Genomic DNA, 57,671 nt, shown 5'->3' with positions numbered 1-57,671 from the left:
GTTTTTATGTGTGGCAAGTACGTTTCTACTGGCTTACTCACATTCATTTTATATGGCCTTATTTTGTCGGTTTATCACAGGTATAGGTAGTGCTTTCTGTTTCTTAGGGCCTGTCCGTTTAGCATCGCATTGGTTTCCACCAAAACGTATGGCTTTGGTCACTGGAGCTATAGTGACTATGGCAATGGCTGGAGGCATGTTGGCTCAATATCCGTTAACCCAATTGGTTAATTTAGTTGGATGGCGTCAGGCAGTTCAAGATGTCGGAGTTCTTGGTTTTGCCATGCTGATCGTTATGTTTTTTTGGATAAAAGAAAGACCGCACACATCAATAAAGCATGTAGTTAAACCAATCAATGTATTCTCAGCCGCTAAAAAGGCGTATTTGAATACTCAATATTTGCGGGCTGCATTTTATGCCAGTTTAATGAATATGGCTATTGCTGTATTTGGTGCCATGATGGGGACTTTATATCTAGTACAGCGGTTAGATATTAGTTCTTCGCAAGCGTCTGTCGTAAATGGTATGTTATTTTTGGGATCAATTATTGGATCACCTCTAGTCGGGTGGATATCTGATAAAATGGGTTTACGAATTATGCCTATGAAAATTGGTGTAATTGCTTCCTTATTAACTTTACTCGCAGTGCTTTACCTTCCTGTTTCTTATAGCATGATGGCATTTTTATTTTTCTTGCTTGGTTTTTTTACTTCAGCGCAAGTGATTAGTTATGCTTTGGTTGCTGAAAGTAGTTCACCTGCAATGACCGCAACCGCTGTAAGTGTCATTTCGATATTGACTCAAGGTGGTTATATTGTGTATCAAAATATGTTCAGTTATTTATTAACGAATCATGGGGGTATGCAAATGGTGAATGGAACTCCTGTTTATCTACTCGGCGCATATCAATATGCTGCAATTATTTTACCTGTAGGCCTATTAATTGCTTTCTTCATGCTGATAGGTTTAAAAGAAACACGCTGCCAACATATTGAGAACTAAGATGACTGGGAGAGTTTGTATATTACTGATGGATTCTTTTGGCATTGGAGCTAGTTTAGATGCCCCTCGTTATGGGGATGCTGGTGCCAATACTTTTGTTCACATCCATGAAGCATGTGAGCGTGGTGAATGCAATCGAGAGGGGCTTCGCCAAGGCTCTTTAACATTACCCAATCTGGCCAGACGGGGACTTTATCATGCAACCCTAGCAAGCTGTGGATTACGTTTTGTTGAGTTGTCTAATTTTTCTGAACCTGTGGGCCATTATGGCTATGCAGTAGAACAGAGCTTAGGCAAGGATACTCCTAGCGGGCATTGGGAGTTAGCAGGGGTTCCAGTGACGTTCGAATGGGGCTATTTTCCTGAACAACCGTTCTGCTTTCCTAAAAAATTAATTGATACCTTTATTCAACGTGCCGGTTTACCAGGAGTGCTTGGTGAGAAACATGCGTCAGGAACTACAATTCTTGAGGAATTAGGTGAAGAACACATTCGAAGTGGTAAACCCATCGTTTATACTTCCGCAGACAGCGTATTTCAAATTGCCGCCCATGAAGAACACTTTGGTTTACAGCGTTTGTATGATATTTGTGACATTGCGCGGACTTTAGTAGATGAATATCAGATAGGACGAGTGATTGCGCGACCTTTTATTGGCCAACCAGGAGCCTTCAAACGAACTGCTCATCGTAAGGATTATGCAACCTTACCTCCTGCAAAAACACTACTTGATTACTTGAAAGAAGCCGGTCGCGAAGTGATTGCATTAGGAAAAATTGCTGATATTTATGCGCATCAGGGAGTCACTCAAGTGATTAAGGCTGATGATAATATGGCCTTATTTGATGCTACTTTGACTACCATGAATACTGCTCCTGAGGGTAGTTTGGTTTTTACTAATTTTGTAGATTTTGATTCCTCATTCGGCCATCGGCGGGATGTAACGGGTTATGCTCATGCGCTTGAAGAGTTTGATGCACGTCTTCCAGAGCTCGATGCTTTATTAAAACCGAATGATCTAGTTGTTATTGCAGCGGATCATGGTTGTGATCCAACATTTCCTGGTTCAGATCATACAAGAGAGCATATTCCAGTATTAGTATATGGTCCTAATCTTAAAAGCCGTTTTATTGGCCGTCGCGATACCTTTGCTGATGTAGGTCAAAGCATCGCACAACATCTTGGATTACAAAATTTATCCCATGGAGTATCTTTTTTAATCTGAAAACTGTAGGTTGAATGTAACTGTTTACGTACTTGTGCCAACTGAAATAATTGTTGCAGGGTACAAGTCGTAACAGAAAATTCAAAACCGAAAATTCTGCATTCCCTGTACCTCATCCAGAGTACACTCTAATTTTACAGCATCAATAGTTACAATTTATTCACTTTGAGACCCCTTGTTTTTTTGTTTATCATCCCCATGTATAGGGTTCCGGTTTGATTTGAGGATTTTATTTTGGAACAATTTCGTGGGACAACCATACTTTCAGTACGACGCGGAAATCAAGTGGTTATCGGTGGAGATGGCCAGGTCACTCTAGGTAATACAGTGATGAAGGGGAATGCGCGTAAGGTGCGACGCCTCTACAAAGATCAAGTAATTGCTGGTTTTGCTGGCGGTACTGCGGATGCGTTTACTCTTTTTGAACGTTTTGAGAGCAAATTGGAAATGCACCAAGGTCATTTGGTCCGTGCTGCAGTTGAACTTGCTAAAGATTGGCGAACAGACAGAATGTTGCGCCGACTTGAGGCAGTTCTTGCTGTTGCAGACGTCAAATCCTCCCTAATTATTACAGGTAATGGCGATGTAATCGAACCTGAGCATAGCTTGATTGCAATTGGTTCAGGTGGTCCTTTTGCGCAAGCCGCTGCACGAGCATTGATGGAAAATACAAAATTATCTGCTGTAGAGATAGTGCGTAAAGCATTAAATATTGCAGGGGATATCTGTATTTATACCAATAACAATTTAACTATAGAAGAATTAAACAATGGCGACAAATAACAGCAAGATGACGACTCCTCGTGAGACTGTTCGAGAAGTGATGACTCCTCGTGAAATTGTCCAGGAATTGGATAAATATATTATTGGCCAGGATGACGCGAAAAGGGCAGTAGCAATTGCATTACGTAATCGTTGGCGACGCATGAACATTAAAGATCCTGCTTTGCGCAATGAAATCATGCCTAAAAATATTCTCATGATTGGACCAACAGGTGTTGGTAAAACAGAAATTGCTCGACGTTTAGCTAAATTAGCACGCGCTCCGTTCATCAAAGTAGAAGCAACAAAATTTACTGAGGTAGGCTATGTTGGTCGTGATGTAGATTCCATTCTGCGAGATTTGGCCGATATCGCGGTTAAACAAGAACGTGAATTTGCGATGAAAAAAGTGGAGCATTTGGCTGAAGATGCAGCAGAAGAGCGAATTCTCGATGTATTACTTCCACCTGCACGTGGCAGTTTGACTCCTAGTGAAAAAGACAGTACAGCCAGACAAGTGTTTCGTAAGCAATTGCGTGAAGGAATTCTCAATGAGAATGAAATTGAAATAGAAGTTTCAGCAACCCCTATAGGCATTGAAATCATGGCTCCTCCCGGCATGGAAGAGATGACAAGCCAATTACAATCAATGTTTCAGCAAGTGGGCACTCACCGAACAAAAACACGTAAAATGACTATAGGTAAGGCAATGCAGATTTTACGTGAAGAAGAGGCTGCTAAGCTGATTAATGAGGACGATATTAAGATTCATGCCATAGAAAATGTGGAGCAAAATGGAATTGTCTTTATTGATGAGTTGGATAAAGTAGCCCGACGAACTGAGAATGCGGGGGGCGGTGATGTTTCTCGTGAAGGCGTCCAAAGAGATTTATTACCTTTAGTTGAAGGAACTTCAGTTACCACGAAATACGGTATGATTCGGTCGGATCATATTTTATTTATTGCATCTGGAGCATTCCATGTTGCTAAGCCTTCTGATTTGATTGCTGAATTACAAGGTAGATTACCTATTCGTGTTGAATTATCTGCTCTTTCTGTTGAGGATTTCGTGCGTATTCTTACCGAACCTACTGCATCATTAACATTGCAATACAGTGCTTTAATGGCTACTGAAGGATTAACGTTAACTTTTGATGAGTCAGGAATTAGACGAATTGCCGAAGTAGCTTGGCAGGTAAATGAGCGCACTGAAAATATTGGCGCGCGTCGGCTCTACACTGTGATGGAGCGGTTATTAGAAGTTGTTTCATTCGAAGCCACAGATAAATCAGGCGAATCAGTGCATGTCGATAAAGCCTATGTTGAAAAAAACCTCGGCCAGCTTGTAGCAGACGAGGATTTAGCTCGTTACATTCTTTAGATTCAAGAGCCTATGTGCAACTTGGCGAACCTGTGTTCTGCTGCGTTGCACTCAGGCTACAATTCCTCAAAGCAATAATCTTTATTTCTAAAACTTAAGGTGTGTTCTACTTTGCTTGTTAAATGAGCATGTCAAATAAATTAAGGAAAATAGTACGAGAACTCATCCACTCTGTTTAATGTGCGGGGGGCTTGATTCAATTGTAATTTTGGTATGTGATTAAAAAGAAACTGCAAGTTCTATAAAAACGGCTGTTCTCATGGAGGAGAAAAAAATGTCACATCAATCGAGTTCTATTGCTACAATAAGAAGTGAAGATCTTGAGTTAGAAGAAGGCACTGATGATTCTTTCGAAAATGATGAGCCCCATCCTTCTTTTTCCTGTATTGGTGTAAAAGCGTATTCATTTTTTAATTCTCAAAAATTTACTTTAGATTTCCCTGTTCATACCAAAATTTGGAATACAAGTAGGGGGGATTCCAATCACAGAAGAATCAAAGCGTTGCTTATCGATTATACTCGAGAAAATTGTTTATTCGGTTCGTTTATTGGACGTATGATTTCAGGATATTGGAATAGACATCATGTTAGTGCAGTAAGTAAAATTATCGCAAATATGTCGATTAATAATTATTATGATTCTGCTGATGATATTGTTTCTGACTTGAAAACATTAAAACCTAAAAAAGGAGGAGCTTTGTATCAGCTAATTAAATTTATTGAAATGAAGTTGGAAGCGCAACTAAAGTATAATTTTAAATTTTAACTTAGAGAAGCAGTTGAGTTCGTTACGAGAAGTGAAAAAGTAAATTCAGTACAATTCGTGCGCGTTCAACTGCTTCCTCGATTTGAAGTAATGGAGTTGTTTGATGTTTAATCCTTATGTTTTGGTTTTATATTACTCGCGAACCGGTTCAGTAGCGCAATTAGCCCAATATGTTGCGCGTGGTGTCGAACGTGTTGTGGGGATTGAAGCACGTTTAAGAACGGTTCCACCTGTTTCTACTACATGTGAAGCAGTTGATAAGCCGATCCCAGATAATGGAGCGCCTTATGTAACCTTAGATGATTTACGCCATTGTCATGGACTCGCTTTAGGTAGCCCGACCCGTTTTGGAAATATGGCAGCTCCTTTGAAATATTTTCTGGACGGTACTTCTTCTTTATGGCTGGCAGGTGATTTAGTAGATAAACCGGCTTGCGTTTTTTCTTCTTCTGCGAGCATGCATGGTGGCCAGGAAACTACTTTATTAAGTATGATGTTGCCTTTGTTGCATCAAGGCATGATTTTATTGGGTGTGCCTTATTCTGAGTCGTCTTTGAATGAGACCGTGAGTGGTGGAACCCCCTATGGTGCAACTCATGTTTCTGGTGTGGCAAATGATCGACCACTGAGTCAGGATGAAATTAACTTAGCCAAACATTTAGGTGAACGTTTGGCACGAGCAGCTCTTAAATTGAGTGAAGAAAAATGAGTCATTAATTTGAGTTCTAATAAAACAACTCGTAGTCGAGAATTTTTGTAATGGCACTTGGCGGTCTTGTTTCGCCCGGACTGCAATAAATAAATTGAGTGAAAAATGAAAGTAATTAGTTTTAATGCCAATGGTATACGTTCAGCAGCTCGTAATGGATTTTATGAATGGCTTGCAACGCAAAATGCAGATTTTGTTTGTATTCAAGAAACGAAGGCTCAGCCCGAGCAATTAACTCCGGAAGAGTTATATTATCCACGCGATTATTTCTGTGATTATTATTCAGCCCAAAAGAAAGGGTATAGTGGAGTGGCCATTTATGCGCGTCACAAACCGAATCGTATCATAAAGGGTATGGGTTTTGATTATTGTGATAACGAAGGGCGGTATATTCAATTTGATTATCCAAAATTTAGTATCGTCTCGCTTTATTTACCTTCAGGGACTAGTGGTGATGAGCGTCAAATGGTGAAGTACGGTTTTCTCGAACAGTTTGCTGAACATTTAATGCGATTAAAAAATGAAGGACGAGAGTTGATTGTGTGTGGGGATTATAATATTGCCCATAAACAAATCGATTTGAAAAACTGGCGTGGTAATCAAAAAAACTCTGGATTTTTACCCGAAGAACGAGCTTGGATGGATAAATTGTTTGGGACTATGGGGTTTGTTGATGCATTTCGAGTGCATAATCAAGAAGAAGAGCAATATACCTGGTGGTCTTTTAGAGGGCGTGCATGGGATAAAAATGTAGGGTGGAGAATTGATTATCAAGTAGTTACACCTGGACTCACAGAGTATGTAGTCGACAGTTGCATTTTTCGTGAAGCACGTTTGTCAGATCACGCTCCTTTGCTAATCGAATATAAAGGAGATTGGTGTGCTTAAATTAGCAAGCTGGAATGTGAATTCCTTGAAGATACGGTTAGATCAAGTGTTGGAATGGTTTGATTCTTCGCGTGTGGATGTTCTTGCCTTGCAAGAAACAAAATTACTCGATGAAAATTTTCCAATGACCGCGTTTATGGAGAAAGGCTATCATGTTGTATTTTCCGGACAGAAGACTTACAACGGTGTTGCTGTAATAAGCCGATATCCTTTGTCTGATGTTCTAACTAATATACCTGATTTCGATGATCCTCAACGTCGTGTTTTGGCGGTTACTGTCGCAGGTATTCGTTTGATCAATTTGTATGTTCCCAATGGGTCGGAATTAACTTCGGATAAATATCAATACAAACTGAATTGGTTGAAAAAAGTTACTGCTTTTGTTCAACAACAAATGAGCGTTTTTCCAAATGTAGCGGTAGTCGGTGATTTTAATATAGCTCCTGAAGATCGCGATGTTCATGATCCTGCTGAATGGATAGGATGTGTATTAGTTAGCCCTGCTGAGCGAGAAGCATTTATGCAATTGTTACAGCTTGGATTACACGATAGTTTTAGAAGTTTTAAGCAGGATGAGCAGATATTCAGTTGGTGGGATTATCGTGCGGCTGCCTTTAGACGTAACAGAGGTTTGCGCATTGATCATATTTTATTGAGTAAAACGCTTAATGCATTATGCAGGCAATCTGTTATTGATAAAGAGCCGCGTAAATCAGAAAGGCCCTCCGATCATGCACCTGTATGGGTTGAATTGGATCTTAATGTGAATTAGTTGTAGTCTAGATGGAACGGAGCAGAACCCGGGTTACGGTTTGCCTAAACCAACCCGGGCAAAGCAGTTCCACTGTTACTATCACTTATTTTGCAAGGTTTCAAATAAAAACCAAATTCGTCGTTCTGTTTCATCAATATAAACTTCCAAGATGCTTGTGGTAGCGAAGTCATTTTTTTTGCTACACACTTCATGAACCTTTCTCAAGTTTTTTAGGAACCCTTTATTGTCTTCCAGTAGATTTTGCAGCATCTCATCTGCAGAAAGAGTTTCATTCGTATCGCGAAGCGTTTGCAATTGTTTGATCTCTCCAATAGAGTGAATCGTGCGTTCTCCCAATTTGCGTACACGTTCTGCTAAAACATCAATCATCGCAAAAATTTGTTCGCTTTGTTCATCTAATAAAAGATGATAATCACGATAATGTGGCCCTGTCATATGCCAATGAAAATTCTTGGTTTTAACAAATAATGCAAATGTATCGGCCAACAGAGGATTAACCGCCTCGGCAATTTTCCGACGATCTCTTATATCGAGGTCATTTGGGGTTTCAAGCTTATAAAGTTCCAGTTTTTTCATTTTAACTCCTGTTAAATTAATTTGTTTTTATAAGCGTAGACCAATAGTGACTATTTTGTTTCTATACTGACGAAATATTGTCATTTCAGTGAGGATATGAAGAAATAAATAAGAAATTGTTTATTCTTAGGGAAGGGTAGGGAATGAACAGTGGGCTATTATAGTCTATATTTATTAGAGGCAAGCTAGCGAAAAATAAATTTAATGTAAGTTTTTAAAGCACTTGTAGTTTAGCTAATGAAGCAGCTCAATATCACAAAAACTCATATTCCCAATAATTATCAGCTTTAATTGTGTATCAGTGTTTCATTTAATAGAACAAACAGGGGTATCACCGCTGTTTCGGTTTGATAAAAAATTGCTTTAAAGAAGTTTTTCTGCTATTGTTTTGCGTCATTTGTACCGAGTATGGTGCCTGGCGTTGGGTTCAGGTGGCGATACTCATTTAAACTATAGAGAGTAGTATTATGAAGGCATCAATTCATCCAGAATATAAAACAGTCAAGGTAATATGCAGTTGTGGTGAGGAATTTGAAACCCGTTCAACTTTATGTAAAGACTTGAACATTGAAGTATGCTCACAATGCCATCCTTTTTATACTGGTAAACAAAAATTAGTGGATACTGGAGGTCGTGTTCAGAAGTTCCGCGATCGTTACAGCCAGCGTTCTAATCAAGCTACTAAAGAAGAAAAGAAATAAGGCGCGTTATTTTGCGCCTTATTTGTATATACTTCATTCGAAGTATATCTTATTGACAGATTGTTCCCGCAATGCTAATTTCGGTGTCGCGGGTTCTTGACGTCCAATTATTGTCTCCATCCCATCATCCATTGGCTGTTTCCCTTATATTTTATTAAGGGTCCATAGTCAGATGTTTGTGTGCCTATAGCACTATGGTTGAACAATGAATTGACAATTGGTTGGTAGGATTTTTAGACCTTACTTAAGTTTTATTTCAATGTAAGAGAGTGAGTACTTTGGATAATGACGTTTTAAAGCAGTGTGCATTGGATTATCACGAGTTTCCAACTCCTGGAAAACTTGGTGTTCATATTACCAAATCAACTGACTCTCAGAGTGATTTGTCTCTGGCTTATACACCTGGTGTTGCTGCCCCGGTGATTGCAATAGCAGAAAACCCCGAAGATGCTTATCGTTACACGAATAAAGGAAATTTAGTCGCTGTAATGACTAATGGTACTGCTGTATTGGGTTTAGGTGATCTTGGGCCTCTGGCCAGTAAACCAGTTATGGAAGGTAAGGCTGTTTTATTTAAGCGTTTTGCGGGCATTGATGTATTTGATATTGAAATTGATGCTCATGATTCACAAGCTTTTATTTCTACAGCAAAACGTATTGCCCCCACTTTCGGAGGGATTAACCTGGAAGATCTTAAAGCTCCTGAATGTTTTGAGATTGAGCAGGCGTTAATTGAACAATTGAATATTCCTGTATTTCATGATGACCAGCATGGTACTGCCATAGTTGTTGCAGCAGCTTTACTGAATGCTCTTGAGTTACAGCAAAAAAAATTATCTGATGCCAAAATTGTGTGTATTGGTGCAGGAGCAGCAGGAATTGCTTCTATGCGATTGCTTGTTGCGTTAGGCGCTAATAAAGAGAATATGTTGCTTTTGGACACCAAGGGAGTAATCCATTCGGGGCGTGCAGATCTAAATGCTTATAAATTTGCTTTTGCGCGTACTACTGAATGCCGGACTTTAGCTGATGCACTTGTGGATGCTGATGTATTTATTGGGGTCGCCAAGCCGAATTTATTAGATGCTGATCTATTGAAATTAATGGCACCCAAACCTGTTATTTTTGCATTATCTAATCCTGATCCTGAAATCAGACCTGAATTAGCTTTTCAAGTACGTAACGATTTGGTTATTGCTACTGGACGTAGTGACTACCCTAATCAAGTCAATAATGTGTTGTGTTTCCCATATATTTTTCGTGGTGCGTTGGACGTACGCGCTAAATGTATTAATCAATCGATGCAAATTGCGGCAGTTGAAGCTATTCGTCAACTGGTGCATGAGCCCGTCCCTCAGGTAGTGAAGGATAATTACCCAGGTGTTACGCATTGGGATTTTGGCCCTAACTACATTATTCCCAAGCCTATAGACCCTCGTTTAAGAGAACGAGTCCCTGCTGCTGTAGCTGAAGCTGCAATAGCAAGCGGCGCGAATCAAGTAAGTTGTAATTTAGAATAAAAGTAGCATCCCGGTAATAAGGGATCTCAGGTGTAGCAGTATGCCATATGAGATATTCCTGTTTGCGCTCGGGATAATAATAGGTGAATTGTAGGTACGAATTTTTACTGTTGAATTTTAAAACAGTGCTCGTTCATGCCTAACAAATAGTTAAGGAGATTACTTTGCTTTCTGAAAACCGGAGAAATTACGCATTAATTGGATGGCTTATTTGTGGTCTTGGAGCTGTGTTTTACAGTTACGAATATTTGCTTCGAATAGCGCCTAGTGTCATGGAAACTGCTCTACGTGAGCACTTTAATTTGTCGGCAACAGGTTTTGGACACATTTCATCTATATATTATTATGCATATGTCCCTATGCAATTACCTGTAGGGATAATGATGGATCGTTATGGTCCTCGAAGGTTGTTAACTGTAGCCTGTTTTATTTGTGTTGTTGGAACGTTCTTATTCACCGGTACCACTTCTTTTTGGGTTGCAGCTTCAGGACGGTTTTTAGTTGGGTTAGGCTCTGCATTTGCATTCGTGGGAGTGTTAAAACTTGCAACAATCTGGTTGCCTGAGAATAAACTCGCTATGGTCTCTGGTATTACATCGGCCTTAGGAACAGTCGGTGCCATGCTCGGTGATAATTTTTTAGAACTATTCGTCACTAAATTAGGATGGATTAAAACCCTAAACATGACGGCATTTTTTGGGATTGTATTAACTTTTGTTTTATGGTTAGGTATCCACGATAAAAAAGGTCGACATAGACAAAGTGGTACTGTTTCTAATTTTAAAATCGGTTTAATTGACTTAAATATAATACTCAGTAATAGACAGATATGGATTAATGGACTGTACGGATGTATGGTTTATTTGCCGACAACTGTTTTTGCTGAATTATGGGGAATTCCCTATTTAAGACATGCACATGGCTTATCAACGCATGCCGCTGGTTTAGCAAACTCATTGCTTTTCTTGGGCTTTACAGTAGGTGCCCCACTAATGGGTTATTTTTCTGACCGAATAGCGCGCAGAAAGTTACCTATGTTTTTAGGTGCAAGTATGGCTACTGTCCTTATGTTAGTAATTCTGTACTTCCCCGGTTTAACTGAAACTAATGTACAAATACTTATGTTTTTCTTAGGCTTATTTTATAGTGCGCAAGCGATTGTATTTGCCGTCGGAAGAGAATTGAGCCCAGGAGAGGCAGCAGGTACAGCTATGGCATTTACCAACATGATTGTCATGCTCGGTGGTATGTTATTACAACCCTTGGTAGGACATTTATTGGATTTCAGCTATTCTTTGCGCAACGGAGCTTCGCTTACTTCGGCGCTGGTTGTGGAAAACGTGAATAAACTTTATAACGTGACTGATTATCGCATTGCGCTAGCTTTTATACCTCTAAGTATGTTTATTGCCGCTTTATTAACTTTCTTTTTAAGGGAAACTCACGCACATGCACCTAAATAATACTGTTTCAAGAAAACAAATGCTCTTTGGTATGTTTATCTGCTTTGTCGGAGCTATTTTTTATTGTTATGAGTTTATCTTACGCATAATTCCAGGTGTTTTGCAGACGGAGCTAAGTATTGCGCTGGGGCATATTTCAGCGACTACTTTTGGTCAAATTTCTGCTTTATATTATTTTGCCTATTCGCCGATGCAAATGCCTGTAGGAATGCTCATGGATCGATTTGGTCCTAGACGGCTTTTAACTTTTGCCTGCATTTGTTGTACCGTTGGTTCCTGGATGTTTACCTTGACCTCATCTATGTTTTTGGTAGGGGCAGGGCGCTTTCTCGTGGGATTTGGTTCTTCTTTTGCATTTGTGGGGGTTTTATCTCTGGCATTACATTGGCTGCCCAGACGCTATTTTTCTTTAGTTGCAGGCTTGATGACTACTTTAGGAATGTTAGGCCTTGTTTATGGTGAAGTGAAGATTACCGAGTGGTCTCAAAGGATTGGTTGGGAACAAGTGCTGTTCTTTATTGCCATTGTAGGTTCCGGCTTGAGTGTTTTAATGTTTCTTGTGGTACGTGATGGGCCTGAAGGACATCAACCCAATAAACATCCTTTACCTGAATTCTTCCAAAACGTTCTTAAAGTATTAATGGCTCCAGAAGTTTGGGTTATCGGTTTTGTCGGGGCTTGTTTGTATACTTCTTTATCTGTATTTGGTGAGTTGTGGGGAAAAACGTATTTGGAACAAGCACACCATTTAACTAAAGTCGAGGCAGCCAAGACTGTCTCTGCAGTGTTCTTAGGTTGGGCGGTTGGTGCACCTATAGCGGGTTATTTATCGGATCGTACTGGCAGACGTTTATTGCCTTTGGTGTTGGGTGCAATTTTGGCGTTGATTTGTATTAGCCTTGTATTATACCTTCCTGGATTATCATACGTTAGCTTGAATGTTTTATTGTTCTTGTATGGTGTGTTTAGTGCCACGGAAATTATTGTATTTATTATGGCTAAAGAATGCAGTGGTGCACAATTATCAGGTACGGTATTTGCAGCCACAAACATGATAGTTACTCTTGGTGGGGTAATTTTCCAACCCCTGGTTGGTAAATTGCTGGATACTTTTGGTGATAGTGGCATTGTAGAGGGAGAACACATCTATACAGTAGTGGATTATCAGGTTGCTTTATCTATATTACCACTTTCGTTATTACTCGTTACTATTCTTGCCTTCTTTATCAAAGATCATAAAGATCATCAAATTCATTAAAAGTGGGGCCCGGGTGAAATCAACTAAAATCCGGGCCCGATAATGCTACATAACTGGGACTCTTGGTTTTCAAGGTCTGATATGTCCCTCACCCAAGACAACCCACTTATAACTTGATAAAGCGTCTAATGACATAGGCCCACGAGCGTGTAGTTTTTGAGTACTAATTCCTATTTCAGCACCCATCCCAAATTGTCCTCCATCCGTAAAAGCTGTAGAGGCATTAACATAAACAGCTGCAGAATCGATATGATCGAGAAAATAATCGATGCTCTTTTGATCTTCAGCGATAATTGCTTCGCTATGCCCCGAAGTGTGCTCCATAATATGAGTAACAGCTTCTTCTAACGAGAAAACAGTTTTGATTGCCAATTTATAAGATAAGAATTCCTGACAAAAATCATTAGAGGTTGCTTTTCGCAATAATTTTTTTGGATAAAAGGATTTAATTGCTGCATAACTTGGTTTGTCTGCAAAAATTTCAACCTGTTTATGAGCAAGTGGTTCAATAATAAATGCTAAATCATTCAATCGATTTTGATGAATTACTAATATATCGAGTGCATTGCAAACACTTACTCTTCTAGTTTTAGCATTATCTATAATTAACCGTCCTTTTTGTATATCACCACTTTGATCGAAATAAATATGAACGATACCAGCACCTGTTTCAATAAATGGTATTCTTGTATTTTCACGTACAAAATTGATTAATGATTGGCTTCCTCTTGGGATACAAACATCCACCAAGTGATTGGCTTTTAAAAGAATATGTACGGCTTCTTTTTCTAAGGGTAATAAATAAACAGCAGATTTGTCGATACCATGTTTTTGTAAGACATCATGAATCAATGATATTAAAAAAAGATTAGTAAAATAAGCTTCCTTTCCGCCCTTCAAAACACAAGCATTACCTGTTTTAAAACATAGAGTAAAGGCATCTAAAGTGACATTGGGTCGCGATTCATAAATAATAGCGATAACTCCTAACGGGACAGAAACTTTCTGAATGACTAACCCATTAGGAAGTTTTCTTTGATCTAAAATTCTTTTCTTTGAATAGGGTACGGAAGCAACTGTTTCAACATCAGCGGCCATTGATTCAATTCGATCTTTAGATAAAAGCAGCCGATCATATTTAGGATCTTCTTTATCCATCAACGCTAAATCTTTTTTATTTTCGTTAATGAGTGCATTAGCAGAATTTCGTAATCGATTGGCAAGATCGCGTAATACTTGATTTTGCTTTTGTTCATCCAAAAATCTTAAGCTCAGGCTGGATTTTTTTGTTGCTTTAAGTTGGTTCGTGATTTCGTCAATCATGTAATTCTCTAAAATATATGTAAATGATCATAATGAATAAATTCAGGTTTTCCCGATTGGCCTAAATACTCATTTAATTTAACTGCATCATATTTAGCTAGACCAATCCCTATTTTTTCATTGCTTGGCGTCAGTATTTCTATCAAATCACCTCGTTTAAAATCACCCGTAAATTGTTCAATTCCAACGGGTAGGATGCTGATGACTCGTTTGTTCTCTTTTATAATTTCTACCAAGCAGGAATTTATTGTAATTGAGCCTGTCTTTTTTTCAGTATAAGCAATCCATCTTTTTATATTAGATTTTTTCTTTGTTGGGAAAATAGTGGTGCCTAAGGCTTCATCTTTAAGTATACGTAGAATTACTGAAGGTTGATTGATGCTCGCTATATGAGTGGTTATCCCAAGGTTTGACATTTTTCGAGCCGTTCCAAGTTTGCTAATCATCCCACCTCTGCCATGAAGGCTTTTTATACTAGAAACTTCAGGCCAAGTATGCTTTGGATTGATGACAGAAATTAAGTCGGATCCAATTTCATCAGGATGCTTAGTGTAAACGCCTTCAACATTACTAAGAATAATTAATTTATCAGCATTAATCATTGCTGCGATTAGACCGGATAGCTCATCGTTGTCTGTAAACATGAGCTCTTCAATGGCAACACTATCGTTTTCATTGATAATAGGTACAATATTTTTCTGAACTATAATTTCATGAAGTAATCTAGATATATTCAAATAGTGCTGTCTCGTTTGAAAATCCTGTTTTGTGAGCAGTAATTGGGACGCCAGCATTTTATGTTTTTTTAACATGGATGCGTACATATGCATCAATTCATATTGTCCTAATGATGCAAGAACTTGTTTTTCTCCTATCGAACAACCATATTGACGGTCCAGAAATTGATTCGCAACCTTTCGCCCCGATGCAACTGCACCCGAGCTAACTAATACTACATGATGATCTTCTTTTTGAAGAGTGACAATTTGTTCAACCAAGGAAAGCATAATAGGCTCAAATGGAGTACCATCACTTGATAAAATACTTTGAGTTCCAACTTTAATTACAATTTTCATTCTTTACTCACTTTTTATGGAGCCTGTTTTATTTGAACCTTAGAATCATAGAAATAGACAAATACTTTAGAAGAAACGGAGAATATCTTCATCAATGGACTATTAGTCTATCAAACTGGTAAAGAAAAATTGTTATCCAATTCACGCATTTTCTTTGCTGTAAAGTGCCTTAATTCCGTTGAGATGATGCCGGGATTTGGGTGGTTTATTAATTCAGATCCTGTGACCTATCAAAACGGACATTTTATTTTTATATCAAGTTTACAAGTTCGCGGGTAGGACAATGTTATTCCATGGAATTAAATATAACGACCTATAATCAAGGTATGTTTAACCCAACCAAGAATATCTAGGTCTTACTCCTCAGGTAGACGAAGTCGTAAATGCATCAATACAGTTTTTAAAGCAACCTTTTAATGAAAACTTAGCTTGCTTTTAAGAAAATGTCTACAATGCTTTCAGATTAATTAAATATGGCAATTAACTCGTTTACTGGACGACGAAGCGATCCTTGGCAATTTATAAAACGTGATACTGGAAAGCTTTTAATTTCTGCTTTTCTATAGTGGTAACGAGTAAATTCAGTATCGTGATTGGATAAGATAACAGGGATTCCTCGGGCTGCTGTTTCTTTAGCCAATTCCGTCAATTCGATTTGATCTTCGGTTGTAAATAGTTTTTTAGTATAGGGTAAATGATGTGATTTCTCTGAAAGAAGTACGTAAGGGGGGTCGCAATAAATTACATCCCCTCGTTCTGCATATTCAAAAGTTTTTCTGAAATCATTATGGAGGAATTCTGTTTGTTGGCTTTTTGAGTGAAAAAGCTGCATTTCCTTGCGCGGAAAATAAGGTTTGCTGTAAAGCCCAAAAGGAACGTTATAGATACCTTTGGAATTATAGCGACATAATCCATTATAACCGTGTCGGTTTAAATAAAGAAAAAGCGCAGATTTTTGTGCGGAATTAAGGGAGGCATTGAAATCCGCTCTTATTTGATAATATTTTTCTTTATGGTTGAATTCAGGGCGGAAATAAGTATCGCAGTGTGTAATAAATTCCTCTCCCTGTTGTTGCAAGGTTGTAAATAGATGAACTAAATCAAAATTACTTTCTGCTAACAAATAGGAAGAATAATTTGTATTCATAAAAACCACGCCCGAGCCGGCAAAGGGCTCGATTAAGCGTTTACCTGGAGGAAGAAAGGGAATAATCTTTTCCAAACAGTTGTATTTACTCCCTGCCCATTTAAGAAAAGGCCTTATTTTAACCATAGGTTTTACCACGATTTATTCAGAAAGAAGTATTGCTTATTTTTAAGAAAAAAAACAGAATTTTTAGTGTAAAAATTTTGGTTGTTCTTTCTTTTTTGAAGGTCAGGGACGAAAATTAAAAAATTTGAGACGAAGTGACTTAGGTAAATTCATATACTGAGTCAAAGAGTCTATCTCTGATTAATACTCCCAAACGACAGGAAATAAAGGGTGGTCCATTGGCGCACCTTCTGGAAGTTGTTCCCTTAACCCCGGGAAATCAGGTGAGGTAACCCATTTTCGTGGTGCATGGATAACGTCATCGCCGAGAAAACGTACGGAGAAAACTCGTCGTCTCTGAGTGTTGCCTACTCCACCTGCCGCATGAAGAGTAAGCATATGGAAGCAAACTATGTCACCAGGGGTTATTTCCCAACCGATAATAGGGTAGTCTTCGCGTTTTAAGTCAATATCGGGGAGATCCATGAGGCTTCCCTCTGGAAACCATTTTGCTTGGCTGTCCATAAAAGAACGGGGCATGAACCATGGTCCCAAATGAGAACCAGCAATAAACTCTAAGGTCGAGGCACGAGGTACTGGATCCACCGGTATCCATAAACTGCAATTTTGTATTCCTTCAATATTGTAATAAGGTTGATCTTGATGCCATGGGGTTCTTTGTTGTGTGCCAGGCTCTTTAACTAAAAGATGATCATGGTATAGCCGTGTTCTTTTACTCCCCATGAGTTTGCCTGCAATAAGGCTAGCCGGGGATTCAAAGATAAATTGTTGGTAATGAGGATTTGTTTGCCAAGTACAAAAATCCTCAATAAATCGACCTGGGTCCTCATTTTTACTTGCAATTTTAACCCGATGGCTCGGTGACTTTAAATTAAGTTCGATACCATCACAGAGTAATTCTATTTCTCCAGGGTTCAGAATTTGGCGAATACAAACAGCACCATCTTTTTTGTAGGCGTCTATATGCGCTTGTGTCACTGCTTTTTCTACACGCCGAATAATTGGTTCAGAAATGGAATGTTTTGTCATCTGAAATAAGAACAATGATCGATTTTATTGATGTTACTAAAATTCAGGAAAAAGAACCATTTCAAAAAAGTATGAAGGGTAACGATAATGGTCTGTTTTAAAAAAATCATGAGTGCAATGTAAAGTTATGATATTTTACAGAGTTTTATGAGACAAGGATTTGCACGTGCATGAGTCGAAATTGAAGTCTAATGAGCGGAAAATTATTTTTCTTGCTTCCTTGGGGGGGGCATTGGAGTTTTATGATTTTATTATTTACGTTATTTTTGCACCAATAATTAGCCAGGTTTTTTTTCCAAAAACAGACAAATTTGCTGCATTGATGAGTGTATATGCTGTTTTTGCCATTGGATATTTAATTCGTCCATTAGGTGGTCTCGTCTTTAGTCATTTTGGAGATAAATACGGTCGCAAAAAGACGTTTATTTTTTCAGTGCTTTTAATGGCTGTTCCAACGGTTCTTATTGGATTTTTACCCACCCACCAACAGATAGGGATTTCTTCGAGTATCCTTTTAATTTTTCTGCGTTTACTGCAAGGACTTTCAATTGGTGGAGAAATTCCTGGAGCATTAACCTTCACTTGCGAACATGTGAATCCTCGTTTTAGAGCACTTGCTTGTGGGATTATTTTTGCTTTTCTTAATTTAGGTATTTTTCTGGGGGCGATGATTAGTTTAATTCTAACAAATCAACTCTCAAACGCTCAATTATTAAGCTTTGGTTGGCGTATTCCATTTGTATTTGGTGGATTGCTTGGCGTGTTCAGTTTCTACATTCGCAAACAATTGGCTGAAAGTCCCTTATTTCTTGCATTTAAAAATTCCATTGAAAATACACGAATACCTTTTGTTGAGGCAATCACCCAGTACTGGCGCAATATTTTACAGGGAATTGGTTTAACGTGTCTGGGTTCTGTAATGATTAATTTATTATTTCTCTATATGCCCACCTACCTATCAACGATTCTTGCTTATCCAAAGCAACAAGCAACTTTACTCAATACGATTAATTTGGGCTTTTATTCCTTGCTGCTTGTATTTTTTTGTTGGTGTGGTGATCGATTGGGACGTAAATTGGTTCTCTCCATCGGAGCGGTTGGGTTTATTTTGTTAAGTTATGTTTTATTCTTCACTTTATCCCAACAAACCACATTATTACTTATAGTAAGCTTATTTATTTTTGCTATTCTAAGTAGCTCCATTATGGTTTATCCCAGCATACTGGTTGAATTATTTCCGGTGTCGATTCGTTATACTGGGATTGCTATTTCTTATAATCTGGCATTCGCTTTTTTTGGTGGTTTAACTCCATTTATTACCACTTATTTAATTCAATCATTAAATAATAATCTTGCCCCCAGTTTTTACCTAACTCTGAGCGCAATTCTTTGTTTCGTTGCCGTGGTATCCATTAAAAAATTATATGCAGAATCATGAGATGAATTATGAATTTTGCGAAACAAACGGTTGTTTTTTTTATTTTCTCTTTATTTTTGTTCTCTTTAGCACATGCTAATAGACCTTTTATTATCGATACTGATGTAGGAATCGACGATGAATTAGCGATGTTCTATTTGTTAGCACAAAAAGACATCGACATTAAGGCGATTACGGTAGTGGGTACTGGAGAGTCACATTGCCCAGCTGGCTTGAGGAATGTTGCGGGATTATTAGCGTTGACGCATCATGAAAACATCCCATTAGCTTGCGGACGCGATACACCGATGACTGGAACACATCAATTTCCTAATTGGCTACGTAAACAAGCAGATAATTTAGCAGGTGCTGCAAATTTGTTGCCCAAAGTGGAAGTATCCACCTCAAAGACTGCGATGGAATTGTTGAAATCTACTTTAACGAATGCAAAAGAACCGGTTGAGATTTTAGCTATTGGTCCGTTAACAAATCTTGGTGAGCTGGTGACCCAAATGCCAGAGATAAAAAATAAAATTAAAATGATTTATGTTATGGGGGGAGCCGTAGATAGCACCGGTAATTTGATTGAGTTGGATCACTCAATTCGAAATAACACTGCGGAGTGGAATATATATGTTGACCCGCATGCTGCAGATAAAGTATTTCGTTCTGGAATTCCTCTTACTATGATTGGTTTGGATGTGACCAATCAGGTCCCCGTAACTAAAGCGTTTTATCTGAAATTAAAGCAAAATCAAAATAGTCTGGGCAATAAATTTTTCTATGAACTTTTTCATCGCAATGAGGCCGAGATATTTGAACATAAGTGGTATTTTTGGGATGTGCTTTCAGCAGTAGTAGCGCACGATAATTCAATCGTTAAAGCCATAAATAAAAAATTGAGTATTTTATTAAGCCCTGAAAATCAATCAGGCACTACCATAGTCGATAAAAAGGGGAATATCGTACGTGTATGTACGGCAGTAAATCAGGAGCAACTGGAAACTATTTTGATGGATACGTTAAAAAAGACTTCCTAAAGGATAGAAATGTAGCCCGGGTTTCGCTGCTGCACCCAGGCTACATTAATTTTAATTGGGCACGGAACGTTTTTCTTCAAAGAATTGTACTTTCCCTGTTTTTATATCATGTAATCCCGCTACTATTCCTACCTGTTTTTTACTAATTAATTCTTTAAGAATAGGACTCTTTTCTTGCATTTCTTTGACAATTCTTAAAGCATTGGCTTTAGCAATGGCATCAATTAATTTTGCATCAGAGCAATTTTTTGTTCCTTGTTCTTGCATACTGATATCTACCACTGGTTTAATTTTATCTATAATATCAGTCAAATGTCCGAGTTGTACGCCACTACAAGCACCACTTACAGCACCACATGAAGTATGTGCCAAGACGACAATAAGTCGAGAGCCAACGACTTTAGTCGCATATTCCATACTACCTAAAATATCGTTATTGAGCACATTTCCTGCTACACGCAAAGTAAATAAATCGGCCAAACCTTGGTCAAAAAATAATTCAGGGACACTGCGTGAATCCATACAATTAAGCACTACTGCAAATGGGTATTGTCCGTAAGAAGATTGATGGGCTTGTTTTAAATAATCTCTGGGAATTGAGGTGTTATTTAAAAAACGTTGGTTCCCATCTTTCAAGCGTTGTAGTGCTTGCTTGGGCGTCATATTTTGCTGTTTGGCTTGAGATAAGGTTTTTCCCAAAATAGGTACTTCTGCAGCAGGTGAACTTGCAAAGCTAGTGTAAGCACACATCAAACCAAAAGTTATGGCTAGGATTTTTGTTAGGTGTTGCATTGAGATGCTCCATTTTTTAATTAGAAATCGTCCTTCAGTGATAATAACTTAATCTTAAAAACGCATATACTTTTTTTAAAAATTTATTTTCTAAGGCTTATGTATGTAGTTCATTTTGGTTTTTACTTTAATTTCTATTGATCGCATTTAAAAGCAACAAAATGATTAAAATTTAATCTTAATTGGCTATACTTATTGAAAATGAGCAACTTCATTTTAGGAATAAGATATGCTTAATAAAAGTCAGGCAAATGAACAGTCTACTACCACTCAACCATCACCAGTCGTAGCAATTACTTTTTACTCCAAGCGAACTGATACACCGCCAGGATACCATCCGGGTATTTTAAGTGCAGGAAATAGGCAAGATGTGGTTCGCTTAAAAGACGGACTTGAAAGTGCAGCAAAAGAAAAGGGAGAAACACCCCCTAAAGTTGAAATCACGTTGTTTCTTATTCCCAATTGGGATAAGGGAGAAGATTATCATTCAGCAGAATATCAAGCAGCAAGAAAGCAGATGATGACGGATGCCCAAAAATTTTATGGAAGCGACATCCTGATTAAAGATTATCTCAACGCTAACGTCAGTGAGGCGGAGCTTAAATTTTTAAGAAATTGTAAGGCTATTGGAAGCGTTGCTGATATTGTTAAAACACGAACAATTATAGACAACCAGGGCCGTCCCTGTTTACAGACTGACTCTAATGTCACATGGGCAAATAATGATTTTGATAAATTGTACGAATTAACTTTTCACGCCAATTCAGATGCATTTAATTGCAGCAGATGCTCTGAAGTTTATGTTTCTGCACATAATAAATTATTATTCACCGGTTCTGGTAGTAAGTTACCAGGAATTTTTGCTAAAACTTTAGTAGATTACTGCACTCAATACGATTCGGATCCATGGCATAAAGATGAAAAATGTAATGGGGTATATGATATCGCTTTTTGTGAGGGCATGAGTCAGTATGGTCTCACCTATAGAGTGAGAGTCGATGATAAGTATAATAAAGATAAAACTTTTGATTTTTATCCAGCAGCTTTAGATGATTCACGATATAAATTAATGCCGCTTGTTATTGCCTGTCAACGAGAAAGTTGGCGTGCGGGTATGGCTCCACCTCCGCAGGCTGTACTTGAGTTAACTGGGGGGCTTACTCTACCTAATAACGCGAAAAAGCCGGCCATGGAGGTTGAAATTAATGGTGTTAAGTATGGATATTATCATTTTAAAAGTCTACTCAGGGTATTTACAAATATACCGAGTTGGCATGCTGAAGAAGGAAGATACAAATATGCATACCAAACAGGAGACTTTTTTAAGACAGCTGAACATGCTCGAAATATATTTGTAAATAAACAAGATACTTTATTATCAATGCAGATCTTTGCCCAATATTACAACGCGGTGAAACAAGAGTACGAGGCAGGCCGTTTAAAGACGGGAAAACGCCCATTGGAAGTATTAGCAAATCTATTTCCTGATACAGATGCTGGTAATAAATTATGTGCCGAATTGTTTGGTTGTATTGTAAAAGAATTGCATGAAAATCCTGTGCGTAAAGCTTTAGTACCGATTGAACCGAAACAAAGGTATCATACAAAATTAACAGTTCCTGTGGTACCGACTTTTCTACAAGAAATAGCCCCTAATGTGACAGGAATGACTCCATTTTCATTTTTTCCTTCTCAAAGACCGTTTGAACATCTGATGACAAAGGAAACACTGAAACTTATTGCGCAATCAGCAGATAGTTTACCTAAGAAGGACCGTCAGCACGCATTAGAGTTTTTCAAAACCTTATCTAAAGAAAAGTTAGAGGGAATTAAGAACGAATCTAAGACTGCTCAGGAGGCTTGGGACGAACAATATGGGATGGTATCTTTTAATGATCCCAAAGGGCTTAAATAGACTGATGCACACTATAATAGGCTTAAGATAGGAGATTAATTCATGCGAACTAAAATTGATCCAATGGATGAAAGTTTGTGTGAGGCTGTTTTAGATGGAGATCTGGAACAGGTTCAATTAATTGTAAAAGAGTATGGTGGTAATGTGAATGCTCAAGATAAATATGGAGCTTCTCCCGCCTTGATTGCTGCCAAGCGTAATGATCTGGAAATATTAGAGTTTTTAGTGGGAAGTGGGGCTGACTTAAAAGTTAGTGATGATTTAAATCAAACGCCAATGGATTGGGCTGAACATAATAGAAATGAAAAAATGATCGATTTTATAAATGAGCATACTCAGACTTATATGAAGAAATGAGCTCTTGGTGTATTCCCATCACGAAGTCCATGCGTAACCTGTTATGGCACTTTGTTTAGTTTGACTCTTACTTTAGTAGGAAAAGGGAATGAGGTGTTTTGGGCTCCCTTGGAGAAGAGAGCCGGAATTTGATTATTCTCAGATAAGAATTATGAGACACCCTCTGCGAGTTTCAATGAGAATATGCGAATACGATGATTATCGGGATCCAGCGCGACAAAGGTGTAACCAAAATCCATCATTGTAGGGGGTTGGGCTATTTGAATCCCTTCTTGTTGCCAGAGTGTGTGTAGTTCGTCAACTATATGGTCCTTTTCTACTTGTAATGAAAGCTCACTTCCCCCACCAAGTGCTGCTGCAGGCGGCTCAGCAACGTGTTTTGACCATAAGCCGAGACGCATACCTGATTTCAATAAAAACATGACAAAAGTAGGAAATGATTCAATAGGTTGACTCCTGAGTAAACGCTCATAAAACGGTGCGCTTACCTGAGGATTATCAACATAAAAGATTATTAAATTTGGATCAAGATACATACACGACTCCTTTTAATTGAATGGAGATTTGAGTTTAAAAGATCGTGCTGACAGTTTTTGTCAGTAGTGATTCGGCCTAATCATAAAGATATGGATAACAAGGGTAATTGGTGATTTAATATCGCCAAAAGTGCCTGCCCGAGAAGCAGGATAGGAACTAATAATAAGGAAGTTAACCATGAATAAGTTCTACGTCGATCCCGATATAGCAAAAGCCTCTACGTTACCTGCACATTTTTATACGTCTTTGGATTGTTTCGAAGAAGCAAAAGAAAAAATATTTGCAAGGACTTGGCAGTTTTGCACCAGCACAGAAAGCCTGCGATTAGAAGGGCAACTGGTGCCTTTTACTTTATTGCCAGGATTGCTTGATGAGCCGTTATTATTTGTTCGTGATGAACAAGACCGTTTTCGTTGCCTTAGCAATGTATGCACCCATAGAGGCAAAATTTTGATTGAAGCTCCGTGTTCTGCTGAAAAGATTAAGTGTTCTTATCATGGACGTCGATTTAATCTTTGTGGCGAACTTCTACATATGCCTGAATTTGAAAAAACATGCGATTTTCCAACGGCAAAGGACAATTTGGCAAAAATCCCTTTTGATTTCCTTGAGCCATTTCTTTTTGCCTCACTCGCACCACAAGTCCCTTTTAGGGATGTGTTTGCAGATATAAAAGAACGTCTGTTTTGGCTGCCTATGGAAAAAATGCGTCTCGACATGAATCGATCACGTGATTATTTGGTTAAAGCCCATTGGGCATTGTATTGCGAAAATTATCTTGAAGCCTTACATATTCCTTTTGTCCATCATTCATTAAGAAAAGTGATTGATTGTACTACCTATAGTACAGAGCTTTATCGCTATTGCAATTTGCAATTGGCTCTTGCCAGTCATGGTGAGGAATGTTTTGATTTGCCTAAAGATTCACCAGATTATGGCAAACAAGTCGCGGCTTATTATTACTGGATTTTTCCCAATACAATGCTTAATTTCTATCCATGGGGATGTTCTGTAAATGTAGTGAAACCATTAGGGCCCGCATTAACTAAAGTCTCATTTCTTACCTTCGTGCTTGATGAAACCAAATTAGGCAAAGGAGCCGGTGGGGACTTGGATAAAGTAGAGCGCGAGGATGAGGCTGTTGTCGAATCAGTCCAACAGGGAATTCGTTCTCGTTTTTATGAAGCCGGTCGTTTTTCTCCCACCAAAGAACAAGGAACGCATCATTTTCATCGACTACTTTGCGAGTTTTTTAATGATTAATCAATGAAAATAGTGTTATTAATGGATAATACTTTTCATTAGTTCAAGGATGAATGATGCACAATTTAGCTCAGGAGCCTTCGCTGCAACGAAAGCTTAATGCGCGAATCTTGGGAATGATAACCTTAGGTGGCTCTATTGGAACGGGAATTTTCTTAGCCAGTGGTAGTGCTTTATCTTTAGCGGGACCTGGAGGGACGCTACTTGCCTACCTGGTTATGGGGATTATGGTCTATTTTTTAATGACCGGTCTTGGCGAAATGGCGGCATTTATGCCGACCAGTGGCTCATTCTATGTTTATGCAGCCCGTTTTCTCGATCCTTCTTTAGGATATGCACTTGGGTGGAATTATTGGTATAGCTGTGCCATTTATATTGCTTCAGAAATTTCAGCTTCCGCGTTAATTATGCATTTCTGGTTTCCTGAAAGCCCATCCTATATTTGGTGCTCCATTTTTCTCTTTTTGATCATTGGTTTTAATGCGATATCAACTAAAGCTTTTGGCGAGGTGGAATACTGGCTTTCCTTTATCAAAATTTCTGTGGTGATTCTCTTTATTGTGACCGGATTTTTCCTCGCTTTCGGTTTTGCGGATTATAAAGCTGGCGGTTTTGAAAATTGGCGTATTGGTGATGCCCCATTTCATGGTGGTTGGGTTGGTGTTCTGGGTGCTTTTGTTGCCGCAGGGTTTTCTTTTCAAGGCACGGAATTAATCGGGGTGGCGGCGGGGGAAAGTTCTAATCCTGATAAGACAATACCAAAAGCCGTAAAGATGGTTTTTTGGCGGATCCTCATTTTTTTCATCTTATCCCTGTTTGTTATTAGTCTTTTAATTCCTTATACGGCATCACAATTAGTCAGCTCCGAAGTAGTAATGAGCCCTTTTACCTTAGTGTTCCAACAGTTTAATAAAGCATTCGCCGCAATGATTATGAATGCAGTCATTCTTGTTGCCATTATCTCGACAGCTAATTCGGGTATGTATGTGGGCAGCAGAATGCTCTGGTATCTCGCGAAGGAAGGGCATGTTCCTCGAGTTTTTTCTGTGGTTAATCGAAGAGGAATACCTGTGTATGCTTTAGCATTAACCAGTGCTGTGGCAATGCTGGCTTTTTTATCTTCCTTTTTTGGCAATGGGACGGTTTATTTCTGGTTACTCAATGCAACAAGCCTTTCCGGATTCATTGCATGGATGGGAATAGCCGTTAGCCATTATCGTTTTCGTAAAGCGTACTTACACCAGGGAAAAGATCCGACGAAACTTCCTTACCTGGCAAAAGGGTACCCATTTGGACCCTTGTTTGCTTTTAGTGTATGTATCATTGTGATTGGGGGCCAAAATTACGCTGCGTTTACAATAACGCCTATAGATTGGTATGGAATACTAATTTCTTACTTGAGCTTGCCTTTTTTTCTAATGCTTTGGCTCGGCCATAAATGGATAAAAAGAACCAAAATAATACCATTACAAGAGTGTAAGTTGGACTATGAATAGCTGAGGTGATCTTTTAGTTTTGACATTCTGGTATTTAACATAGAAAACTAGAAAATTGCCTGGCTTGAGCATTAGTATAAATTGTTTAGAGCAAATGTAGCGGTTTAATAAGAGGTGCCTTCCATATAACGATGGGTTTGTATTCTCCAATTTAACAATTATGTCTGCATGCAAATATATTGCAGAGGAAGAAAGTCGATAAATAACTCTCTAACATAAATGAAGAGTAGTTGTATTGAAACAGGTGGAAGTTTAACCTCTCCTGTTGTTTGTTTTATATACAATTAAAAATTGAACTCACCCAATAAACTCTTGTCTGTGTATGAACTTATTGTAACAACAATTTTGTAGGCTTGATGGCGCAACACGGATCAAGCTTATTTATAGACCACATAAAAACATAGTTTGAATCTAACAATTAAAGTCTCATTGATGAGATAACTGAAGTTTCAAGATCAAGGATCCCTTTTTCTCCAAGACACTCCCTTTCTTTATGATATATTTTCACAAGGGACCGATTCTCAAATATTTTAAGATACAAGGATTGTGCTTTTTCTAAATCGACCTCTTTATTAACTAATTCCATTAAGTAATTGATACCGGGGAGATAATTTGATGGGGGGAGAGGTAAATTCGCTTTTCGGCTTTCCTTTAAAGAGTCTTGAAATAAAAAATACTCACTGAAATAACTATAGATGGTAATTAAATCTTTTATCGAAAACATCATCACCAATCTACTTTTTAATAGCATCAAACTGTTTTCTACAGAAGATAATGCTAAATCTTTTAGGGAGAGGCTATTCTTATGAAGAACTTCTTGAATTAATTCTGGCGTAAGACGATTACGATGGTTATATATTATGTTACACAAATCATTGAGCTCTAAATTTCTTAAATTGTGATTTTTTAGTAGCTCCAAAGCTGAATCGAAGTCTGTTGGCGCTTTGGATTTAAGCTCCTCAAATCCATTTCGAAGATTCTCTTGTTGTGAGCCTAAATTAAAAATTCGCAGTTGGGAAAAGTTGTTGTTGTTTTTAATCTGGAGTTTATCTCTCAGCTGCTTTTTAATTGTTTCATTTTCAGCCTGTAGCATCACTTTGAGGGTGGCACTCTTTGAAATAATATCTATACATTCTTTTTTCTCCTGTTTTTCAGCTTCCAATAATATACGATGGATTCCAGGAACTTGAGTTGGAGGTGGAGAAAAACCAGATTGCCGAGCTTGATTTAAAGCATTAATAAACAAGCGATCGTGACGGTGAGCATAGTAAATATGAGCTAGCTCGATGGCGGTGAACTCTAAATAAACTCTGCTTTTCAAAAACAGTAATGTATTTTCGACCGATGCTATTGCCAGAGACTCTAGGGAAAGATGATTTTCGGCAAGAATGCTGTTAAGTTTCTTAAAATCAATTTGCTTGCGATGTTGATAAATAAGATGACCCAACTTTGAAGGATCAATTTCATTGAGATCACATGCCAAAAGTTCTAAAAAGAAACTAAAATGGTGTTGTGCTTTTTGAAGTAATTCATCTCTAAGATGATTTTGGTCATTTGTTTTAATAACACCTTTTTCCTGAAAAAGTCCTGCAAAAAATTCTTTGGAATCTTCGATGTCTTTGATTTGTTCGACTTCTTGATTATCCTCTTTTATCAAAAATTCATCAATTTTTTCTTCTTGATGATTCATGGCCAAGATGCCATTTAGAGTATTTAATCTTTTTTTGGCAGCCGCATTTATCGCTTTGATCTTTGTGTCATAAGCTTCATTCACTTTGGGATGTCCGGCGGGAAAGCCTAGATATTTTTCTGCTTCTTTTAAGCGAGAATCTAAAGCGATAGCCTCCACACGTTTGATCTGAGTCCTTCGGTTGTATTCAACCTCTTCTTCGCTCGATCCGCTATTACTTTCCAAACAATCTTCAATTTGCTGTACATAAGCAATAATTAACTGCTCTGCCTGGCGATATTCTCTATTCTGGATAATTCCGGAAATAACCGCGGTGTGGAGTGGATGGCCTTTATCACTTCTAATTTCGGCAAGAACTTCATTAATTTCATTTTGAGGTGGTTGCTCGTAGTTCAAAAGCAACTGGATCAATCCGGCATCAGCTAGACTCACGGATAACAACCGGAAAAATTCTTTTTTATTCCCATAAGCCATTATCATCTGTCTTATCATTGTAAGTTGTTTTTGACTGTCTTCTGCAGAAGGCTTAGACGAACTAAGAAGTAAATCAAAATATGGGATTTGAGAGTGCAGTTGGACACAAGCTTCTAATTGCTGCATTGTAAGAGAACGACTTCCCCATTCTGTCTGTAAGGATAGGAGCGCTTTATATAAATTAACTCGTGCATAAATGTATTGACGTGTATATTCATTGCATTGGAGTAATGTTTTATTTAAAGTTTCTCTAGGCTTATCGAGATTCAACACAAAGAATCGGGCTTCTCTTTTTCTTAATTCTTCCTCACTAAATACTTCAGTTTTACTGTTATCCCACGGATTGACTAAATGAAAATATACGATTGGACCTGATTCTGTCTGTACAACCTCCAGCCGATGGATCCTAAGAGTATGAACAGAATGTATTTCCCCAGAAGCATCGGGCAAACCATATTTCATATCGACAACAGTAGATGGTGTATATGGGGTAATGGATTCCTTCATTTTTTTTATGTACTCAACTGGAGCAGGGTAAGCATGGGTCCCTAGTAGATGACTCACAAAAACAGCTGCGGCATTCGTACTTTCATATCGATTATTAAAGTTATGAGCTATAGCACTAATATTAGGCTCAGTGCCAAGTGAGCCAGTAAAATAATAAGAGCTCAGATGCTCAATTATCTTTACAGCAAGTGAGTTAGACTGTACTCCATATTTATTGAATTCAATTTGGTTTCTATCAATTCGCTGCAATTCCTCTTTGGGTATTGTAAAAACATCATGTCCTGTTGTCTTATCCTGGGTATAGTGATATTTTGCAGTAATATCGGTCAATACAAGATATTTACTGTAATGATTTCTTGGGAAACGAACAGTAACACTACCATCACTGTTTTCGGTGAACATTTCCTTGATATGCGAACGCCCTCCGGCTACTTCATTTAGGTAGCAATCCAAATGAGCCAGTAAATAACAATCCCCTACTTGCTGTTGGCTAATATATACATACTCATTATTGTTTGGAAATAAAGGGGGCATTTTGTATACCTAATGTTAAAATTTATTAAAAATTTTGTAAGTCCTTTTCAGGAACGTTCCTATAAACCTATTGAAGCACTATTAATTTAAAATATGGATATAAATTAATTCAATAAGGTCAAATTTTAAACACTCAGATGGTGTTTGTATAGATAGTTTTTTGGAAAATTATTTTTTCAAAAATGGAAATAAAAAGAAGCATTATTTACTTTTTAAAAGATAATTATTTGGCACCATTGCAGTTCATGGCCCTCTATCTCTTATTTATAGTTTTTAACAACTAAAAGTGATATTTCAGAACAATGTATTTTCTATTTTCGGTATTCCAACTGGCTCAGATTAATACTTAAAGTTCTCCTCGTCACATTCACTCGCCCACAACCCCGAGGTTAAAGATTTGATTAAGCAAGAGTAGAAGTAGCATTATTAAGCCATGTGATTACACTAAGAACACTTTTGTATGTTAATATAATCAAAGATAAGTAGTATTTGAGTAATAGAGTTTAGCACGATCGAGACCAAAACCCCGATGTGCAACAAAAAAGGTATAGTTGATGGACAGAGCTTCTAATGATCCACTGCATGGCATTACACTAGAGACTATTTTAAATCGTCTTTTGATTCGTTATGGCTGGGAGGGCTTGGCGGAGAGAGTCAAGATAAATTGTTTTTCTACCAACCCTAGCATTAATTCAAGTCTTAAATTCCTACGCAAAACACCATGGGCAAGGACTAAAATTGAAACCCTTTATCGTGATTCCTTAAAAAGTAAAAATTGCGACAATTAAAAATTACTGGAGTAATAAATAATATGACGGATGTTTTCATTAATAAAGAACCTGTTGAACTTTTTAAAATTCTTAAATTTGAAGGTATTGCCTCGAGCGGAGCAGAAGCCAAGGATATGATTGCTACTGGCAATGTCTTAGTAAACGGCATAATAGAAAAACAGAAAAGAAAAAAGATGGTTGCAGGGGATACGATTGAATTGAAAGGTCAGATCTTTCGGCTAAAGTTGATTGACAATTAAACCAGTGGAAGTGCATTGGTTTAAAAAGAGTCTTTGGTTTCTAACTTGATTATTTATAAGCAGCAACGCTCACAAGATAAATCTAATATTACTACCAGCGCACCATCAGGGGTGTTAATTTAATTAATTTCTAATGAAATTGTATTATTTCAGTATCTATATTTTTTAGATGATTAAGCAATGTCAATGCAGCCGATAATGCGATTTTTTCCTCAGGACGAAAATCCATTGCAACCGCAAATCCAATATGATCTTCTTCGGGTAAAGTTAATTCTTTGTTCAAAGTCGGTCTTACTTTATCTATCAGTTTCTGCATTGCCAGATCATCTATCGAGGTGAAATGCGTTTTTCTGTTAGCCAACATCTCGCCCAAAGTTATATGTAGCGCATATTTCAATAAATATAGGGCATCTTCTTGCGCTGGTTCCAGATTATTTAACTGAATAAGACCTGCTTCATTATATAAATGGGTAAATTCATAGAGCCCAGGTGAAAACTCATCATTAAGGATATTCGATTGCTGCTCCTGTCTTGCCTGGCATCTAAAGAAATACAAAACAATATGTTCTCCATCCAGCTCCGTAATTTTGAAACAGCCTTGAAAAATAAAAGGAACGTTCCACACAGCGACTAACAAATGGGTTTCAACTTGAATGCCGGTAAATTTTTTCTCATGTGACATGTTACATCAAATCCCTCGATTTATTTGTTGTTATCATTATAAGCAAAATCAAAGATCTTGGGTCTAAAATTTTAGTATTATTCGCGGTTTTAGCTGAATTTATGATACAACTGGTAGTCAACATGTAGGAAAGTGTTCTAAAAAATTAATATGTCCCCCATGGCGATACCATTTATAGATCTTACTCTTATTTACTTATCCTATACGACTCATTAATATGAAACTATATAGCAGGACTTAAACCTCCCGTATTTCAGAGCGTCGGTACCTGGGTTCAAGAAGGAATTATCAGCAGATCCTACTATAATAACAATTTATTCTGCGGAAGAATTTTTATGCTAAATAAAAACCATGTACCAAATATTGTTATTGTCGGCGGTGGTGCAGGCGGAATGGAGCTGGCGGCGTTGTTTGGAGCTAAGTATGGAAAAGAGGGTAAAGCAGCTATTACGCTGGTTGATTGTTCCCCGACCCATATTTGGAAACCATTATTACATGAGGTTGCCGCAGGGAGCTTATTTACCAATGAAAATGAAATTGACTATCTCGCTTATGCTGCGACCCATCATTTTCATTTCGTTTTAGGGGCACTCGAAGGTCTGAACCGGAGTATAAAAGAAATCTATTTATCTCCGTTTTACAGCCATGACCGGGAAGTACTTCCAAAACGAGCGCTTTCATACGATATATTAATTATTGCAGTTGGAAGTGTTGCTAATGATTTTGGTATCTCCGGGGTACGTGAACATTGTTTGTTTTTAGATAATATTCCGCAGGCAGTTTATTTTCATCGTGAATTATTAAATCACTTCATGCGTCTTTCTCAACAGTCAGAGCAGAGGAAATTTAATCTTGTGGTTGTCGGAGGAGGTGCTACTGGGATTGAATTAATAGCAGAATTAAACAGCTCAATCCACGAAATTATAAATTATGGCATTGGCATTAAACCCGAAATTGTTTCTTTTACGCTCATCGAAGCGGCAAGTAGATTATTGACAGCCCTTCCAGAACAGCTTTCAGAAAAAGTGTTTACTGAATTAACGAGTATGGGTGTCAAAATCTGTGTTAACGAACAAGTTAATGAAGTGACAGAAAAAGGTTTGCATACTAAATCAGGACAATTTATTCCTGCAGATCTTATTGTCTGGACTGCTGGTATTAAAGCTCCAGATTTTTTGAAGCAACTGGATGGTTTGGAAGTAAATCATATCAATCAACTTTTAGTGAAACAAACGCTACAAACAACCTTAGATGATTCTATTTTTGTTTTAGGGGATTGCGCCAGTTGCCCGCAAACTCATTCGGATAAAACTGTGCCGCCGCGCGCGCAAGCAGCGCATCAGCAAGCACAATTTTTGTATAAAAATTTTGATAAATATTTAGAGGGAAAACCCCTTCCTATTTATCATTATCATGATCATGGTTCTTTAGTTACTATGAGTCATCATGTAGTTGGCAATTTGATGGGAAAAATCACTAATAGTTTGATGATAGAGGGAAAATTAGCTCGTTTATTCTATCTATCATTATACAAACAACATCAAATTTCATTATATGGGTGGTGGCGAGTTTTCTTACTCACACTATCGAATGTGTTAAGCCGTAGAGTAAAACCACGACTCAAGTTGCACTAAAGACGCGCTTGATTGGTTGTCTGAAAAGTAATCGGTATTCGGGTTATCCAGTGTACCTCCTCTTTTTTTAATATAAAATTGATAGGAAGCAATAATGTGGGAGCAGAATAAAAAAGGGTATTTAAAACGTCTGTCCAAGATCAAATCCTACCTGAAAAACAATAAGTTTGTTGCTGCATGCGACCTTGTCGCTGTACTTTCTCAGCTCATTCACTCAGGGGATCGGGTATGTATCGAAGGAGATAACCAAAAGCAGGCCAGTTTTTTGGCGATGGCATTGACCCAATTAGATCCTACCAAAGTAAATCATTTACATATGATTCAATCCGCTATTGCCTTATCCGAACATCTCGATATTTTTGAAAAAGGAATAGCAGACCGCATTGATTTTGCGTATTCCGGCCCTCAATCAGTTCGTCTTGCTGAAATGGTGAAAAACAAAAAAATCAACATAGGAAATATTCATACTTATAATGAGCTCTTTGGTAGGTTGGTTGCTGATTTAACACCCAATGTTTGTATGTTGATGGCTGATAAAGCAGATAAACAGGGTAATTTATTTACTGGAGCAAATACAGAAGAAACGCCAGCGCTTATCGAAGCAACTAACTTTAAAAACGGCATAGTTATTGTTCAAGTTAATGAAGTTGTGGAGCAGTTACCGCGAGTTGATATTCCTGGAGATTGGGTTGATGTCATTGTTCAAGGTCCAGAAGCATCTTATATTGAACCACTTTTTACTCGAGATCCCGCACAAATAGATGAAGTGAAAATATTAATGGCCATGATGGTGATCAAAGGGATATATGCACCTTATCAAGTGAATATATTAAATCATGGTGTCGGTTTTAATACCTGTGCCATTGAACTTCTTTTGCCTACCTATGCGGCATCACTGGGGTTAAAAGGAAAAATATGCCAGCATTGGGTTGTTAATCCTTTACCTACCTTAATACCTGCTATTGAAGCAGGATTTGTAAAAACGATTTATCCGTTTGGAGGCGAAGTGGGTATGAATCGCTATGCGGCTGCCCGTCCAGATATCTTTTTTACAGGTAAAGAAGGATGTTTGCGTTCGAATAGGATGTTAGGTCAGTTAGCGGGACATTATGCCTGTGATGTGTTTATCGGTGCAACGTTACAAATGGATCTTGAGGGGAATAGTTCTACAGCGGTTGAAGGTCGTATTGCGGGTTTTGGAGGGGCTCCCAACATGGGTTGTGATGCACCAGGCCGACGTCATTCTTCATATGCTTGGTTAAAAGCAGGACAAGAACGCAGCGAAGCTCTGGCGACCAAAATGCCACGAGGAAGAAAATTGGTGATTCAAATGGTAGAAACATTCCAGAGTTCAACCCAGCCTACATTTGTGGAAAAACTGGATGCTTGGGCTTTGCAAAAATCAATGAATGCTGATTTACCCGCCGTGATGATTTATGGAGACGACGTGAGTCATGTTGTAACCGAAGAGGGTATTGCTAACCTCCTTATGTGTCGAACTCTTGAAGAACGTGAACAAGCGATTCGGGGCATTGCAGGATATACTGAGGTTGGAGTAATGCGGGATAGGAAAAAAGTGGATGAATTGCGTCAGCGAGGAGTTATTAAACGTCCTGAAGATTTAGGAATTAAAACTTCCGATGCAACTCGAGATTTATTGGCAGCCAAGTCAATTCGTGAACTTGTTGATTGTTCGCAGGGACTCTATGAGCCGCCTGTAAAATTTAGAAATTGGTAGGACAAAAAATATGGAAATGATGGAGTTTCGTTTTGCACTTTCTGGAGAACGTTTGCGAGGCAAAAAAACCGTTTGTGGCGTTGTTGGCTCGGGTAATCTAGAAGTTATTATTGAGGAAAATACGAGTTCTGAAACAATATTCACGATTCAGACGGCAATTGAACATTATAAGCCTGTATGGAAAATGGTTATTGGGGATTTTGTCACGCAACATCAACCCATTGGTTTGCACTTTACGCTCAATGATAACGGAGCGACTCCTGCAGTTGTTTTATTACGATTAAGTCAGGCATTGGACGAGTTTCAGGGGAATTGCAAAATAGGTACTAATTATGAAGAGCTTGATGCGCGTGAACGAATTCAGGTTGTTTTTGATGAGGGTTCGTTTACTGAGTGGCTTACCGAGGAAAAGCAATACAGCCCTTATTTAGCTGCTTTAAATTTGCCAGGCGAAGCTGATGACGGTATTGTTATTGGTTCCGCGTTGTTACAAAAAAATAAAGTACTTGTTGCTGCCCAGCAAAAAGATTTCATGGGTGGTGCTGTTGGTGAAATTCATGGAGCAAAACTTACTGGTTTATTCAAAGCTGCGATTACAACCCAAGTTAAGGCCGTGATCCTTCTCATTGATAGCGGAGGCGTGCGTTTGCATGAAGCAAATGCAGGAGAAATAGCAATTTCAGAAATAATTCGCGCTATTTTCGAAGCACGTCATCATGGGATAACCACAATAGGTGTTGTTTGTGGTAAAAACGGTGCTTTTGGCGGTATGGGAATTATTTCTGCGTGTCTGGATTATCTTGTAATTAATGAAGTAGCACGTATTGGCGTATCAGGTCCTGAGGTGATTCAAGCGGTAGCTGGAATTGAAGCGTTCAATTCACAGGATAGGGCATTGGTATGGCGCGTATATGGAGGTAAAACACGTTATTTGCAGGAAATTGCTCAAAGTTATGTGGGCTCTAATGTTGCCGCGATACGTACTAAACTGATTGCTGCTCTTGATAAGAGGGTGCTTTTGGATCTTAATTCCATCAAACAAAAGCATACGCTGTTAAAAAAACGTTTTCAGGAGACTCATGGATACCAGGAAGAGGGGGCTTATCTTAATAAAGTTGCTCCAAAGTATGCTGCAACACTTTTTGATATGAGTGAAGAGGAGTTTTTAAACGCAGCAAAAGAAATAAAAAAGAATCGTAATTAATTGCACCCAGGCTACGAAGTATCACTGCGATAATACAGAAGGAATAAGAAATGGTTGAATTAAAGGATCTTCTCAAACAGATATTTTCTCAGGATGTTACGCTAGAGGAAAATCAATCTGTTATTTATGGGCAAGCGACACTGAATAATCAACTGGTTCATATTCTTGGGATAAAAGAGTCAACTTTTTTGGGGGTAGAGCAAGCGCTGATTATGGCGCAGCACATAATTGACATTCTTGAGACTCAATCAAAAGCTCCTGTTTTGCTTTTAGTCGATGTTGCAGGACAAGAATTAACCATGCGAGATGAATGGTTGGGGATGCAACAATATTTTGGACATTTGCTTGAATGTTTGGAGTGTTTACGCCAACAAGGAAATGCTTTGATATCGCTTGTGTATAATCAAGCATTAGGTGGTGCTTTTATCGCCTATGGGTTAATGGCAGACACCATTTTAGCCTTACCCGATGCAAGCTTAGCCGTAATGTGGCTGGAAGGTATTGCAAAGGTGACCAAAATAGAATTAAGCACCCTTCAAGAGCTTAGTAAGACATTCCCGGTTTTTGCACCTGGTGTGCAAAATTTTTATGAACTTGGTGGGTTGCATGAGATTGTAAGACCATCTGAACTTGCTGCAAAAATTGAATGGGCAATCCATCAGGGCAATACTAAAGATGAGCGTGCACTCTTGGGGAGCAAACGCGAAGGTAGAAAGCTTGCTTATTCGATTATCAATAAAGTAGCCAATCATTTATGAGTCCACAACGACATCATTTAATTTATCTTCACCCTAATGCTGATTTTGCTATAGCGTCATCTCATGAAGAGAAACAAATGATAGAAGAAGAGGTGAGGATCTGGCTTGCAAAAGGTTTTCCTTGTATTTATGCCAAACAAATAGCTCCTCAAGAAACAATAAGTCTTGGATTAACTCTTTTGTTGGCCAATAAAAAGCATCGAGTTGGTTTACGAGTTGCGCCCTCATTAGTACAAAAACAAAAGCCACTTCCTCAACTGAACGAGATGTACGATTTTTTTTTCCGCCATTATGGAGTAAAGGCGTTAAATCGTATTCTTGAGATGTATTTGATTTCTGATATCGCCGTGTACGGCTCATTTTTATTTCACTATTTATCAGGCCACTCCTTTGTTAGTCCTGATTCAGACCTTGATGTACTTCTCAATTACCAAGGATATTCTTTGGTTACTCTGTGTGAGTTCGTTGAGGCATTAACCAAAAAACTTAATCGCCAGATTGATGGAGAGGTGCGTTTTCCTGGTTTTGGCGATATTCCGCTCAAAGAATTACTCAATGTATCTGCAAAAAAGCTGCTGTGTAAGAGTCAGGATAGGGTTACGTTGTTATCAAGAATTGAACTTTATGAACACTATCCACTGTTGTGAAAGAACACTTGCCAAAATGGCAGTTAGAGCGCTTTATTTTGAAGTTAAAGCCTATCCAAAACCCGGTTTGGTCAGTTTTGTGGATGCTGGCGCGCATCATGATATGAATGGTGAAACCTTTTACCGTAGTCTATTTACCTTACGTCATTACTTTTATCAAATTACAAAAAAGGGATTAATTAATGATTCTTTTGATGAATTAAAACAAGTGGCGATTGCTGCGGAGCAGCGGATGCTGGAAAAAACTGGTGGAATCAATACACATCGTGGTGCTATTTTTGCTTTGGGTATAATCTGTATTTCGGTTATGAGGTTGGCCCAGGAAAAGAAACAATTCACTCCATTGGATGTTCATCAGCAAATACTAAAAGATTGGCCCAAATATTTGGCGGACCATGTTGGAAATCCAGAAAGCCACGGTGCATTAGTGCGTCAAAAATATAAGGTTATTGATGCCAAGCAAATAGCGATACAGGGTTATGAGCTTATTTTTCAATTGCTCCCCACCTTTATTTCACTGTTTATTGAGACTCAATCACTGGATATAGTCTGTTTATTTGCTTATTCAGAGCTTTTACTGCATACGGATGATACTAATATTCTTCATAGAAAGGGTAAGTTAGGTTTAGATTATGCGAAAAATAAAGCTGCAGAATTATTAACAATTCAATGCGTGCAGACTCGCCAAAAAAAGGCATTGGAATTACATCAACTTTTTTCCGAGATAGGAATTAGTCCTGGGGGAGTAGCCGATTTAATTAGTGTTTTATTGTTTTTAGGACAATTGTTTTGCGACCAACTACGCGACTATTCTGAGTGTAAAAAATTTTAGAAAATACAACTATACTATGATCAAAAGGTACTGCGTTTCTAGGATATATCTTAAATAGGGAGAAAGTATATGGAACCTAGTAATGGTCTATCACAAGCAGAAATTATATCCATTCTTTCTCGGGCCACTATTTTTACAGGTATTGGCCTAATTGAACAAAAAATGCTTGCTGATAAATGTGTTATTGCGAACTATAGACCCGAAGAGCTCGTCATAGAACAAGGGGAAATAGGGGATAAGTTATATATTATTATTCGAGGTACTGTCCAAGTTTCTATAAAAACCCAATCTATGGGGTGGAAACGCATTAATACTTTGGGTGCAGGCGATGTGTTCGGGGAAATTGCGATTTTACGTAATATTCGCAGAACGGCGCGTATTAGCACCATAACTGCGTGTCAGTTTCTTACGATTAATGCTAGGGATTTTTTGGCAGTCTATCAATATTTCCCTGCGCGAGCACGAGATAATATTCAGTTAGTTGTGGCCAAGCGACTACAGGAAAGTGGGGCTCATGTGCGTTTGTAAATAGTCATAGTTTGTATTTGAGCTTTTCGCGCCAATTTATTTTTGTAATGCAGCAATGGAGTTTTGCAAACAAACAAGTGACCGCACAAGATATTGATTAAAATGAATTGCAAGTTCCGGAAATAAAATGGAAGCGAATTTTATTAATATTATTTTAGGGTTTATAGAAGGATTTTGTTTAATTATTTCTCCTTGTATTTTACCTATTCTACCTATTTTTTTAGCAGGTTCACTCTCTGGATCCAAAAAACGCCCCATAGGGATTATTGTTGGTTTTACCTTGTTTTTTTCCATATTAGTGTTCTTTTCTCATCAATTAGTGCGTTATTTAGATGTTGATTTTAACTTAGTTCGAGAGATTGGTTATGCCATTTTGCTTTTTTTAGGCCTTATCATGATCTCAAATTATTTAACAGAGAAATTTGGCAAAATAACACAAGGACTCACCCGAATAGGTAGTTTTTTTTCCACTGCCCATAAACCAGAAGGAGGTTTTTGGAATGGACTTTTTTTAGGAGGGATCATTGCTCTTATTTGGACGCCTTGTGCAGGTCCAATTCTGGCTGCGATTATTGTGCAAACAGCATTACAGGAAACAACAATAATTACTTTCTTGACGCTGCTCGCATTTGCTCTTGGCGCTGCAATTCCTATGTTTATTATTTCCCTATATGGGAAAAAATTAATTAATACGTTCACTTTTTTTAAAACAAGAGCCACCCTCTTTCGTAAATTTTTAGGAGGGATAATTATTGCGAGTGTGGTGTACATGATTTACTTTGAAGGAGAGGTTGTTTCATCTTCAGTGACTCCTCAAACAGGAATTAAAACGTCAAACGCTCTCATCAATGGTTTATGGTTTACTTATCCAGCACCACCAATACAAGGTATCGACGCATGGATTAATTCGCCTCCTTTACACCTAGATGATTTGCATGGAAAAGTAGTTTTAATCGATTTTTGGACTTATTCATGCATCAATTGTTTGCGCACGATCCCTTACATCAAAGATTGGTATGATCGTTATCATGATAAAGGTTTGGTTATTATTGGTATCCACACACCGGAGTTTGATTTTGAAAAAAACTTAGATAATGTCAAAGCTGCGGTGAAGCGATATGGAATTGCTTATCCTGTAGCACTCGATAATCAATTTGTAACCTGGAGGAATTATCAAAATCACTACTGGCCTGCGCATTATTTAATTAACAAAAAAGGTTATGTGGTTTACAAACATTTTGGTGAAGGTGAATATGATGTTATGGAGAATAACATCCGCTTTTTATTGGGAGTTAAGGATCTAAGCACTTTAAAATCTTTAAAAGGTATTTCATTCAACTTAACCCAAACGCCAGAAACCTATTTGGGGTATGCAAAAGCTGATTCCAATTACAGTCCAGAGCTTATAAAAGATAAAACCACCCAATACCATTTTTCCGAAAAATTATCGTCTAATGCATGGAGCTTGGATGGATTATGGCAGGTTAATGCAGAGAACATTGTCTCTGCAGAAGCAAATGCTGCTATAAAAATACACTTTAATGCCCGCAAAGTTTATGCGGTTATGGGAACTAATACAGCAAATCCCATCACGGTTAAGGTGATTCTCACTGACCAACAATCAGGAAAAAAATTACAAGAACATACGATCGTGGTCGATAAATATTCCATTTATGAGTTAATTTCGCAAAAACAATTCACTAATGGATATTTACAAATTATTGCTCTCGATCCTGGTGTTAAAGTATACACGTTTACCTTTGGAAGTTGATCGTTAACTCTTTGTGAATGAACCGTTCTGTTTCGCTGGGATCATTATCAGGTCTGGTTGCCTTCTTTTTTTCATCCTGGAAGAACGATAGCATTTTTTTGAATCGTGACTCCGTTGGTTTTGCCGCAGCTTCTAGAGTTATTTCACTATCTTTGATTACTTGAGGTTTGAACTCGGCAGATTTCTTTTTAAGTTCCAAAAACTCGTTTACTTTAAATAGGTGTTTAAACAAGGAGGTTACTTCTTTATCCTTGACTATTTGTTTTAATAACATGCCTAAATCAATAAAAATTTGTCCATTGATAAAAATAGCAACCTCTGGGTTAATTGCATCTTCAATGTATTTTTGCGTGTACCCAGAATCGTTCCAGCCCCCAATTGCTCGGATTAACGATGGTTTTCTTAATGCAAATGAAAGGCTATCGATCAATGCATTACGAAGTCGTTCTGCATTGCCTATCGGGAGCTCAACAATTAAAGTTTTACCATATCCCCCTGATGTGCTCGTTATTTTAATATTAAATTTTTTATGAAGGATACTAAAGGCCTTCAAATACAACAGTACGTTATCTGCTTTTACTAGTTCTCTTTTAGAGGCTGTAGAATCTGGGGTCTCGATATCCATATCACCAGGAATTTTTGTTAGGAGACTTGCGAAATTAAAAGCCCCAATATAAAAAAAATGACATGTTCCACCGCCTAAAACATGCTCATATTTCGCTGGCTCTAATGTATCATTAAGACTAAGCAGGCTTACTTGTAAGAGTGGCCAGCCTGAATTGTAATTACGTAGTAATTGTGGGATTTTGTTCTTATCAGTTTGAGTCTTATTATATTGACTCAAAATGGGAGCCTGTTCCTCTTCTGAAAAGGAATGGATGGGCATAGTATTCCCCTTAAATATAATGAGTGGTTGGGTAAAATAATTACGAATCTTTTGTTCTTTTATTTTTTGATAATAGAAAGAATTTTTTTCACTTCAGCAACGACTTTTCCGTCTTCATCAGTTATAGGAACAATAAATTCCGAGTCAATTTTTTTCGCTTCATTGACTTCAAGCCGAATGTTTTCAACCTGTTCAGTAGATAGTTTGAATTGCGCATAAAGAGTACCTTTAGCAGGGATTTTATAGCGGATGGACGCTGATTTATCCCAAACAACATACCCCTTTCCTAATAAATTCATTAACATCAACATATAAAAAGGATCGGTCATAGAGTACATGGAGCCACCATAATGTGTTCCCACATAATTTTTGTTCCAAAAACGCATTTTCATCTGAACGACAATCTGAGTGCCATCAGAATGAAAATTTTTTACACTGATTCCAGCACCCCAAAAAGGTGGCCAAAAACGCATCAGTCTTAATAGTGTTGAAAACTTCATTGGATTATTCCAGTTACAGGACTTACGTCCTGAGTTAAATGGCTGCTTACAGAATCTCTATTTTTCATTTTAAGTCAATTTCAGTCAATAAATATTATATACTTCGTGTTCTTAACTCGATTTATCAAGGTTTTTATTTTTATGGGACGTTTTTTTATAAAAGAATTATTTGTGCTGACTGCGATACTCCCTTTTGCAGCAAATGGTCAAAATAAAAACTCTTATCTTCCTCCTGTTTTCACTGAAAATAACCGACTTACAAAAATTCAGGTGGAATTTCCTGTCATTGATGAAATGTACAAGAAATATGCAGAAAAAAATCATGTTCCTGGTTATGCTTATGGGATTATTCTCGATGGAAAGCTAGTACATACTGGGAGTGGTGGTTATATCGATATCGCGAAAAAAATTCCTGCTACTCCTCAATCGATGTTTCGCATTGCATCGATGACCAAAAGCTTTACGGCCATGGCTATTTTAAAACTTCGTGATGAGGGTAAATTAAGATTGGATGACCCTGCCTCTCTTTATATTCCTGAATTAAAAAATCAAAAATTAACTCAAGATGCACCAGAGATTACCATTCGTGATCTCTTAACTCATGCAGCTGGATTTCCTGAAGACAATCCTTGGGGTGATAGGAATCTGAGTAAGACGGATGAAGAATTAACTGCATTAGTAAACCAAGGTCTTTCTTTATCTAATGCCTCCGGCACATCATTTGAATACAGCAATCTCGGATTTGCGCTCTTAGGTTTGATTGTTAAAAAAGTATCAGGGGTTTCTTATCAGGAATATATTGCTGCAAATATTTGGCAACCTTTAGGAATGAAGAATGCAGCATGGGAGTTTGCTCAAGTTCCAGCAAATCAATTAGCCCATGGTTATCGATGGGATAATGGACATTGGATGGAGGAGTCTTTATTACATGATGGCAGTTATGCTTCCATGGGAGGTATGATTGCTTCGATTGAATCATTTAGTCGTTATGCTGCCTTACATCAATTTGCATGGCCTCCACGTGATGATGGAGAAACTGGACTGATTAAAAGAAGTTCTATACGTGAAATGCATCAACCTTGGCGACTTTATGCGGTGAATGCAACGAATAAGGTAAATGGTACGAAATGCCCCACAATTAACGCATATGGCTATGGATTAAGATGGGCTAAAGATTGTCATGACAAAGTATCAGTAGGACATAGCGGTGGGTTACCTGGTTTTGGTAGTAATTGGTTCATATTGCCTGAATATGGGGTAGGAGTGATTTTATTTACGAATGTGACTTATGCGGCTGCGGACGAAGTCAACATGAAAGTCGTTAATAAGCTCATTAAAGAAGCGCAACTTACACCCAGAACGTTGCCTCCTTCACAAATTTTGAATGAAAGACAAAAAGCATTAATGAAACTCTTACCTGAATGGAACGATGCAAAAACAAGTGGATTGTTCGCAGTGAATTTTTTTCTGGATTCATCAGTTGCTTCGTTGCGAAAAAACACTCAGGATCTTTTTGCCAAGGCAGGTAAAATTCTTAAAGTGGGTACTGTGGTCCCAGAGAATCAACTACGCGGGTATTTTATTATTCAAGGAGAAAAAGCAAATCTTAAAATAAGCTTCACATTATCACCAGAAAATCCTGCACTCATTCAGCATTATGAAATAGAGCAAAAAATATAAGTGCATAACTCTAGGTGGAGCAAACCAACGTTTTCCTGACATCAGCTGCTTCTGGGTGCGGCTGTGCCTTTACCCAGGTAATTAGTTATTTTAAATAATACTTTGTGCTGATACGGCTTTTTCACAAAGTACACGTAACGTTGTAGCGATTTGTTTTAATTGATTACCATGTAAATGGTATGCTTTTCCTAATTGAATGGGATCGGTGAAACTTAACCATACCTGTCCACTTTGATCTTCTGTTGCCATTATCCGCAAGGGTAAATCAAGTGCAACTGCTGCATTCTCTTGCATCAAGGGTGTTCCTTTTTCAGGATTGCCTATAATAAGTACCTCTGTAGGGGGGAGTGATTGATTCACCTTTTGAGCTTCACTACTATGATCAATATGAGCAAATATTTTTCCCCCTTTTTGGGTGATCATGTCAGTGATTCGTTCTATGGTTTGAGAGACTGAATAAGGACTTTGCAGTGTTTCGGAGCCTACCCCTTCTGGTGCCGCCAGTCTAATATCAAAAGCGGCTGCAATTTTACGGGCTAAGATATCCAAATCAAATAAATTCTCTTTATTGGCTAAAAGAGTGACACACAAAAGTTCATCTGGGGCAGTAAAACGGCTTAAAAAAGCAGAAAAACCAGGAATGTTACCCTTTATTTCCATTAAGCCCGGATGACCTGGGAATAACCAGCTCGCATTTCCAGGGATGACTGTTTTATTATTTAAAGTAATACTATGGTATAGAAAATCTCTATTTTCGGCTTCTTTGACTAAAATAGATCCCGCCAGACTGATATCCCATATGCTGATATCTTCGGCGGAAGCAATGATGCCACTATGTGCAAAAGTAGTTGCCCAAGTAAGCTCTGGAGCTGCTTTATTATCTGCTTTATAACCCACAGCAACTTCTGTAGGGTCTATGTAAGAGGGGTTATGTAAAAACTCGCTGTGCTTAAAAGGCGTACTCCCATTATGAACTTCATTATCGATTGAGGATGTATTTTTGATAAACGATGTGCATTTCAAACCAACCCGCTCAATTTGATTTTTGGTAACATAAGCTTCATAACTCATGCCACTGATGTTCTCAATAATAATTCCCAGTAAATAATAATTTGAGGCACTGGGTTGCATTTTGGTGCCTGAAGTAAATAATAAATTGGGATCTTTAATTAAATTAAAAATCTCCTCGGGATGATAATCTTTATGAAAAGAAAAACCCTCGCATTCTGAATAATCAGGTATTCCCGAACTGTGAGTTAATAATTGTCTAATGGTAACCCCTTGCCATGCTTGAGGTAAGGACGATATGGAAGCAGAAATCGAGTCATCTAACTGCAGTTTTCCATCTTCTATTAATTGCATTATAGCTACCGCAGTAAATGCATGTGTTAATTGCCCCACAGGAAAGAGAGTGCGAGTAGAGACGAGACGCTTTTTTTCTGTATCCGCTAATCCATAGCCAATGACTCGGGTAATATAAGGTGCTTGAACAATTGCCAAAGACATTCCAGGAATGTTATTTTCTTCCATATATTCAATTATGAGATTATCTACAGATCGACCTTGATACAGTGTATGAAAATCGCCGCGGCCACTACTAGAATGAGTATTCATTATTAATTCCTTTCCTCTATGCCACAAACTATTTTTAGTATAGATGAGGATTTAGGAGTTGTAACTTCTCATTATGAGTTGATGTTTAAAGTAAACTTACTATATTAAATAAACAGAGCGGAGATTTAATGATTTTTTCTCAGATAGCTAGGTTAATAATGCAGAAACGCATTGTTAATTCATTTTCTATTTGATTCGTGGATATAGATAAGGATACCTTAATATGCATCACGCACTTCCCTTGATCACTACCGTTGCGATGGGATTTGCTTTGGCATTAATCATGGGGTTCATTGCAGTTCGATTTAAAATTCCAGCTTTAGTAGGTTACTTATTAGCAGGTGTTGTTATCGGACCATTTACTCCTGGGTTAATGGCAAATGTTGAAATTGCTCAAGAACTTGCAGAAATTGGCGTTATGCTGCTCATGTTTGGGGTGGGTTTGCATTTCTCATTATCCGATTTGATGCACGTTCGTAAGGTGGCAATTCCTGGAGCGATTGTGCAAATGATTGTAGCCACAATATTGGGGGGTTGTACTGCCATCATGTGGGGTTGGAATTATGGGTATGCATTAATTTTTGGGCTTTCATTATCGGTTGCAAGTACCGTTGTTTTATTGAGAGCACTTGAGGAAAGGGGCGCTTTAGAAACAATTAATGGCCATATCGCTGTAGGTTGGCTTTTAGTTGAAGATCTCGCCATGGTTGTTGTGCTTGTCTTGCTTCCACCATTATCTCAATGGTTGGGTTCTAATGCTGTAGAAGGTATTCATAAGCCATTATGGTTTGTACTTGGTCTTACTCTGATAAAGGTTTCAACTTTTATTGCACTGATGTTTCTGGTGGGGCGTCGATTGTTTCCAAAATTGCTTTGGCATGTTGCGCGTACAGGTTCCCATGAATTATTTACTTTATGTGTTGTTACCGCCGCAATTAGTATTGCCTATGTGGCCGCGCAATTGTTTGGAGTTTCTTTTGCTTTAGGTGCTTTTTTTGCCGGGATGATTATGAGGGAGTCCGCTTTTAGCCGTCGTGCTGCCGAAGAATCGTTACCCCTGAGAGACGCATTTGCCGTGTTATTTTTTGTTTCTGTAGGTATGTTATTTGATCCTACAGTTCTTGTGAAACAACCAATGCAAGTTCTTACTGTGGTAGGTATCATTGTTATCGGAAAATCGATTGCAGCGTTTATACTCGTTCTTGCTTTTCGCTATCCTTTGCAATCGGCATTAATTGTATCCGCAAGTTTGGCGCAAATTGGCGAGTTTTCTTTTATTCTTGCTGAACTTGGGACGCGCCTCGGTCTTCTTCCAGTGGAAGGGCAAAGTTTCATTTTGGCTGGCGCATTGATTTCAATAGCGATTAATCCTCTTATATTTAAATTGATAAATCCCATACATGCTTGGGCAAAATCTTATCCTAAATTAATTGAGATTTTTGAGCGTTCAAAAGATCCTTTAACTGAATTACCGACGACAACCAAAGAAGAGTACCTTGCAGGGCAAGTTATTTTGGTAGGATATGGGCGTGTGGGAAAGCGTGTTGCTCAGTTACTTTCTGAAAAAGCAGTTCCTTATGTGGTGGTAGATGATAATCGAGAGTTAATAGAAGATTTGCGGATTTCTGGTATCCCAGCAGTTTATGGAGATGCATCTAAACCATCTGTGCTTGTTCAAAGCCATATTGCTCATGCTAGCATGCTTGTACTTGTGATATCAGATACGGTTCATGTAAGAAAAATGATTCAATATGCAACGCAACTCAATCCAGAGATCGAGATTGTTATCCGTACACATAATGAAGAAGAGGCTACGTTGCTCCAAAAAGAAATAAAGGGCAAAGTGTTTTTTGCAGAAGGTGAAATAGCAAATAATATGGGACTTTATACTTTAAATCGCTATGGAAAATCTCCAAACTAACGGTATATCTATTCATTGTTAATTAGGGGAGCAGTGGTAAAACAGCAGCACAAGAGGTATCCTGATCCCGTTGATTAACCAAGTAATGCAAAATTAATGAGTATTAGAATGATAAGAATTGAACTTCTGCAAAATAATCTTGATGCGATCCCTGAGCTTGCTCTGATGTGGCAAGAAGGACTTGGAAAAATTTGGTTACCTGATGTGCCTTTGGATGTTGTAGAACAGCGTTTTCTTGACCATGCAAATAATGAAACGTTACCAATGACTTTTGTGGCATTTGATGACGAAAAGCCAGTTGGTATGTGTAGTTTACGTGAAAATGATGGGATTCGCCCTGATTTAATGCCATGGCTAGGCTCTTTAACTGTAAAACCAGAGTATCAAAGACAAGGACTTGGTCAACGACTCATTGAGGTAATTAAAGAGCAAGCAAAAAAAATGGGATATGAAGTACTTTATCTTTTTGCTTTTGATCGAACAATCCCAAATTATTACCAATCATTAGGATGGAACATTATAGATAAAGACAGTTTCAAAGGACATCCTGTAACCGTAATGGAAATTATAATATAAACCCTAATCATCTCCTCGTTTATCCTTAGTAATCTCCAGATAAGCCTGAATTCAATCATCGTATCTTGAATCGGTACATTTGTTTTTTTTTTGCGCTTTTTAAAATTATTGACTAGCCTTTACTTTGCAGTAAAAAACATTTTATTAGCAAAAAATATTAAGGAGATAAAAATGAATCAGAATATTTTTCAAGGAAAATGGATGGAAATAAAAGGTCAAATGAAGCAATTTTGGGGAAAACTTACTGATGATGATCTTAAACAAATTGAAGGCAACCAAGAAGAAATTTTTGGAAAATTAAGAAAACATTATGGTTATACCCAAGAAGAAGCTAAAAAAGCAGTGCAAGATTTTCAAAGAAAAATTCATCATTAATCGTTAAACGGGAATTTAAAAGGAGTTTTAAAATGGAAAACAGAGGAATTGTTAAGTCCGGTGAACTTACCGGCTCTAAGGTTATGAATCCTGCCCATGAAGACCTAGGTGAAATTGCAGAGGTTGTTATAGATAAACAATCTGGCAAAGTGAATTATTTAGTATTAGATTTTGGAGGCTTTTTAGGGTTTGGAAATAAGTTTTTTGCAGTGCCCTGGAACTTATTTTTATACAATAATAAAGAAGACTGTTTTATTCTCAATGTGGATAAACAGCGTTTGAAAAATGCCCCAGGCTTTGATAAAGAACATTGGCCAAATTTTTCTGCACCTGAATTTAAAACTACAATAACAGGTTTTTATACAGGAGATAAATAATGAAAATTTTATCAGGACTCCTGTTTAGTACTTTAGTTTGTTTCTCTGTAGCTTCATTTGCGAATGATGAAGCGACGGGTTCGAACTCTAAGACTAAAACTTCAATGAGTTCAAATTGGGTTTGTACTACTAATGCAAGCTCTAGTGATAAAAAAACAGACCAAGATGCTGATAAGAGAATGTCCGAGCATTCTGGTTCTGCTACTAAATCATTTTCTTTTGCACAAAAGCATTGTCGAGATTGTACACAAATCACATGCGATATTAAAAAGTAATCTCTATTACCTGCATTTTTTACCAGAAATGCAGGTAATTTCTCCTAAAAATTATTGTCTTTCAAATAATTAAGTATATTCCTTAGTTCACCTTGATCCACAAATCAATTATTTTTTTAATTTGATTTGAAGAATTAAATAATTCTTCCTATGCTAAAAAGAGTTTTCGGTAATTCATTATATGCCAAAGGAATGCTAATGAACATTTTAAAAACCCAGGTCTTGAAGGGCCCGAATTATTGGTCGAACTACAGAAAAGAACTCATCGTTATCAAACTAGATTTAGGGAAATATGAAGAGCTTCCCACCAATCGCTTAATTGGGTTTAAGGAGCGATTGATACAAAATCTTCCTAGTTTAGACAAGCATCGTTGCTCTTTGGGTATTGAGGGTGGATTTTTAACCCGCGTCGAAGAAGGCACCTGGTTGGGTCATGTGATAGAGCATGTTGCTTTGGAGTTACAGTGCCTTGCTGGAATGGATTGTGGTTTTGGCAGAACTTATGGAACTAATGAGTATGGGGTTTATCAAGTCATCTATGCATACCAAATTGAGGAAGCGGGTCTGTACGCGGGACAGGTTGCTGTTAATTTCATCCATTCCATAGCCGAGGGCAAAGAGTATCCTGTCGATGAGGCAATCAATCACTTAAAAACAATTTTTAAACAAAAAGGTTTGGGACCTAGTACTCAGGCGATTGTGGATGAAGCGACAAAAAGAAAAATCCCTTGGAAACGCTATGAGAATACTTCATTAATTACATTAGGATATGGTCGAAACCAAAAAAGGATTTGGGCTTCAGTTTCTTCGAAAACCAGCTCTATTGGTGTCGATATTGCTTCTGACAAAGAACTTACTAAGCAGATTCTTAATTCAAATCTTATTCCCACGCCTAAAGGATTAATTATTAGGTCTGAGGACGAATTGCATAATGCAATAGAACAATTAGGATTCCCATTAGTAATAAAGCCTCACAACGGGAATCATGGAAAAGGGGTAACTACTAATATTACAGATCTCCATAAAGCAATTTTTGGCTATGAGCTCGCGAAAAAAATTTCCAATGAAGTGATAGTTGAACGTTTTACTGCTGGAGATGATTATCGATTTTTGGTAGTAAACTATAAAGTAGTTGCTGTAGCAAAACGTACTCCCGCTCAAGTTAGAGGTGATGGACGACTTACAATTCATCAATTAATTCAAAAAGCGAATGAAGATCCAAATCGGGGCGAGTGTCATGAAAATATGCTGACTACCATTAAGATGGATGAATCCACTTTTTCTATTTTAAAACAAAACAATCTAACTCTAGAAAGCATTTTACCTAATGGTCATATTTTAAATTTAAAAGAAACTGCCAATTTAAGCTCAGGCGGCACTGCAAAAGATGTTACCGACGCGGTTCATCCCTTTAATATTTTTCTTGCGGAGCGTGTAGCAAGACTAATGAATTTGGATATTTGTGGAATCGATGTAATTGCAAAGGACATTGGTTCTCCTATAAATGAAAATAATGGAGCGATTATTGAGGTAAATGCAGGACCAGGTTTAAGAATGCATTTATCCCCTAATGAAGGTACACCACGTAATGTAGCGGAACCTATTTTAAATATGCTTTATCCATCTAATTTAACTTCACGAATCCCAATAGTTGCAGTTACAGGAACGAACGGAAAAACATCTGTTGTCCGGTTGATTGCCCATCTTGCTCGTTTTGCGAATCATTATACGGGCCATACCACAACGGAAGGGATTTACATCAATAATAAACTGATCTTTAGCGGAGATTGCAGTGGACCTGCCAGCGCACAAGTAGTTTTGTATGATCCTGAAGTAGATTACGCAGTCTTAGAATGTGCTCGAGGTGGAATTTTACGCTCAGGTTTAGGGTTTGATGAATCAGATATTAGTGTGATTACTAATATTACCGGAGATCATTTGGGATTAAATGATATCCATACTCTTGAAGAATTGGCCGAGGTGAAAGCCGTTGTCGCGCGGAGTACGAAGGAAACAGGTTATGCGATTTTAAACGCGGATGACGATTTAACTTATGATTTAAGAAATGATTTAACGTGTCATATTGCTTTATTTAGTATGTTTGAAAATCCAAGGATTAGGAAGCATTGCAGTTTAGGTGGGTTGGCCGCGTATCTTGTTCAAGGCAATATCGTAATCCAAAGGGGTTCGGAGCGAACGGTTTTAGCAGATATAAAATCAATACCGCTAAGTTTTCAAGGCAATGCAACTGCTATGATTATGAATATATTAGCGGCCACATTAGCTGGCGTAATCAGTCATTTTTCGATGGAAAAAATAAAAGAAGCTCTTCAAATATTCTATCCTACGGTTGAAAACCTTCCAGGGAGAATGAATCTTTTTAAATTCCAGCATTGCCAAGTTATGGTCGATTATGCTCATAACGAAGGTGCATTTTGCGAATTAAAAAATTATCTTGATTCGCTTCCTTGTACTAAAAAGATAGGAATTATCGGGGTGGCTGGCGATCGGCGTGATGAAGATATCGAAAAATTAGGCTATCACATTGCTTCTATGTTTGATGAGATCGTCATTCGTCATGATAAGGACGGAAGAGGACGAACGCATCATGAAATAAATCGTCTTCTTGTTGCCGGCATACTGCGTTCTGATTTCAAACCGTCTTTAAATATCATTTCAGATGAGCTTGAGGCAATTGAGCATATGATGGAAATAGCCGAGCCAAATACTTTTATCTTTTGCGCCGTGGAGGACGTATTTGAGACGACTAATTTTCTCAAGAAAAAGGAAAAACAAGCGATGCTGATGAATGAGGTTTATAATGACACCCAAAGCTAAGTTATTGATCATCGGGGGCGCTGAGGATAAGGGTGATGAGGAACCTTTGGATATTTTGGAGCAAAAAAAAGAATTTACACGTTATGAAATTCTTAATGAATTATTGCCGCCCTCGAATAAGAAAATTGAAATTATTACTACCGGTTCTGAAATTCAGGATGAAGTAAAAAAAATTTATCAAAAAGTTTTTCAAAACATGGGGTATAACAATATAGGATTTCTGCCCATAAAAAATAGAAGCGAAGCACGTCAAGACGAATATTTACATAGAGCAAAAGAGGCTGGCGCTATTTTTTTTACTGGAGGGGATCAGTTTCGTTTATCCACAATATTAGGTGGTACTCCTATTGTCGATATTATTAAAGAAAGATATCTGGAGGATAATGAGTTTATTATTGCTGGAACCAGTGCCGGGGCTATGGTTATGGGGACGGTCATGATTACTGGTGGCGGTTTATCAGAGGCTTTAAGATATCGAAATTTACTCACTTCTTCAGGTTTAGGAATCTTACAGTCTTGTGTTATTGATACCCATTTTATCAAAAGAGGACGATTTAGTCGTCTTGCGCATGCAATTATTATGAACCCCGAGCAACTAGGTATTGGTTTAGGGGAAGACACTGCCCTGGTGATTCGAAATGGATCGGATGCAGAATGTTATGGCTCAGGGATGGTTGTTATTATTGATGGAAGAAATATTGATCAAACGAACATTACTGAAGTTGAAGAAGGGGAGCCCGTATTTGTTGAAAATTTGATCGTTCACCTTTTGGTAAAAGGATGTCAATTTTCAATTGCAGATCGTACGCTGGCGAACCCTGCAATCCCTCTAAGTAAACACAAGTAACGGAATAAGCCTTATGAATAAAATTGCAATCGCAGTACATGGTGGAGCTAGTGAAAATTATACTTTTTTGCAAGAACATCAAAAAGAATTTGAACAGGGTTTAGCTAAAGCTACGGAAACGGGTTATGCGGTGCTCGAGAAAAGTGGTTCTGCTTTAGATGCCGTAGAAGCGGCGGTTGCGTTGCTTGAAGATAATCCTCTATTTAATGCAGGAAGAGGCTCCGCGTTAAACTGTCAAGGTGAAGTGGAGATGGATGCTTCAATTATGAATGGCAATGACCTCGATGCTGGGGCAGTGTCCATGGTTCGTTCGGTAAAAAATCCGATTCGTCTTGCGCGATTAGTGATGGAGGAAACACGACATGTCTTTCTTTCTGGATATGGGGCTTTAGAGTTGGCAAAGAAATATGGTATGGAAATGGAAGCTGAGTCGTATTTTACAACTCCATATCAGTATGAGGTATATGAAAAGCTTAATAAAATAGAAACTATGGAAGAAATTCAGAACAAGAGAATGAAAGGAACTGTAGGTGCTGTGGCTTTAGATTTACAAGGAAATCTTGCTGCGGGGACATCAACAGGTGGAACCAGCAATTGTCTTCCAGGACGAATTGGAGACAGTTGTGTGATTGGCGCCGGATGTTATGCTAACAACAGTACCTGTGCAGTCTCAGGAACTGGCGAAGGTGAGTATTTAATTAGAAAGATGGTGGGGCATACTATATCCATGATGATGGAGTTTAATATGCCATTACAAGAGGCATGTGACTATGTCATTCATGAACGCAATAAAAAGTTAAATGGAGAAATGGGTATCATTGCTCTTAATCAAAAGGGTGATTTTGGGATTTCTTTTAATACAGAAATCATGAAAAGGGCTTGGAAAAGTTCATCGCTAGCAATTCAAATTAAACTTTTTGATTGAATAAAACGGTAATCAGGTTAAGACGTTTTATTTCATATTGAGATTCCCGGGCTCTGCTTAGTAACCTCTTCGGTTCATATACTTATCTTCACCCGGGGCTAAATGATTTTATAATGGGGGTGGCGGTCGGCGACCAAGTAACCCCAGCACCAAGAATACGACAAAAATAACCAGAAATAAAAAGAATAATATTTTCGCAATTCCTGCTGCAGCTACTGCAATACCGCCGAATCCAAAAGCTGCGGCAATGATTGCAATAATGAAAAATATGAGGGCCCAGCCTAACATGATAACCTCCTTGTATTTTTCTTGAATGAGATTCATGTTTAATTATAGACCCTATACGTTAACTTAGTTATAGAACAGCTAAAGGAATGCCAAGTTTAGTGCTGCGAAACTTGAGGTTTGCAAAGAGACTTCCTTGGTTTTGTTGCGTGCATTCAGGCTACAATAGCGGAGGATACCTCATCCCGAGCGTACTACTTCCACCTCACCTTAAGTTTTCTTTGACTTATAACAATACCCACGAGGTGGAGGCTGTAGTGAGGGACCCCAAAAGACAAGTTTGAGTAAAAATCAGGAGAGCCTTCGTCGAAAACTCCTCAGGATGACTTAGTCGTGAATACAATGATATTTAAGATAATGGCGAGCATAACTCAACTAATGTGCCATCAGGACAACGCACATAAGAAACCAATTGTCCCCAAGGTTTTTCCATAGGTTCTTGAATTGATTGAGCACCCGCTGCGACAGCTTGTTCATGGGCTTGTTGGACTGAATCGGTAACTAAGGCAATTTCCATACCTAAGGGTTGACTCGATGAATCAGCTGCTACATAACCATTAGGAAGATTGTGTGCACCTAAATGATGAGATGCAAAGGCAAGTGTTGTTTCTCCGGTTTCAAGCTCACCATAACCTGCTTCATGAAAGAAACGGGTTTTTATATTAAAAGCCTCAGAAAAAAAGGCCAGAGAAGCTATGACATCGTGGACATAAATAATGGTATATCCGAATTTCATAGATTTAGCTCCTTGTTATTTGCCGCATTTAACGCGTCAACTAGAAAAAATATGAGGGTATAGAGAATTTAAGATATATATTGTTCCTTGCTTATTATGTAAGCAACGCAAATGATTTCGGTTCGCGCCATTAGCTCATAATCGCAATGACCAGTAAACCAATTGCAATGAAGCCAATTAAAGCTAAACTGGAGTTACCCCCTGGTACTAAGTGAGTTTCTGTTGTAACTAGGTGGGATTTACGTCCTCGCCATGCCATAATTGCGGGCAATAACAATAATAAAATGACACAGCAAATACCTGCATAGCTTAAAGCATGTAGATAGATACCAGGATTTAATAAGACTACTGCTAGTGGAGGAAGGAATGTTAAAGCCAAGGTATATTTTCCTTGGTTTCCAGATTTCTTCAGTTTTAGTCCATCTGCCAAAAAGTCAAACAGCCCCAATGAAACTCCTAAAAATGCCGTAAGCATACAGATGGAAGTAAAAAAGCCAAAGAATCCGCTAATCCATTGATTTTGCACGGATTGGCTTAAAGCTTCAGTTAATCCGCTTGTCGCATGTTCTGAACTCATCAACGCCAGGAGGCCATTTTCTCCTTCGCGGGAGACAACCCCCATAATGACTGCATCCCAAACAATGTAGCATGCAAGTGGGATAAGTGAACCTAATAAAATGACACGTTTTAAGCTTCGTGTATCATCTCCAAAATAGTCACGTAAGCTCGGTATTATTGATGCATAACCAAAAGAAGTAATTAAGATCATTAAGGTGCCAGTGAAGGCACGTGCTGAACCATCCGTTAAACCCAAAGTTGAGGCATGGGGACTAATAATCGCGACTAATAAAACATAAATGCCTAATTTACCAAACATTAAACCGCGATTGACATAATCTACTGAGCGGATGCCTTTATAAACAATTAAACTAAATAAAAGTGTAAACAGGATTGCAGTGACACTATTAGGCAAATGGATATTCAATTTATGTAATAAACTATTGAATACATCACTACCACCTGAAATATAAGCTGAGAGTAGGGTGTAAAGCAAAAATAAGTAGGTGATCCATGCGATGATTTGACCAGGTAAACCCAATGTAGATTTAGCCATGGAAATCATATTGCTTCCTGCTGGAAGTCGTAGATTGACTTCTAACATTAATAATGCACCTGCAGTCATGACCATCCAGCAGAAAAATAGGAAAAAAATTGAATTGCTAAAGCCTACTTCTGCTGTAGAAACAGGTAGGGCAAGCATCCCGCCACCTATAGAAGTTCCTACTATAAGTAATATTCCGCCTACTAGTTTTGAATTGATCATGAGATATAATCCAAAATTGTTTAAAAATAATTCAATATGATACTTTGTTATGCATTTTTAGTCAATGTATCACATAGTCCCTGGTATGCACAAAGTCCTGAGTGATGGCGTTTCATTCTGATTATCTACACAAATTCCATAGTTCGTGTATTAATAATCCGATAGAAATAACAATTACAGCCCCCTGGGTCCATTTACCTCCGGGAACGATAAAAACAGAACGATGACTTTTTCTGCCAAAATAACACATTAATGCAGGTAAAAGTAGTAGGAGAATGATACAAAAAATACCGGCATAACCTAATGCATGAAGGTAGGCGCCCGGGTAATAAACAACAATCAGTAACGGAGGGGCAAAGGTCAGTAAAAATAACCCGATGCCATGATTTCCTCGTTCGCGCAGCTTTAATCCATCGGCAAGAAAACTATACAAGCACAGGGAAACGCCCAGGAAGGCAGTCAGCATACAGATAGAAGTGAAAAAATTAAATAAAGCACTGATCATAGTATTTTGCACTTTATTCGAGAGCATACTTGCTAAAGCACTAGTAGTATGTGGATTATGCATTAAGCTCTCAAGGTTTTGACTTCCTTCAGAGGGAAGGGCGCCCATAATTACAGCATCCCAAGCCAAGTAACAAAATAGAGGAATTAGCGAACCAATAAAAATGACTTTTTTCAATTGTTTCACGTCATCATCAAAATAATCTCTTAAATTGGGAACAATGATGGCGAATCCGAAGGAGGTAATTAAAATCATAATGGCGCCACCGATATATTGTATGTCACCATGACGTAGATGTTGTAGTTCAATATGTGGGGCAATAAGCAGTACTAATAGGAAATAAACAGCCAATTTACCAAACATCAGGCCTCGATTGACATAGTCCACATAACGAATTCCCCCATAAACAACCAGTCCAAAAAGAAGTGTAAACAACAAACTTGCCTGCCAATCAGCAAGATGCAATCCTATTTTAAGAAGTAGGCTGTTTAATACATCAGCTCCACCTGAAATATAAGCGGAGAGTAGGGTATAAAGTAAAAAAAGATAGCTTATCCAGGCCGCAAGCAAGCCATAATTACCCAAGGTGGCTTGCGCCATTGAAACCATATGCTTTCCTCGGGGTAAATAAAGATTGGCTTCAAGAATAAAAAATGCGCCTAGGGTCATAAAAACCCAGCAAAGGAACAGAAAAATTGAAGACTGCCAAAAACCAGTGGCTGCATTGGCAACAGGCAAGGCGAGCATTCCTCCGCCTATAGACGTACCAACAATTAAAAGAATTCCCCCAATAAATCTTGAACGCATTATCCGCCTTACTTCATTGAATAGACTACTGGTGATGGTACTGGAATTGGACATGTTGCACAAGTCTTAATACCATAATTATTGAACCACTGAATTTCAATGCGACGATTAAATGCACTACCATGAATTAATTTATTGTCCCCCACATCATTTTTATCCCCATAACCCTCTGCTTTAAGAAGCTGAGCCGGAATGTTATTAGCCCATAAAAAGGTAAGCATCGTTTCAGCTTGGGCTTGGGACAGTAATTTTTTATGGTGACGTGTACCAACATTGTCCGTGAACCCTGCAACATAAACAGGACTGTTTGGGTAAAATTTTAATAATCTAATAATATTTTCCAAACCTGGATAACAGACTTCATTGAGGCGAGGACTTTCAAACATAAAATATTTATCAACAGGTACAATTAAGGTTATGGTATCCCCGTATTGTACATATTCGATATTTTCTTTATTTAATTCTTTAATAATGCTACGTCTACTGGCTTTGTAAAAACCTACCCCAGCGCCCACCGTACCTCCGGCTACAGTACCTACTAATGCTCCGGCTACAGTTCCTGTGGCTGCAGCACCTACAGCAGTTCCAACAACTGCTCCAGTAGCAACTCTCCTGGGCATGGGGTG

General features: G+C 38.1%; 54 protein-coding genes (2 of these 54 cut by a window edge). 37 read left to right on the top strand and 17 right to left on the bottom strand.

Features of this window, described 5'->3' with window-relative positions; genetic code table 11:
- From ACWTEW_RS31970 to xth, 8 genes are all read left to right on the top strand, one after another.
- Positions 1-1,003 carry the 3' portion of an MFS transporter gene (locus ACWTEW_RS31970; protein WP_454782001.1) on the top strand. It extends 278 nt beyond the left edge of the window, so only the last 1,003 of its 1,281 coding nucleotides appear in the window; the start codon falls outside the window, past its left edge; its stop codon occupies positions 1,001-1,003.
- Between the two features lies 1 nt (position 1,004).
- Positions 1,005-2,228, top strand: a complete 1,224-nt coding sequence (locus tag ACWTEW_RS31965; RefSeq protein ID WP_454782000.1) for a phosphopentomutase — start codon at positions 1,005-1,007, stop codon at positions 2,226-2,228.
- 234 nt (positions 2,229-2,462) lie between these two features.
- The gene (hslV, locus tag ACWTEW_RS31960; protein ID WP_454781999.1) at positions 2,463-3,011 is read left to right on the top strand and encodes an ATP-dependent protease subunit HslV; all 549 of its coding nucleotides are present in this window, start codon (positions 2,463-2,465) and stop codon (positions 3,009-3,011) included.
- Complete coding sequence (gene hslU / locus ACWTEW_RS31955) at positions 2,998-4,371, top strand: ATP-dependent protease ATPase subunit HslU (protein ID WP_454781998.1); 1,374 nt, start codon at positions 2,998-3,000, stop codon at positions 4,369-4,371. The genes hslV and hslU overlap by 14 nt, the downstream gene beginning before the upstream one ends.
- Before the next feature lie 259 nt (positions 4,372-4,630).
- A complete protein-coding gene (locus ACWTEW_RS31950) occupies positions 4,631-5,137 on the top strand; it encodes a DUF5617 domain-containing protein (protein ID WP_454781997.1) in 507 nt (168 codons plus the stop codon).
- 103 nt (positions 5,138-5,240) lie between these two features.
- Positions 5,241-5,846, top strand: coding sequence for an NAD(P)H:quinone oxidoreductase (gene wrbA / locus ACWTEW_RS31945; protein ID WP_454781996.1), 606 nt, complete (start codon positions 5,241-5,243; stop codon positions 5,844-5,846).
- 105 nt (positions 5,847-5,951) lie between these two features.
- Positions 5,952-6,734, top strand: a complete 783-nt coding sequence (locus ACWTEW_RS31940; RefSeq protein WP_454781995.1) for an exodeoxyribonuclease III — start codon at positions 5,952-5,954, stop codon at positions 6,732-6,734.
- Positions 6,727-7,506: an exodeoxyribonuclease III gene (xth, locus tag ACWTEW_RS31935; RefSeq protein WP_454781994.1), complete on the top strand. Its 780-nt coding sequence runs from the start codon at positions 6,727-6,729 to the stop codon at positions 7,504-7,506. The genes ACWTEW_RS31940 and xth overlap by 8 nt, the downstream gene beginning before the upstream one ends.
- 81 nt (positions 7,507-7,587) lie before the next feature.
- Here xth and ACWTEW_RS31930 read toward each other — a convergent pair whose 3' ends face one another.
- Complete coding sequence (locus ACWTEW_RS31930; protein WP_454781993.1) at positions 7,588-8,085, bottom strand: Dps family protein; 498 nt, start codon at positions 8,083-8,085, stop codon at positions 7,588-7,590.
- A 467-nt stretch (positions 8,086-8,552) separates the two neighbouring features.
- Here ACWTEW_RS31930 and rpmE point away from each other — a divergent pair, with 467 nt between their 5' ends.
- From rpmE to ACWTEW_RS31910, 4 genes are all read left to right on the top strand, one after another.
- Positions 8,553-8,786: a 50S ribosomal protein L31 gene (rpmE, locus tag ACWTEW_RS31925; protein ID WP_454781992.1), complete on the top strand. Its 234-nt coding sequence runs from the start codon at positions 8,553-8,555 to the stop codon at positions 8,784-8,786.
- Between the two features lie 278 nt (positions 8,787-9,064).
- On the top strand, positions 9,065-10,306 hold the full coding sequence (locus tag ACWTEW_RS31920) for a malic enzyme-like NAD(P)-binding protein (RefSeq protein WP_454782068.1): 1,242 nt from the start codon (positions 9,065-9,067) through the stop codon (positions 10,304-10,306).
- A gap of 164 nt (positions 10,307-10,470) precedes the next feature.
- Complete coding sequence (locus ACWTEW_RS31915; RefSeq protein ID WP_454781991.1) at positions 10,471-11,769, top strand: MFS transporter; 1,299 nt, start codon at positions 10,471-10,473, stop codon at positions 11,767-11,769.
- Positions 11,756-13,027 carry an MFS transporter gene (locus ACWTEW_RS31910; protein WP_454781990.1) on the top strand — a complete coding sequence of 424 codons (1,272 nt, stop codon included), beginning with the start codon at positions 11,756-11,758 and terminating at the stop codon, positions 13,025-13,027. The genes ACWTEW_RS31915 and ACWTEW_RS31910 overlap by 14 nt, the downstream gene beginning before the upstream one ends.
- Positions 13,028-13,096: 69 nt before the next feature.
- Here ACWTEW_RS31910 and ACWTEW_RS31905 read toward each other — a convergent pair whose 3' ends face one another.
- From ACWTEW_RS31905 to ACWTEW_RS31890, 4 genes are all read right to left on the bottom strand, one after another.
- Positions 13,097-14,350, bottom strand: a complete 1,254-nt coding sequence (locus ACWTEW_RS31905) for a glutamate-5-semialdehyde dehydrogenase (RefSeq protein WP_454781989.1) — start codon at positions 14,348-14,350, stop codon at positions 13,097-13,099.
- A gap of 8 nt (positions 14,351-14,358) precedes the next feature.
- Positions 14,359-15,426, bottom strand: a complete 1,068-nt coding sequence (gene proB, locus ACWTEW_RS31900; protein WP_454781988.1) for a glutamate 5-kinase — start codon at positions 15,424-15,426, stop codon at positions 14,359-14,361.
- A 463-nt stretch (positions 15,427-15,889) separates the two neighbouring features.
- Positions 15,890-16,699 carry a DNA adenine methylase gene (locus ACWTEW_RS31895; protein WP_454781987.1) on the bottom strand — a complete coding sequence of 270 codons (810 nt, stop codon included), beginning with the start codon at positions 16,697-16,699 and terminating at the stop codon, positions 15,890-15,892.
- 180 nt (positions 16,700-16,879) lie between these two features.
- Complete coding sequence (locus ACWTEW_RS31890) at positions 16,880-17,728, bottom strand: phytanoyl-CoA dioxygenase family protein (RefSeq protein ID WP_454781986.1); 849 nt, start codon at positions 17,726-17,728, stop codon at positions 16,880-16,882.
- A 166-nt stretch (positions 17,729-17,894) separates the two neighbouring features.
- On the opposite strand from ACWTEW_RS31890, the gene ACWTEW_RS31885 reads away from it, so the two are divergent.
- On the top strand, positions 17,895-19,166 hold the full coding sequence (locus ACWTEW_RS31885) for an MFS transporter (RefSeq protein WP_454781985.1): 1,272 nt from the start codon (positions 17,895-17,897) through the stop codon (positions 19,164-19,166).
- A gap of 8 nt (positions 19,167-19,174) precedes the next feature.
- Complete coding sequence (locus ACWTEW_RS31880) at positions 19,175-20,185, top strand: nucleoside hydrolase (RefSeq protein WP_454781984.1); 1,011 nt, start codon at positions 19,175-19,177, stop codon at positions 20,183-20,185.
- A 51-nt stretch (positions 20,186-20,236) separates the two neighbouring features.
- Here the strand turns inward: ACWTEW_RS31880 and ACWTEW_RS31875 are convergent, their stop codons facing one another.
- Complete coding sequence (locus ACWTEW_RS31875; protein WP_454782067.1) at positions 20,237-20,935, bottom strand: carbonic anhydrase family protein; 699 nt, start codon at positions 20,933-20,935, stop codon at positions 20,237-20,239.
- Positions 20,936-21,206: 271 nt separating this feature from the next.
- On the opposite strand from ACWTEW_RS31875, the gene ACWTEW_RS31870 reads away from it, so the two are divergent.
- Entirely contained in the window at positions 21,207-22,892 is a 1,686-nt protein-coding gene (locus ACWTEW_RS31870; protein ID WP_454781983.1) for a hypothetical protein, read from the top strand.
- Positions 22,893-22,934: 42 nt separating this feature from the next.
- Complete coding sequence (locus ACWTEW_RS31865; protein WP_454781982.1) at positions 22,935-23,249, top strand: ankyrin repeat domain-containing protein; 315 nt, start codon at positions 22,935-22,937, stop codon at positions 23,247-23,249.
- Positions 23,250-23,398: 149 nt separating this feature from the next.
- Here ACWTEW_RS31865 and ACWTEW_RS31860 read toward each other — a convergent pair whose 3' ends face one another.
- Positions 23,399-23,785 (bottom strand): VOC family protein, encoded by a 387-nt coding sequence (locus ACWTEW_RS31860; RefSeq protein WP_454781981.1) that lies wholly within the window; start codon positions 23,783-23,785, stop codon positions 23,399-23,401.
- A 178-nt stretch (positions 23,786-23,963) separates the two neighbouring features.
- Between ACWTEW_RS31860 and ACWTEW_RS31855 the strand changes: the two genes are divergently transcribed.
- Positions 23,964-25,049: an SRPBCC family protein gene (locus ACWTEW_RS31855; protein WP_454781980.1), complete on the top strand. Its 1,086-nt coding sequence runs from the start codon at positions 23,964-23,966 to the stop codon at positions 25,047-25,049.
- A gap of 53 nt (positions 25,050-25,102) precedes the next feature.
- The gene (locus ACWTEW_RS31850; protein ID WP_454781979.1) at positions 25,103-26,545 is read left to right on the top strand and encodes an amino acid permease; all 1,443 of its coding nucleotides are present in this window, start codon (positions 25,103-25,105) and stop codon (positions 26,543-26,545) included.
- Positions 26,546-26,963: 418 nt separating this feature from the next.
- Here ACWTEW_RS31850 and ACWTEW_RS31845 read toward each other — a convergent pair whose 3' ends face one another.
- Complete coding sequence (locus ACWTEW_RS31845) at positions 26,964-29,750, bottom strand: hypothetical protein (RefSeq protein ID WP_454781978.1); 2,787 nt, start codon at positions 29,748-29,750, stop codon at positions 26,964-26,966.
- Positions 29,751-30,304: 554 nt separating this feature from the next.
- Between ACWTEW_RS31845 and ACWTEW_RS31840 the strand changes: the two genes are divergently transcribed.
- The gene (locus ACWTEW_RS31840) at positions 30,305-30,538 is read left to right on the top strand and encodes a VF530 family protein (RefSeq protein ID WP_454781977.1); all 234 of its coding nucleotides are present in this window, start codon (positions 30,305-30,307) and stop codon (positions 30,536-30,538) included.
- On the top strand, positions 30,526-30,780 hold the full coding sequence (locus tag ACWTEW_RS31835; RefSeq protein WP_454781976.1) for an RNA-binding S4 domain-containing protein: 255 nt from the start codon (positions 30,526-30,528) through the stop codon (positions 30,778-30,780). Before ACWTEW_RS31840 ends, ACWTEW_RS31835 begins: the two co-directional genes overlap by 13 nt.
- Before the next feature lie 130 nt (positions 30,781-30,910).
- Here ACWTEW_RS31835 and ACWTEW_RS31830 read toward each other — a convergent pair whose 3' ends face one another.
- Positions 30,911-31,462 carry a hypothetical protein gene (locus ACWTEW_RS31830; protein ID WP_454781975.1) on the bottom strand — a complete coding sequence of 184 codons (552 nt, stop codon included), beginning with the start codon at positions 31,460-31,462 and terminating at the stop codon, positions 30,911-30,913.
- Between the two features lie 335 nt (positions 31,463-31,797).
- Between ACWTEW_RS31830 and ACWTEW_RS31825 the strand changes: the two genes are divergently transcribed.
- From ACWTEW_RS31825 to ACWTEW_RS31790, 8 genes are all read left to right on the top strand, one after another.
- A complete protein-coding gene (locus ACWTEW_RS31825; RefSeq protein WP_454781974.1) occupies positions 31,798-33,096 on the top strand; it encodes an NAD(P)/FAD-dependent oxidoreductase in 1,299 nt (432 codons plus the stop codon).
- A 94-nt stretch (positions 33,097-33,190) separates the two neighbouring features.
- A complete protein-coding gene (gene mdcA, locus ACWTEW_RS31820) occupies positions 33,191-34,834 on the top strand; it encodes a malonate decarboxylase subunit alpha (protein ID WP_454781973.1) in 1,644 nt (547 codons plus the stop codon).
- A gap of 10 nt (positions 34,835-34,844) precedes the next feature.
- Positions 34,845-36,038 (top strand): biotin-independent malonate decarboxylase subunit beta, encoded by a 1,194-nt coding sequence (locus ACWTEW_RS31815; RefSeq protein WP_454781972.1) that lies wholly within the window; start codon positions 34,845-34,847, stop codon positions 36,036-36,038.
- 50 nt (positions 36,039-36,088) lie between these two features.
- Positions 36,089-36,796 carry a biotin-independent malonate decarboxylase subunit gamma gene (locus tag ACWTEW_RS31810; protein WP_454781971.1) on the top strand — a complete coding sequence of 236 codons (708 nt, stop codon included), beginning with the start codon at positions 36,089-36,091 and terminating at the stop codon, positions 36,794-36,796.
- Complete coding sequence (gene mdcG, locus ACWTEW_RS31805) at positions 36,793-37,443, top strand: malonate decarboxylase holo-[acyl-carrier-protein] synthase (protein WP_454781970.1); 651 nt, start codon at positions 36,793-36,795, stop codon at positions 37,441-37,443. Before ACWTEW_RS31810 ends, mdcG begins: the two co-directional genes overlap by 4 nt.
- Positions 37,421-38,275 carry a triphosphoribosyl-dephospho-CoA synthase gene (locus ACWTEW_RS31800; RefSeq protein WP_454781969.1) on the top strand — a complete coding sequence of 285 codons (855 nt, stop codon included), beginning with the start codon at positions 37,421-37,423 and terminating at the stop codon, positions 38,273-38,275. Before mdcG ends, ACWTEW_RS31800 begins: the two co-directional genes overlap by 23 nt.
- A 69-nt stretch (positions 38,276-38,344) precedes the next feature.
- Positions 38,345-38,803, top strand: a complete 459-nt coding sequence (locus ACWTEW_RS31795; RefSeq protein WP_454781968.1) for a cyclic nucleotide-binding domain-containing protein — start codon at positions 38,345-38,347, stop codon at positions 38,801-38,803.
- A gap of 127 nt (positions 38,804-38,930) precedes the next feature.
- Entirely contained in the window at positions 38,931-40,574 is a 1,644-nt protein-coding gene (locus ACWTEW_RS31790) for a cytochrome c biogenesis protein DipZ (protein ID WP_483099566.1), read from the top strand.
- Here the strand turns inward: ACWTEW_RS31790 and ACWTEW_RS31785 are convergent.
- Both ACWTEW_RS31785 and ACWTEW_RS31780 read right to left on the bottom strand, forming a co-directional pair.
- Complete coding sequence (locus ACWTEW_RS31785; RefSeq protein ID WP_454781967.1) at positions 40,558-41,460, bottom strand: hypothetical protein; 903 nt, start codon at positions 41,458-41,460, stop codon at positions 40,558-40,560. The two genes, ACWTEW_RS31790 and ACWTEW_RS31785, sit on opposite strands and share 17 nt — an antisense overlap.
- A 59-nt stretch (positions 41,461-41,519) precedes the next feature.
- Positions 41,520-41,960 carry a DUF4442 domain-containing protein gene (locus tag ACWTEW_RS31780; RefSeq protein ID WP_454781966.1) on the bottom strand — a complete coding sequence of 147 codons (441 nt, stop codon included), beginning with the start codon at positions 41,958-41,960 and terminating at the stop codon, positions 41,520-41,522.
- Positions 41,961-42,101: 141 nt separating this feature from the next.
- On the opposite strand from ACWTEW_RS31780, the gene ACWTEW_RS31775 reads away from it, so the two are divergent.
- Positions 42,102-43,640: a serine hydrolase domain-containing protein gene (locus ACWTEW_RS31775; protein WP_454781965.1), complete on the top strand. Its 1,539-nt coding sequence runs from the start codon at positions 42,102-42,104 to the stop codon at positions 43,638-43,640.
- A gap of 90 nt (positions 43,641-43,730) precedes the next feature.
- Here ACWTEW_RS31775 and ACWTEW_RS31770 read toward each other — a convergent pair whose 3' ends face one another.
- Positions 43,731-45,254, bottom strand: coding sequence for a serine hydrolase (locus tag ACWTEW_RS31770; protein ID WP_454781964.1), 1,524 nt, complete (start codon positions 45,252-45,254; stop codon positions 43,731-43,733).
- Positions 45,255-45,477: 223 nt separating this feature from the next.
- On the opposite strand from ACWTEW_RS31770, the gene ACWTEW_RS31765 reads away from it, so the two are divergent.
- From ACWTEW_RS31765 to ACWTEW_RS31730, 8 genes are all read left to right on the top strand, one after another.
- A complete protein-coding gene (locus ACWTEW_RS31765) occupies positions 45,478-47,175 on the top strand; it encodes a cation:proton antiporter domain-containing protein (protein WP_454781963.1) in 1,698 nt (565 codons plus the stop codon).
- 108 nt (positions 47,176-47,283) lie between these two features.
- The gene (locus ACWTEW_RS31760) at positions 47,284-47,751 is read left to right on the top strand and encodes a GNAT family N-acetyltransferase (protein WP_454781962.1); all 468 of its coding nucleotides are present in this window, start codon (positions 47,284-47,286) and stop codon (positions 47,749-47,751) included.
- A 171-nt stretch (positions 47,752-47,922) separates the two neighbouring features.
- Complete coding sequence (locus tag ACWTEW_RS31755; RefSeq protein WP_454781961.1) at positions 47,923-48,126, top strand: CsbD family protein; 204 nt, start codon at positions 47,923-47,925, stop codon at positions 48,124-48,126.
- Positions 48,127-48,158: 32 nt separating this feature from the next.
- Positions 48,159-48,503 (top strand): PRC-barrel domain-containing protein, encoded by a 345-nt coding sequence (locus ACWTEW_RS31750; RefSeq protein WP_454781960.1) that lies wholly within the window; start codon positions 48,159-48,161, stop codon positions 48,501-48,503.
- Entirely contained in the window at positions 48,503-48,778 is a 276-nt protein-coding gene (locus tag ACWTEW_RS31745) for a hypothetical protein (RefSeq protein WP_454781959.1), read from the top strand. Before ACWTEW_RS31750 ends, ACWTEW_RS31745 begins: the two co-directional genes overlap by 1 nt.
- A 198-nt stretch (positions 48,779-48,976) precedes the next feature.
- Positions 48,977-51,616 (top strand): cyanophycin synthetase, encoded by a 2,640-nt coding sequence (cphA, locus tag ACWTEW_RS31740; RefSeq protein WP_454781958.1) that lies wholly within the window; start codon positions 48,977-48,979, stop codon positions 51,614-51,616.
- Positions 51,600-52,463, top strand: a complete 864-nt coding sequence (locus ACWTEW_RS31735) for a cyanophycinase (protein WP_454781957.1) — start codon at positions 51,600-51,602, stop codon at positions 52,461-52,463. Before cphA ends, ACWTEW_RS31735 begins: the two co-directional genes overlap by 17 nt.
- A gap of 13 nt (positions 52,464-52,476) precedes the next feature.
- The gene (locus ACWTEW_RS31730; RefSeq protein WP_454781956.1) at positions 52,477-53,388 is read left to right on the top strand and encodes an isoaspartyl peptidase/L-asparaginase family protein; all 912 of its coding nucleotides are present in this window, start codon (positions 52,477-52,479) and stop codon (positions 53,386-53,388) included.
- Positions 53,389-53,496: 108 nt separating this feature from the next.
- On the opposite strand, the gene ACWTEW_RS31725 is transcribed toward ACWTEW_RS31730, so the two are convergent.
- The 5 genes from ACWTEW_RS31725 to cmpA form a co-directional block, all read right to left on the bottom strand.
- Positions 53,497-53,676 (bottom strand): DUF1328 family protein, encoded by a 180-nt coding sequence (locus tag ACWTEW_RS31725; protein WP_454781955.1) that lies wholly within the window; start codon positions 53,674-53,676, stop codon positions 53,497-53,499.
- A 346-nt stretch (positions 53,677-54,022) separates the two neighbouring features.
- Positions 54,023-54,409 carry a VOC family protein gene (locus ACWTEW_RS31720; RefSeq protein WP_454781954.1) on the bottom strand — a complete coding sequence of 129 codons (387 nt, stop codon included), beginning with the start codon at positions 54,407-54,409 and terminating at the stop codon, positions 54,023-54,025.
- A 130-nt stretch (positions 54,410-54,539) separates the two neighbouring features.
- Positions 54,540-55,733, bottom strand: a complete 1,194-nt coding sequence (locus ACWTEW_RS31715) for an amino acid permease (RefSeq protein ID WP_454781953.1) — start codon at positions 55,731-55,733, stop codon at positions 54,540-54,542.
- A gap of 121 nt (positions 55,734-55,854) precedes the next feature.
- A complete protein-coding gene (locus ACWTEW_RS31710) occupies positions 55,855-57,045 on the bottom strand; it encodes an amino acid permease (protein WP_454781952.1) in 1,191 nt (396 codons plus the stop codon).
- An 8-nt stretch (positions 57,046-57,053) separates the two neighbouring features.
- Positions 57,054-57,671: the 3' portion of a C-OmpA-like family protein CmpA gene (gene cmpA / locus ACWTEW_RS31705; RefSeq protein WP_454781951.1), read on the bottom strand. Its footprint extends 102 nt past the window's final position; only the last 618 of its 720 coding nucleotides appear in the window; its start codon lies beyond the right edge, outside the window; its stop codon occupies positions 57,054-57,056.

The sequence above is a fragment of the Legionella stuttgartensis genome, assembly GCF_977063405.2.
Note: the sequence above shows the minus strand (reverse complement) of the source record. Positions and strands in the feature narration are given on the sequence as shown.

Coding starts and splice junctions, on each gene's coding strand:
- ACWTEW_RS31880 (WP_454781984.1), top strand. CDS start 19,175: ATGAATTTTGCGAAACAAACGGTTGTTTTTTTTATTTTCTCTTTATTT.
- proB (WP_454781988.1), bottom strand. CDS start 15,426: ATGAAAATTGTAATTAAAGTTGGAACTCAAAGTATTTTATCAAGTGAT.
- ACWTEW_RS31710 (WP_454781952.1), bottom strand. CDS start 57,045: ATGCGTTCAAGATTTATTGGGGGAATTCTTTTAATTGTTGGTACGTCT.
- ACWTEW_RS31730 (WP_454781956.1), top strand. CDS start 52,477: ATGAATAAAATTGCAATCGCAGTACATGGTGGAGCTAGTGAAAATTAT.
- ACWTEW_RS31745 (WP_454781959.1), top strand. CDS start 48,503: ATGAAAATTTTATCAGGACTCCTGTTTAGTACTTTAGTTTGTTTCTCT.
- ACWTEW_RS31905 (WP_454781989.1), bottom strand. CDS start 14,350: ATGATTGACGAAATCACGAACCAACTTAAAGCAACAAAAAAATCCAGC.
- ACWTEW_RS31795 (WP_454781968.1), top strand. CDS start 38,345: ATGGAACCTAGTAATGGTCTATCACAAGCAGAAATTATATCCATTCTT.
- ACWTEW_RS31750 (WP_454781960.1), top strand. CDS start 48,159: ATGGAAAACAGAGGAATTGTTAAGTCCGGTGAACTTACCGGCTCTAAG.
- ACWTEW_RS31855 (WP_454781980.1), top strand. CDS start 23,964: ATGAATAAGTTCTACGTCGATCCCGATATAGCAAAAGCCTCTACGTTA.
- ACWTEW_RS31890 (WP_454781986.1), bottom strand. CDS start 17,728: ATGACAAAACATTCCATTTCTGAACCAATTATTCGGCGTGTAGAAAAA.
- ACWTEW_RS31845 (WP_454781978.1), bottom strand. CDS start 29,750: ATGCCCCCTTTATTTCCAAACAATAATGAGTATGTATATATTAGCCAA.
- ACWTEW_RS31815 (WP_454781972.1), top strand. CDS start 34,845: ATGGAAATGATGGAGTTTCGTTTTGCACTTTCTGGAGAACGTTTGCGA.
- ACWTEW_RS31825 (WP_454781974.1), top strand. CDS start 31,798: ATGCTAAATAAAAACCATGTACCAAATATTGTTATTGTCGGCGGTGGT.
- ACWTEW_RS31775 (WP_454781965.1), top strand. CDS start 42,102: ATGGGACGTTTTTTTATAAAAGAATTATTTGTGCTGACTGCGATACTC.
- cphA (WP_454781958.1), top strand. CDS start 48,977: ATGAACATTTTAAAAACCCAGGTCTTGAAGGGCCCGAATTATTGGTCG.
- ACWTEW_RS31940 (WP_454781995.1), top strand. CDS start 5,952: ATGAAAGTAATTAGTTTTAATGCCAATGGTATACGTTCAGCAGCTCGT.
- ACWTEW_RS31810 (WP_454781971.1), top strand. CDS start 36,089: ATGGTTGAATTAAAGGATCTTCTCAAACAGATATTTTCTCAGGATGTT.
- ACWTEW_RS31930 (WP_454781993.1), bottom strand. CDS start 8,085: ATGAAAAAACTGGAACTTTATAAGCTTGAAACCCCAAATGACCTCGAT.
- ACWTEW_RS31840 (WP_454781977.1), top strand. CDS start 30,305: ATGGACAGAGCTTCTAATGATCCACTGCATGGCATTACACTAGAGACT.
- wrbA (WP_454781996.1), top strand. CDS start 5,241: ATGTTTAATCCTTATGTTTTGGTTTTATATTACTCGCGAACCGGTTCA.
- ACWTEW_RS31735 (WP_454781957.1), top strand. CDS start 51,600: ATGACACCCAAAGCTAAGTTATTGATCATCGGGGGCGCTGAGGATAAG.
- ACWTEW_RS31965 (WP_454782000.1), top strand. CDS start 1,005: ATGACTGGGAGAGTTTGTATATTACTGATGGATTCTTTTGGCATTGGA.
- ACWTEW_RS31875 (WP_454782067.1), bottom strand. CDS start 20,935: ATGTGTGCTTACACTAGCTTTGCAAGTTCACCTGCTGCAGAAGTACCT.
- ACWTEW_RS31895 (WP_454781987.1), bottom strand. CDS start 16,699: ATGGTTAAAATAAGGCCTTTTCTTAAATGGGCAGGGAGTAAATACAAC.
- ACWTEW_RS31790 (WP_483099566.1), top strand. CDS start 38,931: ATGGAAGCGAATTTTATTAATATTATTTTAGGGTTTATAGAAGGATTT.
- ACWTEW_RS31860 (WP_454781981.1), bottom strand. CDS start 23,785: ATGTATCTTGATCCAAATTTAATAATCTTTTATGTTGATAATCCTCAG.
- ACWTEW_RS31760 (WP_454781962.1), top strand. CDS start 47,284: ATGATAAGAATTGAACTTCTGCAAAATAATCTTGATGCGATCCCTGAG.
- mdcA (WP_454781973.1), top strand. CDS start 33,191: ATGTGGGAGCAGAATAAAAAAGGGTATTTAAAACGTCTGTCCAAGATC.
- ACWTEW_RS31780 (WP_454781966.1), bottom strand. CDS start 41,960: ATGAAGTTTTCAACACTATTAAGACTGATGCGTTTTTGGCCACCTTTT.
- ACWTEW_RS31850 (WP_454781979.1), top strand. CDS start 25,103: ATGATGCACAATTTAGCTCAGGAGCCTTCGCTGCAACGAAAGCTTAAT.
- ACWTEW_RS31765 (WP_454781963.1), top strand. CDS start 45,478: ATGCATCACGCACTTCCCTTGATCACTACCGTTGCGATGGGATTTGCT.
- mdcG (WP_454781970.1), top strand. CDS start 36,793: ATGAGTCCACAACGACATCATTTAATTTATCTTCACCCTAATGCTGAT.
- ACWTEW_RS31715 (WP_454781953.1), bottom strand. CDS start 55,733: ATGATCAATTCAAAACTAGTAGGCGGAATATTACTTATAGTAGGAACT.
- ACWTEW_RS31725 (WP_454781955.1), bottom strand. CDS start 53,676: ATGTTAGGCTGGGCCCTCATATTTTTCATTATTGCAATCATTGCCGCA.
- ACWTEW_RS31830 (WP_454781975.1), bottom strand. CDS start 31,462: ATGTCACATGAGAAAAAATTTACCGGCATTCAAGTTGAAACCCATTTG.
- ACWTEW_RS31785 (WP_454781967.1), bottom strand. CDS start 41,460: ATGCCCATCCATTCCTTTTCAGAAGAGGAACAGGCTCCCATTTTGAGT.
- ACWTEW_RS31950 (WP_454781997.1), top strand. CDS start 4,631: ATGGAGGAGAAAAAAATGTCACATCAATCGAGTTCTATTGCTACAATA.
- ACWTEW_RS31755 (WP_454781961.1), top strand. CDS start 47,923: ATGAATCAGAATATTTTTCAAGGAAAATGGATGGAAATAAAAGGTCAA.
- ACWTEW_RS31800 (WP_454781969.1), top strand. CDS start 37,421: ATGAACACTATCCACTGTTGTGAAAGAACACTTGCCAAAATGGCAGTT.
- ACWTEW_RS31910 (WP_454781990.1), top strand. CDS start 11,756: ATGCACCTAAATAATACTGTTTCAAGAAAACAAATGCTCTTTGGTATG.
- ACWTEW_RS31865 (WP_454781982.1), top strand. CDS start 22,935: ATGCGAACTAAAATTGATCCAATGGATGAAAGTTTGTGTGAGGCTGTT.
- hslU (WP_454781998.1), top strand. CDS start 2,998: ATGGCGACAAATAACAGCAAGATGACGACTCCTCGTGAGACTGTTCGA.
- ACWTEW_RS31770 (WP_454781964.1), bottom strand. CDS start 45,254: ATGAATACTCATTCTAGTAGTGGCCGCGGCGATTTTCATACACTGTAT.
- ACWTEW_RS31720 (WP_454781954.1), bottom strand. CDS start 54,409: ATGAAATTCGGATATACCATTATTTATGTCCACGATGTCATAGCTTCT.
- ACWTEW_RS31870 (WP_454781983.1), top strand. CDS start 21,207: ATGCTTAATAAAAGTCAGGCAAATGAACAGTCTACTACCACTCAACCA.
- rpmE (WP_454781992.1), top strand. CDS start 8,553: ATGAAGGCATCAATTCATCCAGAATATAAAACAGTCAAGGTAATATGC.